We start from the raw sequence: 57671 nt of genomic DNA, 5'->3' as shown, positions 1-57671 counted from the left end.
GCGTGTCTTTTGATGGTGAAAGAAAGGTCATGAGTGTACTGTTTTCAGACATTCGCAGTTTTACGACAATTTCAGAAAGGTTGTCGGCAACTGAGTTGAAACAACTGCTTAATCAGTATTTTTCACCTATCACCAAGAGCATATTAGATCACAAAGGTACGATAGATAAGTATGTAGGCGATATGGTTATGGCATTCTGGGGCGCTCCATTAGACGACCCAGAGCATGCAGACAATGCAATAACTGCAGCTTTTGCTATGTTAAAAATTACTGAAGAATTAAATGTTTCTTTTGCACAACAAGGTTTCCCTGAAATTGCGATTGGCATTGGTATTAACACCGGCGAGATGAATGTAGGTGACATGGGCTCTGAATTTAGACGAGCCTATACTGTGTTAGGTGATGCGGTAAACTTAGGCAGTCGTTTAGAAGGGTTAACTAAGTTTTATGGTGTTAAGCTATTGGTAAGTGAATCAACACAAGAGCTCGCGACCAGCTATGTTTATCGACCAATTGACAGAGTTAAAGTTAAAGGCAAAAATCAAGCGGTGGCAATAGTAGAGCCAATTTGTTTGTTTTCAGAATTAACTGAAGATATCAAAGACGAATTGTCGCTACATTTACAAGCTTACGATTGGTATTTATCACAAGAGTGGCAACAGGCAGAAGAAGTTTTTAGTCAGTTATCAGACCAGTATCCGGCTAGAATGTTATATAAAATCTACCTTGAACGTATTGAAGAATTGCGAGAGCAAGACTTTATTGAAAATTGGGATGGAAGTTTTACCCATACGAGTAAATAATATAAGAGGCGCATGGATGTTTAATGTGAATAAGTAAGTGAGCAGTTAATGAGTGAGAGTATTTCGGAAACTATTTCAGAGATAGTTCAGCAAGACTTGCATGAGCAAGTTGATCACCTAATTAAAGTAGGCGTCGCGCTGTCGTCTGAAAAAGATACCACCAAGTTACTCGAACAAATATTATTTGCCGCACAACAGCTTACCCATGCGGACGGCGGTACTATTTATTCAGTTACCGACGACAACCAACTCAAATTTGAAACTCTGATAAATCACACATTAGACATGTATATGGGTGGTACTAGCGGACAGCCCATACCATTTCCCAACATCCCTTTAGAAATCGAAGGGAAATCTAATTTAAATGCCTTGGTCGCTTTTGCCGCAAATAAAGATTTAGTCGTTAATATTCCTGATGCTTATCAACCTTTTGATGGCTTTGATATGACAGCTGCACGGGAAATGGATAAAAAAATTGGCTATCGAACTCAGTCAGTTTTAACCATACCAATGAAAAACCATGAAGGTGAGCTAAATGGCGTATTACAATTAATCAATGCGCAAAAAATATTGGTTAATGGTGAAACCGAGATCATTCCGTTTTCACCAGAAATCCAACGTTTAGTTGATTCGCTCGCTTCACAAGCCGCAGTGGCGCTGACAAACAGACAGCTTATTGACGACATGCAAACGCTTTTCCAATCATTTACTAAATTGATTGCACAAGCTATAGATGAAAAATCGCCTTACACTGGTGGTCATTGCCGCAGGGTACCTGAAATTACCATGTTGCTCGCGCAAGCCGTTAACCAAGTTGATTATGGTCCTTTGTCAGATTTTTCAATGACAGAAAAAGACATGTACGAGCTGAATATTGCTGCTTGGTTGCACGATTGTGGTAAAGTCGGTACGCCTGAATATGTGATGGATAAAGCAACTAAATTGGAAACTATTGCTGACAGAATTCATTTAGTTGAGAGCCGTTTTGAAATTGTTAAGCGAGATATTCAATTAAGTTATCAGCAAAAAATAATTGATGCATATAAAACAAATCAAGCTGCTGTAGTTGCTAGTTATGAAGATGAACTTAAGCAAAAACTAGCGCAACTAGAAGACGATTTTGAATTTTTACGCAAAGCGAATATTGGCGGTGAGTTTATGGCACCGGACGATCAGCAAAGGGTTGAACAAATCGGCCATCAAGCTGAGCTAAACATAAACGGTAAAACTACACCGTTATTAACTGACGATGAAATTTATAACCTAAAAATTGCTCGTGGTACGTTAAACAATGAAGAGCGCGCAATTATCAATCGCCATATCGAAATTACCATAGATATGCTGGAAGCCTTGCCGTTTCCAAAACATCTACGCCGAGTGCCAGAATACGCAGGTGGACATCACGAAAAAATGGATGGAACTGGTTATCCTCGCCAATTAACTCGTGAGCAGATGTCTGTGCCAGCGCGTATGATGGCCATAGCAGACATATTTGAAGCGTTAACAGCAGCTGACCGACCGTATAAACCTGCAAAGTCGTTAAGCCAATGTTTAAAAATTCTCGGTTTTATGAAAAAAGACAATCATATAGATCCCGATTTATTTGATGTGTTTGTCGACTCAGGTATTTACAAAGTATTTGCTAAAGAATTCCTCAATCCAGAACAAATTGATGAAGTCGATTTAGATAAAATACCTGGTTATGTCCGCCCAGAATTACGATATCAAACCCAAGCGGCCAGTTAATTACTTAAACCGTAAGACACCTTCTTGTACACATGAGGCAACCAGTTGGCCGTCACGGTTAAATAGTTGCCCTCGTACTAAACCACGAGCGCCAGAGGCTGACGGGCTATCTATTTGGTAAAGCAGCCAATCATCAAATTTAAACGGGCGGTGAAACCAGATAGAGTGATCAATAGTGGCCACTTTCATGCTGGGATCCATAAATGAGCGCCCATGTGGTTGAAGTGCTGTGGTGAGAAAGTTAAAGTCAGACGCATATGCCAATAAAAATTTATGTGTAGCGAGATTATCTGGCACCTTGCCATTGGCTTTGAGCCAAATATGGCGGTGCGGCGGCAATACTTCTGGCTTAAGTGGATTAATTAACTCAACAGGCCGAATTTCAATAGGTTTGTCGCAGGTAAATTTTTCGCGAATCGAAGCTGGAATTAAATCTTGATTTGCCCTAGCAAACTCAAGCTCACTGACAAGCTGCTCAGGACCGACAACATCAGGCATTTGTGCTTGATGGTCAACACCTTGTTCTTCGATTTGAAAAGACGCAGTTAAATAAAATATGGTTTTGCCATGTTGAATTGCTTCAACTCTACGGGTACTAAATCCTTTGCCGTCACGAATGACATCCACTTTATAAACAATAGGGTGTTTAACATCGCCTGGACGTAAAAAATAAGAGTGAAATGAATGCACATCGCGTTCGGCTTGTACTGTTTGTTGTGCAGCAGACAAAGCTTGACCAAGTACTTGTCCACCAAATACTGCACCGAAACCTAAATCTTGCGACTGTCCTCTGTATATCCCTTGCTCGATTTGCTCTAACGACATTAAACCTATTAATTCGTCTAACACGGCACTCATTTTTCCTCCGAAACTGGCATATAGTTAACCTGAACTCTAGATAACAAGTTCAGGTTAGTTAAATGGTATGACCAGTTAACTATAGCGGATCTATACTTAAGAGTCTTGGTTAAACGTGTTTTTTCTAAGGGAACTCAGTATACTGCTGGCAAAAAACAGCGTTTCGAACTGATTTAACCAGATGTTATTAAAAGCTCTTATTGTTCCTGTTGCCCTAGTTATCGCAAGTTATCTTGCGCACGTCGAATATTTGTATCAATTTGGTGCTTGGCATAGAGCGTTGGATTGGTTGCCGCAAGCTTGTTTGTTATTGGCTTTAGGCCTTGCTGTACAATACAACCAGTTGCGTGTTGCGCTTGCTTGTTTACTCGCAACTTTGTTATTGCCACAATTTGATGTTTGGATGGAGCCTGCACAGTTGGCACCGTCTTTACAAAATGCCGCTAAGTTATGCACAGTATCTGCTGCTGCATTAATTTGTTTATGCATACCAAATAAGAGTCTACGCCATTGGTTTGGCTGGTTGTTATTGTTAATTGGTTTAAGTCCTTTGCTGTTGAGTTTTATTGGTTGGCAGCTTTTTCCTGCAAAGCTGAGCTCACTATTTGTCTGGTTAAACCAACCAAGCTTACCTGAGCCCTTGTACTCATACACAGTGGTGATTAGCTGTTTATCCGCTGTGTTACTGAGTTTATTAGCTTGTTGGCGCTACAAACAGGCGCAAGAAGGTGTGTTTATTGGTTTAGTGTGTGCTGCATGGTTATCCACCCAGTTGGCAGATAATGTGCAATTGGTTGTTTTGAGTTATTTAGCCGTCGCTGGTACCGCAATTATTTTTGTCGCGCAGCATGCTTATCGCTTGGCATATTACGATGAGTTGACCGGTTTACCTTCACGTCGTGCGTTAAATCAATATGCGTCGTCGTTAGGGCGAAACTATATTGTCGTTATGTCTGATGTTGATCACTTTAAAAAATTTAATGATACCTATGGCCACGATGTGGGTGATCAGGTTCTTAAACTTGTCGCCAGTCGATTAAGTCAAGTTGGTCAAGGAGGGCGTGTTTTTCGCTATGGTGGTGAAGAATTTACGCTTGTGTTTAAAGGCCACAAACAGACAAAAGTAGTCGCTGAGTTAGAAAAATTACGACAAAACATTGCAGACTATGACATGGTTGTGCGTGATAAAACACGTTCGAGCCAAAGTAAAAAAGATCGTCAAGCCAATCTGAAATCGAGCAAACAAGTAGTAAACGTAACGATAAGTTTAGGCTATTGTATCAGCAACAAATCGCATGGTGGTTTTGACGCGAGTTTAAAAGTAGCGGATGAAGCTTTATATAGAGCGAAAAAAGCTGGCCGAAATTGTGTAAGTGATTAATTTTTGGGTAAGGACAAAACATGGCAATTGAATTAACAGATGAAGCTAATCCTTGGTTAGTACATTCTAGCAAAGAAATATACAGCAATGCGTGGATCAGAGTGCGTGAAGATCAAGTAACAACACCTGCGAATACGCAAGGTATTTATAGTGTGGTTGAGTTTCAAAACTTAGCGGTTGGTATAGTACCAATTGATGAACATGGCAATACTTGGTTGGTTGGTCAGTGGCGCTACCCGTTAGAAGCGTACAGTTGGGAAATCATTGAAGGCGGCTGCCCTAAAGGTGAACAGCCAGCCGATTGTGCACTGCGCGAATTGAAAGAAGAAGCTGGGTTAAGCGCAGAAAAGTTATTGCCGTTTATGGAGTTATCACTGTCAAATAGTTCGACTGATGATAAAGCGATAGTTTATCTGGCCACAGGTATTACTGAGGGGCAAGCTGAGCCTGAAGAAACAGAACAATTACAATTGGTAAAAATGCCGTTAGCTGAGGTATATGAGTTGGTAATGGCTGGAAAAATTCACGATGCAATTAGTGTAGCGGCAATACTTAAGTTGAAAGCTTTAGGTTACTTTTAACTTATAGCTAGGCGTTAGTACTGCGAGACTAACGCCGAGTTTGTTTTAGCTGTTTAGTGGCTGCCTCGGGTAATTTTATCTAAATAACCCATAGCAAATGCTGAAACTACAAATGTTAAGTGGATGATGACATACCAAAACATTTTTTCACTTTCAATATTGTCAGCATTCATAAACACTTTAAGTAAATGAATCGACGATATGGCAACAATAGATGCGGCCACTTTATTTTTTAAAGTACCTGAATCAACTTTACCTAACCAACCTAGTTTTTCGCTACCTTCATCAATATCAATTTTGCTGACAAAGTTTTCGTAGCCAGAAAACATTACCATAACCAACAAACCGCCGACGAGCACCATATCAATTAAAGATAAGGTGACTAAAATCAAATCTGTTTCTTTGGTTTCAAGTATATGTGGTAAAAGATGAAACATCTCTTGAAAGAATTTAATAGATAGCGCAACGAGTGCTAAGCTCAAACCAATATAAATAGGGGCTAACAACCAACGCGTGGCGTACAACAATCTTTCTAACTGCTTTTCCAAAGCATGCTCCTTGAAGCTTACAAATAAACTGGCGTTAATATACCCAAGCTACTTGAAGATGCAAGATTAACAAGCTCTCGGCCCTTGAAGTATTTTATGACGGCAATAAAAAAGCCGACAGATGTCGGCTTTTTAACTTACGAATTAGTTGACTGGAAAATTAAGCCGGTACAACGTTCTCTGCTTGAGGGCCTTTTTGACCTTGGGTAACAGTCATAGTTACTTGTTGGCCTTCAGCTAGGGTTCTACGTCCACCAGCTGTTTGGATTGCGCTGTAGTGAACAAATACGTCCTTGCCGCCTTCTTGCTCAATAAATCCAAAACCCTTTTCATCATTGAACCACTTTACTGTACCGATAACTTGATTTGACATTTTCTTCTCTTACAAAATAAAACTAAGTTGCCACAGGATCTGACAACTTTTCAGTTGCGAAAAACCGCAGAATTCATTGTAGCAGCTAAATTGGTTAAATGTCGCTCAATATTTTAAATTTTTATGAAAATTTTTTATCGGCAACAGTTACTAACCTCAGCTAAGCTGTGTGTTGATATAAATGAAAGCTAGATTGGCCGGCAGTTTGGCTTTTTAATAAGCGCCAAGTACTTGGTAAATCTACAAAATTAAGTTCTTTTTCATATTCAAGGTAAATTAACGCATCAGGCGCTAACCAACCCTTATCTACCAGTAAATGACAAGATTGGCTGACTAAATTTTGTCTAAAAGGAGGGTCGATAAAGACTAAATCAAATTGTTTGTTTGCTGAAGTTGCCAAATATTGCAGGCTATCAGTTGTGATAACTTGGGTATTTGTATCTGCTGCTAACTTTAAACTGCTTAAATTTTTTTCCAGTTGTTTTGCCGCTGCCGGTGATTTTTCTATAAGTGTAACGTCAGAAGCGCCGCGCGAGAGCGCTTCAAAAGCGAGTGAACCAGAGCCAGCAAAACAATCAAGCGTGGTACTGCCTGCAACATCAAACATCAACCAGTTAAATACAGTTTCTTTAACTCTGTCAGTGGTCGGGCGCAAACCATCTATATCCATCACGGCAAGCTTTTTTCCTTTAAATAAACCAGAAATAATACGTACACTTCCTGGATTCTTGCTTGCTTTAGCATTTGCTTTATTTTGTCTACGGGCTGGGCGTGATACCATTGGCGTCTAGATTTAATATAAAAATGATATTTTACCTCAAAGCTGGGTGTTAGAGCCAGTTTCCATCATATTTAACGCGATTTTTAAAGAGTAAGTTAGCCAAAATGAGTCAGAAAAAAGGTTTATTTGGATGGTTTGGCCGTAAGTCCGAACAAAAGCAAGATGAAAAAGTAACCGAACAACAAAATGTTGAACCGGAAGTAGTGCAATCATCCGCTGAAGTTTCGTCTGAGCAAGTTACCACAGTACAAGTTGAAACAACTGATGTTGTCGAGACCACACAAGCAGAGGTTATAGAGCAAGTTGATGATGAGCCGTCGCTTGAGGTCGAAGCAAAAGTTGAAGAAGTTGAGCAACCGCTTGCAGTCCAACCAGAGATTCAGCCAGAGCAGCAACCAGAGCCACAACAAAAACCTAAACAAGGTTTATTCGCTCGGCTAAAAGCAAGTTTAACTCGTACCAAAGCGTCAATTGGTAGTGGATTATTTTCACTATTCAAAGGCAAGAAAATCGATGATGAGTTGTATGAAGACCTAGAAACGCAGCTGTTGATGGCGGATGTAGGTATTGATACCACTATGAAAATTATCGACCAGGTAACAGAAGCGGCAGAGAAAAAACAACTTAAAGAAGCGGAAGGTTTGTATTCGGTTGTTAAAGATCAAATGCAGCAAATTTTACAAGAGGTTGAGCAACCGCTAGAGCTTGAAAAGTCCAAAGGTCCGTTTGTTATGCTGATGGTTGGGGTTAACGGTGTTGGTAAAACCACGACTATAGGTAAATTAGCCAAACAATATCAACAGCAAGGCAAGTCAGTAATGTTGGCTGCAGGGGATACATTCAGAGCTGCAGCTGTTGAGCAATTGCAAGTATGGGGACAACGTAATGATATTGCTGTTGTCGCACAACATACTGGCGCAGATAGTGCTTCAGTTATTTACGATGCCTACGAATCAGCTAAATCTAAAAATGTGGATGTATTGATTGCGGATACGGCAGGTCGATTACAAAACAAATCACACTTGATGGAAGAATTGAAAAAAATTGTTCGTGTGATGAAAAAAATTGATGCAGATGCACCACATGAAGTTATGCTGGTGGTTGATGCGACCACAGGGCAAAATGCGATTAGCCAAGCTAAGTTATTTGGTGAAGCGGTTGGTTTAACTGGTATTAGTTTAACTAAACTGGATGGCACAGCCAAAGGTGGGGTTATTTTTGCAATAGCCGACAAATTTAAAGTACCAATTCGCTATATAGGTGTAGGTGAAGGTATAGACGATTTACGCCCGTTTGCTGCCAATGATTTTATTGAAGCACTATTTGCTCAAGAAGAAAGTGAGCAAGCATAAAATAATAACTAAAAAATAATTTACAGGGGATAGTATGATTCGATTTGAGCAAGTATCTAAATCCTACTCAGGTGGTGTGCAAGCGTTACAAAAAATTAGCTTTCACATCCAACCTGGTGAAATGGCCTTTTTAACTGGTCATTCAGGCGCAGGCAAAAGTACGCTGCTCAAATTGATCTCGATAATGGAGCGACCTTCCGCTGGTCATGTCTTTATTAACGGCCACGATCTAAGCAAAATATCGCGTAAACAAATCCCTTATGTTCGTCGCGATATCGGCATGATTTTCCAAAATCACAGGCTGCTGCGTGACAATACCATATTTGACAATATTGCTCTGCCGCTGATTATTGAAGGTTATGGTTTAAAAGAAATTCGCAAACGTGTCGACACAGCTTTAGACAAAGTTGGTTTACTCGACAAAGCTCGCTATTATCCAAATATGCTCTCCGGTGGCGAGCAGCAAAGGGTTGGTATTGCCAGAGCTGTGGTTAACACACCGCCTATTTTATTAGCTGACGAACCAACAGGTAATTTAGACCCAAAACTCTCGTTAGAAATTATGCGCTTGTTTGAAGAATTTAACAGTGTTGGGACAAGTGTGCTGATTGCAACCCATGACCTTGGTTTAATTGCTCGGATGAAATACCGAACTTTAACTTTGACCAAAGGGCGCATGGTACAAGATGGTTTACAAGCGGAAGAGAACCAAGGAGCTGAGTTATGAGTTTGTTGTTTAAACAGCGCAATTCAGCCGGTGCCAATCAAAGAAAATTGGGCATGGTCGCAAAAATCATCGCCTTTTTTGTTGGTAATATTCGTCATTGGTTAGTCGCTTTGGGTGATATTTGGCGCGATCCAATTCCATCCATTTTAACAGTCGCTGTATTGGGCGTGAGTTTAACTTTACCTTCCATTATGTATGTGGTGGCTAAAAATGCCCAAAGTGTTGAGCAGCACTGGCAAAGTGCCGCAGAAATTTCACTATTTTTGCATACAGATTTATCCGACAAACAAATTCAAACTTTCGTAAAACAAGTTCAATTACATGCAAAAGTTGAAAAAGTAACTTTTGTCAGCAATGAACAAGCGCTTGACGAATTTGAGCAGTTATCCGGCTTTGGTGACGCCTTAAGTTTGTTGGAGGCTAATCCGCTACCGAATGTGTTAATTGTCATTCCGCTTGCCGAATATGCGTTGGCTTCTCCTGCGGCAGATTTGTTAACTGAACTAGAGCAAATGCGCGAAGTTGAATTTGGTAAATTAGATATTGAATGGCTTCGTCGGCTCAATGCAGTTTTATCCCTAATTAAAGATACTATGGGCAGCTTAGGTTTGTTGTTGTGTGTATCTGTTGTGTTAATAGTGGGTAATACCATTCGTTTGTCAATTATTAACCGTAAAGAAGAAATTGAAGTACTTAAGCTGGTTGGCGCAACCGATGGTTTTATTCAGCGGCCATTTTTGTTTACTGGCCTATGGTATGGTTTTTTTGGTGGTTTAATCGCATGGCTGAGCATAGAAATTATGCTTTATTATTTATCCGGTTCAATCGTGCGGATTGCTGATTTGTATCAATCAGATTTTAGATTATCTGGTTTGTCTGTTGCTGAGATGGTTAATTTATTGTTGATTAGTATGGGGTTAGGTTTGTCTGGCTCTTATTTGGTGGTACGCAAACAAATATTGTTAATCGAACCTGATTCGAGCATCTAGAGCTAAATTCTCACGTAAAAGAAAAGGCGCTGAAGAGCGCCTTTTGTGTTTTTGTTTGCAGATAAACTTAAAACAAATAAACAAAAGTGATACTGGTAGTAGTATCTGTGTTTTCTTTGTCTGCAGGTACTTCGCTGTTATGAGTTATAGTATAGGCGGCTTTCATACTTAAACTGCCCATCAGATTAGCTGATACGGCTGATTCCGATTTAGTCTTAGTATTTTTACCACTTTCAAGTGCGGCTTCAGTACTTAGCTTCTGAGTAAATTTAGCATGATCACTAAATTTGTATTGGTATTCAGCTGCTAAACGTAGTACTGCGCTCTCGTCTTTTTCACCACCGTCGACTTTATTGAAGGTATAACCAGGACCAACGTTGTACTTGAAGTACGACTGCTCAGTTTTAAATAGCTGGTCCGAATAACCTGCTGCCACTGTGCTTTGATATTCAAAACCACTAAATTTATCGTCTTCGTATGAAGCGAAAACAAATAGGGCAGAATTTTTATCATTCAGTTTATAGTCGCCTTGGCCAGACAAAAAATACTTCTGAGCAGTCGTTTGTGATACTTTTTCATCACCTTCACCAATTTCATCTTTTTTGTACAAAGCATCTAATTGGTATTGATTGCTCCAGCTTTCTAACTCATGTTTATAAGCAATTTTACCTTTTAAAGAAGTAGTTTCTGTATTACCAGAAGTAACAATAATACCTAACTCAAACTCACCTTCTGCTGGCGCTTGTGCGATAGCAGAGCCAGACGCTAATGCAATTGTAAGTGTGGTCAGTTGAAAAATGCGCTTCATAAAATCTCCTAAGCTTAAACGCTTTCTTTGTGTAAATGTACATCCATTTGTGGGAATGGGATTTCGATGCCGTTATCGTCTAGTGCAATTTTTATATTTTTGTTTAAGTCGTAAAAAACAGCCCAATAATCAGTTGTTTTAACCCAAACACGCACGTTAAAGTTAACTGACGAATCTGCCAATGCTGAAACCGCCACCAAGCTAGTAGGTTCTGGCAAAACCAATTCGTGTTTCGCTAACACATCTTTTAGTACTTGTTCTGTTTTCAATAAATCTGCTTTGTACGACACTCCAATAACTAAATCGAGTCTTCTAGTATCATGGCGAGAGAAGTTAGTGATAGCGCCACCTGTTACTTGTGCGTTTGGTAAAACCACGTATTTATTATCAGGGGTTGTTAATATGGTTGAAAATATTTGAATCTCTTTTACCACACCAGAAACACCACCTGCTTCAACAAAGTCACCCGCTTTAAAGGGGCGAAATACGGTAATTAAAATACCAGAAGCGAAGTTTGATAACGACCCTTGTAAAGACAAACCAATTGCCAAACCAGCCGCACCTAAGATGGCGACAAATGTTGCTGTTTCTATACCAACTTGGCTGAGTGCCGCAATTATAACCGCAGCAAAAATAACCGCATTGGCTAAGCTGGCGACAAAGCTTGCTACGGCTTTATCTATGCCTCTCGCTTCAAGCATTTTTTTGCTAAGTGACGCAACATAGCGAGCTATCTTGCCACCAATCCAGAAAATTAATACAGCGGTAACAAAGTTGATTAAATAATCGTTTATTTGTGTTTGGTTGTTATTGTACCAGTCTAAGACTTGTTCCATAACATGCTCCTGTTTAGTTTAGAAATGGACGAATTCGGGCTGTGCTCACACTTTTATGAATGGTATTGGGCTAGATTTAAAGTTAATCCTTTTACATACGATATAGTGTACAACGAGAGCAATTCCATTGTATGACAGATTAATTATGAGTTGTGAGTGATTTTTCTTCATTTAACTGTATGATATAAAAAGTATCGGGAAAATGTCTACAAGTTCACAATTAGAATAAGAGAGCGAAACCATGAGTATGCCATACCATGTAGCCAACGATGAAGAGTTACAAAACTTTATAAGACACTGTAATCGCAAACGTTATCCAGCAAAAAGTACAATGATTTGTGCAGGGGATAAGCCTGAAACATTGTCGTTATTATTGGACGGTTCGGTTGCCGTTAGTATTGAAAGTGATGAAGGTCGAGAGTTAATACTTGCTTACCTAAACCCTGGGGAGTTTTATGGTGAGATGGGACTGTTCGATGGTCAAGAGCGCAGTGCTACGGTTAAAGCTCGTACAGAATGTGAAGTCGCTGAAATTACCTATGATAAATTTAAGGATTTGTGTAAATCGCATCCAGAAATTTTATTCCGGGTTTCTGGTCAACTAGCACTTAGGTTACGTGACACTTCAAGAAAAGTAGTCGATTTAGCATTTTTAGACGTCACAGGCCGTGTTGCGGCTGCTTTATTAGATTTGTGTAAACAGCCTGATGCTATGACTCACCCAGACGGCATGCAAATTAAAATTACCCGTCAAGAGTTAGGCCGCATTGTTGGTTGTTCACGTGAAATGGTCGGACGAGTGCTGAAGAACCTTGAAGAGCAAGGGCTAATTGAAGCACATGGTAAAACCATGGTGGTTTACGGCACAAGATAACATAAATGCGCCGACACTGAAGATTGTGATTTAGTTCATTGTTTTATTGCCTTTTTGATGATCTAAGCTGTATCACAGCTTTAATTGATTTACACTTAGGGTAGGTCAACATTTTTAACAAGGAATTTGGTATGAAATCGGTTTTTGCAGCTTTATTGGTAAGCTTAACCTCGCTAAGTTTTACCGCTCAGGCGGATAACCAAGCGTTTCAGAGTGGGATTATGCAAGCAACAGGCTTTGGCACTGTTGATATGAGTAAAGTTGCCAACAAAGTCCAAGCTAGATTTATGGCAAAACGTGCAGCTCAAGTAGACGCACAACGAAATTTAGCAGAGCAAATTAGGGGCATAAGATTAACTGCGGGTACTACGGTTGAAGATTACGAAGTCACGTCAGATGTAATTGCCACTCGAGTTAAAGGCACATTGGAAGGCGCTTTTATTGTTGACTCTAAGTTATCTCAAGAAGACGGAACTTATGTTGCGGAAGTAACCGTTGGTGTGTGTATTAACGCTCAGTCTACTCAATGTCGTAACAAACAAAACTTAAAACAAGCGCTGGTTGATGCATTACCTGCCAAAACTGATGCTCCGGCAGCCCCAGCTTATGTTCCACCTGCTGCAACTAAACCAAGTCAAGTTCACTCTGCCTTTATACTAGATGCAAGCTCGCAAGCTTATACCGCATCTTTGGTCACTCAAGTTTTCACCAATGACGGAAAACTAGTATTGTCGTCGAAAGACTTTGAGCAACATCCAACTAAATCTGTTGTTTGGAGCCAAGACCCAAGTGAATTTGATAGCTTTTTACCGGTAAAAGTTAAAGTTGAAAGAACGATTAATGGTAGTGATTTGGTTGTGTCAAACGAAGATGCTGCTGCGATTCTTGCAAATGTTGAACGCCATTCAATGGACGGTATCTTGGTGATTTTGTCTAAATAAATCACAGGTATGATTGACGATTGTTCACAGATTGGGAGGTGGATGTGCGACGAGTACACAAATTCATAGGTATAGGTGCAATCTCTATATCTCTAATGTTACCTGTGCATCTAGCTGCCAACGATGGTTTTGCAGATGTTGATGATGATTTTGCTGAAATTGATGCATTGCTTGATAAACAATTTGCCGGCACGGACGTTATTTTAGAGCGACGTTTTAACGCGGTAGAACAAGCTGTTGAAAGAGCGCTCAAAGGCCTGTCGAATAAAATTGAAATTAATTGGGGAGCTGAAGAGTTAAAATTGCCTTCGGCACATGAATGGGTTGATTATGCCCCAGACATGCAAACCCGTCGCATGATGGATTTTGAAGCTGGGCAATTGTCGATTGAAACCATAATTCAACCCGACCAATCGCCACAACAAGTTATTCAACGCCTAAAAAATGCATTAATAGCCGCGCAAACGGATACCCAAGCCGTGTTGGAAGAAAAAGATCAACTTAGCCAAGCAATAAAAAAAGAATTAGGCGAAGATTCAAATTCTCAAGCGACAACTTCAACTAGTCAATCGAACAACCAAGTACCGGCAGTAAAAGATAAACCTGTATTGCAGGATTTGGTTTCTAACGAACAAATTGCCCAAGTATTAAAAGAATTAGAGGTTTTAGAAGCTCAGGCTGAATTCGAACCAAATCAAACACCCGATAGCCAAGCGGTAACTGAAACTCGTCAAGTGACAGTTGCTAATAAACCGGTAAAAGTGCTTAAAATCAAAATTCCATTTTTGTCCGGTTATCAAAATGAGCTTATAGAACGCAACTTCTCTGTGATTAAGCGTTATTCCAAAAAATATCAGGTGCCAGTGTCTTTGGTGTTAGCAATCATTGAAACTGAATCCAGTTTTAATCCTAGAGCGACTTCACCTGTTCCAGCCTTTGGATTGATGCAGCTTGTTCCGCGAACTGCGGGTATAGATGCGTATAGGCATGTATACGGTGAAAAACGTGTTGTTGAACCTGAATATTTGTACGACAGTGAACAGAATATTGAGTTAGGTGTTGCTTATTTCGATTTATTAACAACCCGTTATTTGCGTAAAGTAGACGACCCGCTTGCACGTTTTTATTGTGCCGTAGCTTCGTACAATACTGGCGTAGGTAATGTGGCAAAAACATTTACTGGAAACAGTAAAAATTTCAATAAAGCAGCTAAAATAATAAATAAACAGACTGCAGAACAAGTATATCAATACCTATCTGTAAATTTACCAGCGTTAGAAACTCGGCGTTATTTAGATAAAGTTACAAAAGCTAAAAAACGTTACGCTAAGTGGGACGAGGTATAGAGGTAAAGGTGCGTATGACTCTTATTAAAAAAATTGTTACGGCAGTGCTTTTGAGTGTGAGTATGCTCAGTACTCCAACAGCTTTAGCAGACGAAGTGATTAAACAAACTGCCAACGGCGGTGTTAATTGGACTAAGGGCAGTATATTCGCGCATGGTTACGGCGTAGCGCCACAAAATCAACTTGGCAGTTCAAAAGCACGTTTGTTGGCGCGCCGGGCTGCACAATTAGATGCTTATCGAAATCTAGCTGAAATTGTCAACGGCGTAAGAGTGAACTCGCAAACCTTAGTGCAAGATATGACCTTGGCGAGTGATACAGTACGAACCCAAGTTGAAGCTGTGATCAAAGGCGCCATTATGACGAAAGACCATTATCAAAATGATGTTGCGTCAGTCACAATGGAAATTCCAATGGCGGGTAACTTGATGGAAACTTTTATTCCAAAAAGTAAAACGCAACAGAGTGGCTTAACTTCAACAGCAAATGGTTTAACTGGTTTTGAACTCTATCAAGCGCAATTTAATTCAAGTTGGTTCGCTTTCAAACAAAGCCTAGATCTAAATTTTATTACTAAAGCACATGCAGCCGCACAACCTTTTGTTATCACAACAGCTGAAGAAGCTGAATTTACCAAACGTATGGCTGTATGGTTGCAAGTGCAAGGTGCGGATAAAGCGGCACAACAGCTAGACGCTTTTATCAAAGATTTTGAAAATACCGCTAACTTTACTGGATTGCTGATTGATGCGAGCAGTGTTGTAGATTTTAAGATTGCAGCCGTGCCAACTATTCGTAGTGAAAGTGGTGATATTGTTTATCCAAATGACGACACATCATATGACGACTTAGTTAAAAAACGCCCTGTCTCGTATGATTTTGATGTTGATGATGCGATTCGAAACACTCGTGTAGCAATCAAGCCAATGATAGTTAAAGCTAAAAATACCTACAAATTGCGTAAGTCTGATTTAGTGATTAGCGATATGGATGCAAAGATTTTGCAGAACAATAAAACCATTTACCAAGTGATGCATAACGCTGGCGTAATGGTTGTAGTGGCTGATTAATGGTTAAACAAAGTTTTGTTATCTTGCTCGCGGTTTTAAGCTTACAGTTATTCGCGCAAGATGTTGAATCTTTTGATAAGTATTTAAAATCAGAAACTAGAGTAGTGGTTCAAGCACAAAAATTTATTGAAGCAGGGGAGTTTGACAAAGCCGAACTATTGACCTCTCAAGCATTAAAGCGTTATGCAGACAACGACATGATTTATGCTTTGCAAGGTGAAGCATTATATTTAGCGAAAAAGTTTGGCCCAGCAGAAGCTAGATTTATGCAAGCATTGAATTTAAATCCGCTGAATACAGTTGCGAAAAAATACATAGAGGAAATCCGTACCACCTCAGAATTATCTGAAAGTGTATTGTCGCAGGAATGGAAGTCAGTAGCGCGGGATAAAATCGGTGACTTTATTGTATTGGTAATCGGCATCTGGTTAGGTACAACATTAAATTCAATCGGCGCTAAAGTGGCTAGATGGCGTTTTCGCAGCCATAGTAAAAAATTGTTTTTGGCCAACGACTTTGATGATTTTGCCGACTTGTTAGAGATTCAATTATCTTCAAATGAACTTAAACCTTTGAGAGAGAGTATGGCGTTTATGCTCAGACACAAAACTCTTGAAGAGTCGATTGCAATCCTAGAAGAATATGTAAACCGACCAGACCATTTGGAAACATTTGTTAGGATGCTAAAAAGTGATGCGAAACGTATGGCAGAGGAAAGTTAGCTCGGCAAAAAAATTGTGTTTGCTGTTAGTTTTTACCCTGACTGCTTGTTCTAGCACAACTGAGCAGATTCATCCTGACTTGCAAACAGCCCGCAGTGATTTTAACAGTCTTTCGTTGCAACAATCAGCTGAGTTGCGTATCGAAAAACTTCAAAAAGCACAACAAAGCTTCGCCGTATTTGCTGATGTAGAGTATGTCATTAAGAGCAATTTATTGCTGGCGGATTTACTCTATGCAAATGGCCACATTGAGCAAGCTGAACAACTTGTTGCCCAATGCAAACAGTTGGCCAGTGTAGAATTATATGAACACCATCTCGCTGATTGTTACCTGTTAGAATTTCGCCAGACACAAAATAGCCAGTTACTAGAATTGCTTGATGTGAGCAAATTAAACTCACGCCAGCTTGCTTATTGGTATTTATATAACAACGACTTATCAAACTTAGCGCAGCAGCTTACACAGACGGCAAAACATTATCCAGCGGATGCTGCTTATTTGTATTATCAACTGGGTTACGCTCAGGCAAACATTGTACAGGTTAGCACAGCATTAAAATTCGCCCAACAACATAAAACGCTGCAGCTAGTAACGGATAGCCTGTTTTTATTGAGCAAATTACATTACAAGCAAGGTGATTATAAGCTGAGCGCTTGGTATTTTTCGCTCGCGCAAACCAGTGCTAAAGTTAATGCCCCTCATTTAGTTGAATCCATGCAGTTATGGTTTAGTCAGCATCTTCAGGCACATTTATGATTGGGGCTTTGGGCGCATATATACGCGGACTTTTCTGTTATTTTCTAGATATTGCTGCCTTGTTGGCGCTCACTATCAGAGAATCTCGCCACTTGTTGCATCCGGCTCGGCGCAATATATTTTGGATGATGTTCAAACGTCAGTTGTATAATACAGGCGTACGGGCGATTGGAATCAATACTGCTATCGCGTTAATCATTGGCTCCTTGATGATGGCTAGGTTATATGCAGTTTTGCCGCCAGGCAAAAGCATGGTTGAGTTTTATGCGAACTTTTTTGTGATTGTCGTCATTCGAGAGTTAGGCCCTGTAATCTCCGGTGTGATCTTAATCGCACGTTCAGCAACCGCTATTACAGCTGAATTAGGCCATCTAAAGTTATACAATGAATTTGAAGTATTAAAAGCACAACAAATGAGTCCAGTATTTATTTTTCTGCTGCCTGTATTTTTCGCTTTTCCATTGTCGTTATTGCTGATGTTTATTTTTTTTAATGCCGTCAGTATCTCATCCGCTTATTTGGTGATTTTATTGGATGACCCTACTTTGTCATTTACCGTATTTTTAAGTGCGATTTTAGCCAAAGTTACTGGCTTGGAAGTTGTGATTACCTTAGCTAAGGCTTTGATTGGCGGTAGTCTTATTGGGTTAATTAGTTTACATTTTTGTGGGCGAGTGGCAGGGCGTTTTACCGATATTAGCCGTGCTATATCCAGCTCGACAACAGCCCAACTTATTACCTTCTTTACTTTAAATGTGGCATTGAGTTTAATGGCATACAGATTATGAGCCTTAAAGTTGAAAATTTTCATCTAGGTTTTGGCGAGTTAAGCTTATTTGAAGATGCATCTTTACAATTAGCCGCTGGCGAAATTGTCTGTTTAGCGACAGGTGTTTTGGACGGCGGGACTAGCTTTTTGAAAGCTTGTGCTGGCATTGTCCCTTTTCAACGTGGGACTTTACTAGTAGATGGTGAAGATATTGACCAATTATCAGCCGATCAAATATTTAGAAAAGTATCTTATTGTTACGAAAGTGGAGGTTTGGTTAGTTTATTTACTGTCTATAATAATATTGCCTTACCTTTGAAATATCATAGAAACTTCGACAATGAATTTATTGTTAAGCGAATTCAATTTGTCGCCGAGCAACTCGAAATAACAGATATTCTTGAATACGATGTTCATCAACTCAATGATGTGCAACTACGTTTGGTTAATTTAGCTAGAGCGCTGGTTATTCGGCCTAAACTCTTGTTAGCTGATGAGCTGCAGTCAGGTATGTCGCCAGTTATGCGTGAGAAAATATTAGCTATACTCAAACAATACTGTGATGAAACTGGCGCCAGCTTATTAATGACAACAACCGCAGGCGACAGCCATAGCATAGCTCAGCGGGTTTACCGTATTGAAGATAAAAAAATTGTATTGGAATAGAAATGAGTTTCGCAAAGCCAAAAGCATTTGAAACAAGTCTACAAGACAAAATATTAGGTATTGTTGTTTTAAGCGCACTTGCTTTGGTTATTTATGCAATTTACTTAAACCGAGTCAGTGCACCGCAACACAGTATGAAGTTTGAGCTCAGGGCGCATGTTAAACAAACTTACGGTATTGTCGAAGACTCACCTGTCACTTTGTCTGGTGTGTTAATAGGTAAGGTCGCAAGTGTTGAATTAACGCCAAGTGGTCAAGTTGAAATTCGTATGCAGCTGGATGGCAGTTATCGTAATTTTTATCGTAAAGACAGCCTTATTCAAATTGATTCTAAGCTTGGTTTAAGCACAGTGATCTCAGGCAGTGGTTTAACATTTATACCTAGTCAAAATACAAATAACTTGTTGGGAAATAAAAGTTTAGTTAAAGTTGTTGAGCCGACGTCGTTTGAAGAATTAATCGAACAATGGCAAGTTGAAAAAATTGCTGGTCAATTGACTTCAATTGTCGATAGCTTGGCAGCTATTACTCAAACTATAGAAAAGAATCAGCAGCATATAGCGGCAAGTTTGCAGCAAACCGATCAGCTAACAGCCAGCCTGCAGCAATCAGCACAGGTGTTACCGCAAGCAATCAAACAATTTGATCAGAGTTTACGGCAAATTGAATTGTTAACAGAGCAGTTAGGCCAGACTTCTACAAGGCTTGAAAGTCCGATAATTCAAGCGTTAAATCAGGTTGAAAGTGCGGCACAGCGAGGTGAATCAGCCCTGCAACAGGCAGAGCTGGCGTTAAGCGACTTACCGCGTATTATGGACGAGGTTGAATATACGCTAATTTCGTCACGAAAATTAATGTACACCTTGGATAATCATTGGTTATTAAAGGGTACTAGTGAACAAAAGGTTAACTTTCCTCTACATAATAATTTGATAGATGATAGACTTTATACCAGTGAACCAAGTAATTAAGCGGAGTTAGATATCAGGATGATCAATTCAAAATATCTAGGCAAATTCATTGCATTATGTGCAAGTTTACTATTTGTTGTATCAGCAAATGTTTATGCTGGTAAAGTAGTGGTTGCAAAAGGTGTTGCCGATATTCAACCCGGCCAAGTTGCACAAGCCTACAAAGTTGCATTAGAAAATGCTAAACGAGCGGCAATTGAACAAGCGGTTGGTACAATTATTGAGTCAAGAACCTTGGTTGAAAATTTTCAAATGGTCAGCGATCAAGTCATGACCTCAGCTAGCGGCCGTTTAAAAACTTATCGGGTGTTAGAAGAAGGTAAAACCGATGATGGCCTTTACCAAGTTACTATTCAGGCAGAAGCTGACGTTGACGAATTAATTAACCAAGTTGATCAATTCCAAAAAGCACTAAAATGGCAGAAAAAGCCGCGTGTGACTGTAGTGATTGACGGTTTTAGTGTTGAAAATAGTGCCGTGTCGGCAGAACAAGTTCGTAACTATTTAATTGAGCACCTCTCAGATGACAAGTTTCCAGTTTATGATTTAACCAATGATACTGAGCTACGTGGTGGTTTTGTTATTCACTTAAATGTTGCAAAAGAGCAAAGTGAAAGTGACTACCAAGGTATGAAGCTTACTGCAAACGAGTTAGCCATTAACGCCCGTTTAACCCGTGCAGACGACAGTAAAATTATGGCGACAGCCTCAGGTATCAAAACTTTACCAGGCGCAAGTAGTTCAAAAGCCAGTAAACGAGCTGCAAAAATAATCGTTAAGGAAATTTGGCAGGATTTACGTAAAAAGCTTACTGTATCTTGGGAAAACGAACAATATGCAGCGCGTAATATTCAACTGAATATTGTTGATTTAGACTCATTAGATCAAGCTCAATCAGTTGTTAAATCAATCAAAAGCACATTAGCTGGTGTTAAAGATATTGAGTTGGTTCAATTTGAATCTGCAAAAACAGAGTACCAGTTACAATACCGAGGATGGCCAGAGCAGTTGGCAGATGAATTTAAATCAGCTGTTTTTTCTCAAAGGCATTTTCAAACTAAAGTCGTCAGTTTAGCTGGCAATCAATTAACTATAAAAATTCAGTAAATTCAGGAGCTCAAGATGAAAAAGGCGGCGCTAGTCTTATCTGCACTGATTTTAGCTGGCTGTGGAGCCAGTGGTCAGCAAGAGTACGACATAGGCTTAAAATTAAGCCAAGCTCAAAAATACCAACAAGCTATCCAATATATGCAACAAGCTCTAAAAAAAGAGCCTGACAATGCACAATATCAAAACAAGCTTAAAGACATCACCAGCAAATTAGTCGGCCAATTGGTAAGCGAAGCTGATACTTTGTTAGCCACTCAGCCTCTGACTATCGCTGTGTTGGACGAAGCTGAAGAAAAAATTGCTTTGGTTAAAAAATATGATGCGAGCAAAGCGGGAACTTTGACGAGCAAATTAGCTAGCGTAAAAACTGACTTTTTAGCTTTGGTCTCGGCAAAATATCAGCAAGGTGTTGAACACGCATCTAACAAAGATTGGGTCAAAGCCAACGCTGTGTTGAAAGATGTGCAAACTATTTATCCTAACTATGAGCAAACAATGCAAATGTTGACTACAGCTCGTAGCGAAGGCGCAAACTCTTTACTGCAACAAGGCACAGCTGAATTAAAAGCTGATAATATTGCTAGTGCGGTTGCTTTGTTAAAAGGTGCATTAGATTTAAATCCTTCTTTGAGCCAAGCTACCAATTTGCTTAAGTTAGCCGAGCAAAATAACAACAAAGATTATTATTTAAACAAAGCCAATAAAGCTGAAGTTGATAATGATTGGGTTGCAGCTGAAAATTACTATTTAAAAGCATTGGACTTCGACCAATTTGATTCTGTTTTGGTCCGTAAACTTAAAAGTGTACGTGTAAACAAGGAATTACAGTTAATCAATCAAGCAAATGCTTACATTTCACAAGGTTACTTGTTTAAAGCGGTTGAAAGTTTTAAACAAGCACAAGAATATTCGTTTGCTGACAATAATGTTCAGCAAAAAGCGTTACAAGCGTTTTTGTCTGCGAAAATTAACCAAGAAGTTGAGCGATTTATCGATGACGATAGATATGGCTCTGCTTATTATTGGTATAACAAATTACAAGAAGTAAATCCTCAATTCGAAGATTTGTTCAGTAAAAAGCAAAAAGTTGAAGATGCGATTTATACCCGAGTGCGCAAATCAATAGCTGTGTTTGACTTTAGAAGCCCGTCAAATAATGACGATGCGGGTATCATGATTGCGAATAATTTGATCTCGTACTTGTTTAACAACGCATCGAAAGATATCAATATCCTAGAACGTGAAAACTTAAAGTCTATTTTAGAAGAAATGAAACTAGGCCAAATTGGTGTGGTTTCTGAAAATACGGCTAAAGAAATGGGTCGTATTTATGGCATCGATATTGCGATTATGGGTAGTGTATTGTTGTTTAAGGTAGATGAAACTGCTTCTACTTCAAACAAAACTGCACGTTATCAAATCGGTGAAGTCATCGAAGATAACATTGAGTACTTGAACTGGAAAACTCGTAACCCGAACCCGAGTAAAGAAGAATTACGTACAGCACCAGTGGCGAAAATTAAAGCACCAAAATTTGCGGTGAAAGATTACGAAGTACAAAACAAAAAGAAAGTTGGTTTTATCCAAATATCTTATCGAATTGTTGATGTTGCAACTGGGGTGAATACTAGCGTTGAAACTTTAGAGCGTAAAAAAGTTGAAGAAGATAGTGCGAATGCAGGTATAGATGATGCAGGCATTCAATTTGACCCAATGGAAGTACCAACGGATACAGAAATTCTTCAATCTATGACCAGTGATGTGGTTGACCAATTAGCTCGTGAAGTATTAAAACCTTTAATGAATTTGGAAAAAGAATACTTCCAACAGGGTGAAGAGCTGTTAAACCGCCGTAAAGAATTTATCCCAGCTGTTGAGAAATTTACTGATGCTGTATTTGATGAAAAAGTTAAATCAGTTAACTCACCTATCAGTAATAAATCGTTGCAGTACATTGAGAACGTGTTTAAGAACTATAAGTTCTAAGTAGGAAGTGACTCATGATTAAACAGCTAAAAAGTGTTGTGTTGTTGTTTATCTGTTTAAGCACAACGCCACTTTGGGCGGCATACAATACAGCTTTGCTGAATTTAAAACCGCTCGATATAGATTCCATTGGTTTTGATGGTGATATTCAATTTGCATTGCGCTCTAATTTAGACAAGCGTAGTGAAGTGCAAATGATGTCACGTCGCGATATGGAATCTGAGCTGTTTCGTCAAGGTCTTTCTATGGGCAGCTCCAACCAAGATGCTATTCATATAGGTAAAGCGCTTGGTGTGGAGTTTGTCATTTTTGGTAGTGTGCAAATGTCGGATAATGGCATAGCAACCGAAATAAAAATGCTCGATATTGTGCATGAGCGTTTAGCTAAAGAGTGGAAAATATCTTTTAGTGGCCGCAACGATATCAATGAAAAAGGCCCTGCTTTGGCCAATACGTTAATTAAAGCTATGGCGCAAAGTTTAATTGATGCAAAAGCAGAAGCTAAAATTGCCCAGGCTGCAGAAGCTGCGCAAGCGGCGATAAAAAAACAATATTTATCTGAGTTTGTAAGCCAAGCAGTGCAAGGTGGGGTTGAAATTAGTTGGACTGCACTTGAGCCAGATAGCATTGAAATTTTTAATCTTTATCGTGGTGAAGCAGAACAAGGCCCATATATTCAAATTGCCAGCTTGCAAGCAAATAGCTATCTAGATTCTCAAGTGGAAAGTGGCACCAGCTATTTTTACAAGTTAGCTGTCGTTGAAAAATCCACAGGTGAACAAGCTGAAGACGTTTCAATTCAGCAGGTTACTTATATTGATAAAGCTATCAAACTGCGTCCTTTGTCGCCAACTATCTTATCGGTTGATACTGGGGTTAAGCAGTCAACCATCACTTTTGTGCCTAATTTAGATAACCCAATTAAAGGCCACGTTATTCGTAAATATAAAATTTATCGTAAACGTGCATCCGGTGGAAATTGGTTACATGTGGGTACATTAACCTTAAATTCAGATGAACCTAAATTAAGTTATTCGTTTACCGATAAAAACAATGTTGAAGATGGTGAACAATACAGTTATTCGGTATCAGCGGTAAATGCTAAAGGGTATGAAAGCCCACTTAGCGGTACTGAAGTGGTATTTTCTGCTGGCACACCTAATTTATCAGTCCATCAAGATGGCTTGTTGCGCCAAGTAGAGCTCGATTGGCAAGTTGAAAATAGTAAAGGCGGTTTTTATATCTATCGTCGCGTGTTAGGCACAACAATATGGCAGCGGGTTGGTGATGTTAATCAAGCGGATGTCCGCCGTTTTATCGATCGCCAAGGTTTATTAGATGGGGCTGAATATGAATATTATGTCAGCTTAGTCAATAATGGCCGAGAGTCTGACCCATCAAATATAGTTTCGGCAAAAACTAAAGGTTTGCCAGCTAGACCAGACAATTTACAAGCACAGAGTGGCTTAGTTAAAGCGGTTAAGTTGACTTGGAATGCTATCGAAGACCCAGACATTATTGGCTACAAGTTATATAGAATGGAAGATGACGGTAATGGTTTTCAGCAAGGAGACCAGCTGAGTTTGGTCTACGAAATTCCAGGCTTTCAAACCAAGGAATTTGTTGATGGCGATGGGGCAGATAAACTCAAAGATGGCGTGCAATACCATTATGCCATCGCTGCGGTTAATAAGTTTGGTGCACGTGGTGATTTGAGTTATGTTGCAAGCGCTTCCACTAAAACTTTACCTAAAAGTGTTGGGCAACTCGCTGTGGTAGTTAATCAACAAGATATTCAAATAAGTTGGCCTGTGTCTGAATCGGCCGATTTAGCTAATTACATTTTGTCTCGAAAATGGAATGAACAAAACTGGCAACAAATTGCGGTATTACCAGCAGAGGCAACCGGCTTTTTAGACAAAGATTTGAAACCTTATGCTGACACTCAATATAAATTAGTTACCCAAGATAAAGCAGGTTTACAAAGTGCTGAAGTATTGTCGGATACAGTCACAAACCCTGCCACTTTGTTGTTAAGCGTAAAACAAGACAATATGTTACGCCAAGTTCAACTTGAGTGGAATGTGCAACAAAACATTACCGGTTACCAAATTTATCGGCGAAAAAAAGATACCCAAGACTGGAATAAGTTAGTACAAATTGACAGCCCGTTAACCAATGAATATTTAGACAATAAAAAACTTGATGACCAAACCGAGTATGAATACCAAATTAGCGCGATAGACGGCTTTGTCGAAACACCAGCATCAATGCCTGTTGTAGCTAAAACCAAGGCATTGCCGGCGCCACCATCAGCTTTTGCAGTTCAATCTGGGTTAGTTAAACAAGTTCAACTGACCTGGCAAGCGATCAGCGATAAAGATGTTGCTGGTTATTATATTTATCGTAAAAACGAAGATGGTAAAATGGAGCGGATTAAAACCATTAAAGATATTAAGATAAATACCTATATTGATGATGGCTCTTTATTTAGCAAGTTAGCTGATGGCCAAGAATATCAATACGCCATATCTTCATATAACACCTTTGATGCAGAAGGTGGCCGTACACGCATTATTGCTGCAAACACTAAGCCTGTGCCTGCACAACCTAATGGGTTAATGGCTTCAGAGGCTAGTGGTTTAGTTGAATTATCTTGGACTGCGAATAGTGAATCAGACATCAGCAATTATGTTGTTGAGAAAGCGAAAGATAATTGCTCTGGCTGGCGTCAATTGGCCGTAGTAACCGCAAGCCAACAAAAACATTCGGATACGGATGTGCTAGCTGGCAACAAATATTGTTACCGAGTAAAAGCTGTGGATGCTGATGAGTTAGAAAGTAACTGGCAACAAACAGACATTACCTTGGCGCAAGCTGTCGCTGAAAGTGCAGGGACTGCTGCACAATAACCAAGCGGAAGATAGCTTGTTGTTTGTTTAGAGCAAGTAAAGGTTCAAATACAAAAAACGCCCAAAGTGGGCGTTTCTGGTTAAGTTTTGCTGGAGCAGAACTTAGAAGTGCACTTGTAAACCAGCGTACACACCTTTGAAATCTAAGTCAGTGTAGATGCCTTCAAGGTCGTCTAATTTAAGTGCAAAGCTGCGGTAACCTAATTGTACTTCCATATCTACCGCTAAGTTATCAATAAACTCATAAGCAATACCAACTTGGTAATCACTTAAGCTGTGGTCGCCAATAGCCAATAAACTCATATCGCCATAAACAGATAAACCAGTGAACGGTAAACCAACAGCACCTGCTACATAACCCATAGGTACGTAACCGCTGAAGTCTTCTTCACTGCTATCAGTTTGTTGACCGTTACCTGAAGAGGTTGTGCCTGTGGCTTTAATATAGGCGTCAATGTGTTTAACATTTAAACCAAAATCGAAACTAACTAAGCCATTGTCAAAAATTTCATAATATAAAATAAAGTCAGTGTTGGTTAAATCGGCATTTACATCAACATCTGTATTGGTAGCGTAAGTTTTACCTGCGAAGTCGAATTCGCCATCGATTTGACCATTACCAGTTAAATCTTCCATTTGGTTATGGCGAACTTTAATATTTGGTACCAGTGGTACTGGATGCTCTAATGCTACGTAAAAAGATGCATTACTTGCTGAATCAAAGTTGAAAGTTTCTTGGTCGTCTTTTTCAGTACCAAATTTACCTTCTGGCTCAATATTCCAATATTGTGCACCCGCGTACACACCTAAAATCATATCAGCGTGAGCGCTGGTAGCTGCAGTTAAACACGAAGCCAAAAGTGCTAGTTTGAATTTGTTCTGTGTTTTCATTGTTGATCCCTTTTTCTTTATAAATGGGGTAAAAGTGAAGCGCAGTGCTCAAAATCGCGCTTTGTTTTAATTGTATTGGATTGTAACTAATTTACCAGTAAGACTTTTTGACAATTGTAGGAAATTGGCAAAAAAGCGATTGAGTTAACACTTGTTCAGAGTGGCAAGTATTAACTCTAGCTTGATTTTAGGTGGGGTTATTGCTTTAAGCTAATTTATTCACCACGTTCAAATACAGTGGCTATACCTTGGCCTAACCCTATACACATAGTGGCTACGCCATATCTAGCATCTTTTTGCTGCATTAAGTTCAATAAGGTTGTGCTAATACGTGCACCAGAACAACCAAGTGGATGACCCAGAGCAATTGCACCACCGTGTAAATTAACTTTTTGATCCATCACATCGGTTAAACCCAAATCATCAATAACAGGTAAAGACTGTGCCGCAAAAGCTTCGTTCAGCTCAAATAAATCTATATCTTCAACACTTAAATCAGCGCGTTTTAACGCTTTTAGTGTTGCCGGCACAGGGCCATAACCCATAATCGATGGATCGCAACCAGCGACTGCCATAGATTTAACTTTGGCAATTGGCGTTAACCCTAGTTGTTTGGCTTTATTTGCCGACATGACCAACAAACCAGAAGCACCATCAGATAACGCAGATGCATTGCCAGCAGTTACCGAGCCTGTCACCGGATCAAATACAGGGCGTAAATTGGCTAAACCTTGCATATTGGTTTCGGGGCGAATAACTTCATCTTTGTCGGCTAAAATTAGTTTGCCAGTTGCATCATGGCCATAGGTTGGCACTATTTCATCGGCAAAAGCGCCACTTTCACTGGCTTGGTGTGCTCTGTGGTGGCTACGACAAGCAAATTCATCTTGGCGCTCGCGGCCAATTTTATGCACTCGCGCAAGCATTTCTGCGGTTAAGCCCATAGAGCCTGCACCTTTGGCCGCGTTTTTCGCCAAACCTGGGTGAAAATCCACGCCATGAGTCATAGGGATATGACCCATATGTTCAACACCACCGACAATAAAAATATCACCCATGCCGGTCATAATAGCGCGGGCGGCATCATGCAAAGCTTGCATTGACGAGCCACACAAACGATTAACTGTTACGCCTGCAACTGTTTTGGGTAAACCTGCTAACAAGGCTGCATTACGCGCTACGTTAAAACCTTGCTCTAAGGTTTGCATCACACAACCCCAAATTACATCTTCAATTTCTTTAGGGTTTACTTCAGGATTGCGTGTTAACAAGCTACCCATGACGTGCGCGGATAAATCTTCGGCACGTACGTTGCGGAATATGCCACCTTTTGAGCGACCCATAGGGGTGCGAATAGCATCAATAATGACCACATCTTGAATTTTAGTATTCATAATATTTGCTCCGCTATTTAGTCGCTAAAAATTGTTGGTTGGCTTTGGCTTTATTCAGCAAGCTTGAGCTTAATTGATAAGCAGCGCCTAAATCTTCATAACTTTTTGCTCGGGTGATATAAGTTTTAAGCCCAAGTTGTTGTAAATACCTAAATACACCACCTCTAAATGGTGGGAAACCTAAACCATAAATCAGTGCCATATCTGCTTCTTCGGCGCTGGCGACTATGCCTTCATCTAAACATAAAATGCACTCGTTGATCATTGGCATCATTAAACGGTCGATTATTTGTTGGTCGCTAAATGTTTGTGCTCTAACACCTTCACTAGCTAAGTGTTGTTGAACAAAATCATCCGGCTGTTTTTGTAACTTGCCTTTTTTATCTAACTGATATTGATAAAAACCACTGCCGGATTTTTGCCCTAAACGTTTAGCATCCGCCAAGACTTTTAGTAAGTTGTTGGTTGGCATTGGCATGCGCTCAGGGAAACCTTCAGCCATAACTGATTGCGCATGAAACGCTGTATCTAAGCCTATAACATCCAATAAATAAGCGGGCCCCATAGGCCAGCCGAATTGTTTTTCCATTATTTTATCGACCTGAACTAAATCAGCGCCATCGAACATTAATTGATTAAACGCAGCTAGGTATGGGAATAATACGCGGTTTACAAAAAAGCCCGGACAGTCGTTGACCACTATCGGTGTTTTGCCCATATTTTTGGCAAACTCAACTACAGTTGCAATAGTTGCATCTGAAGTTTTGGCACCGCGGATCACTTCCACTAACGGCATTTTGTGTACAGGATTAAAAAAGTGCATGCCACAGAAATTCTCGGCTCGTTGCAGGTTTTGTGCGAGTAAATCAATTGAGATCGTTGAAGTATTAGTCGCCAAAATTGCGCTGTCAGAGATGGTTTGTTCAGTTTCTGCTAATACGCTGGCTTTGACTTTAGGGTTTTCAACTACGGCTTCAACCACTATATCAACGTGTTTGACTGCGGCTTGCTCTAGAGTTGGTCTTATACGAATAAGGGATTGTGCTGCTTGATCAGCAGATATTTTGCCATAAGAGGCAGCTTTATTCAGTAGCTTAGCCGCTTCTTGCATACCTAAATCAAGCGCTTTGTCATTAATATCTTTTAACACCACATTATGCCCGCGACTAGCCGCTTGATAGGCAATACCACCACCCATAATACCAGCGCCTAACACCGCGGCTGTGTTGACTGGTGTTGCTAGTTTTTTCGCCGACTTAACCAAACCTTTTACATGTTGATCGGCTAAAAATAATCCAACTAATGCTTGTGCTTGTGGTGTTTGGGTTAACTCAACAAAGTTTTCATTTTCAATGCGCATTGCCTCTTTGCGGCCATGCGCAGCACCTTGTTCTATGGTTTCAACTGCTTTAATTGGTGCAGGGTAATGTTTACCTGCTTGTTGCATTACCATAGATTTAGCTAATGCAAAACTCATGGCAGTTTCTGTTTTGTTTAATGTCAGTGGATTGAGTTTTCGTGCACGACGCTGTTGCCAATTAAAAACGTTATTGGCGGCTTGCTCGGCACAATCAATCGCTGCTTCGCGCAATTGTTCGGGTTCAACCACAGCATCAACAAGCCCAAGTTTTAACGCTTGTGCTGCTTTTAATTCTTTGCCTGTGGTAATTAGCTCCATCGCATTGTCAGCACCAAGTAAACGCGACATACGCACAGTACCACCAAAGCCGGGCATAATACCCAGTTTGACCTCGGGTAAACCTATGCGTGCTTGTGTGTCAGCAATGCGAAAGTCAGTTGCAAGTATAGTTTCACAGCCGCCACCTAAAGCGTAACCATTAATGGCACTAACAGTTGGGAAGGGTAAATCTTCAAGTGAATCGAATATATCTGTGGCGTATTTAATCCAGCCGAGAAGTTCTTCTTGTGGCAGGGCGAATTTGGCTAAAAATTCTGTGATATCAGCACCAACAATAAATGCTGCTTTGGTACTAGTTAGTATCAATGCCCTTAAATTACTATCTCTAGCGATTTCAATGGCACAGCGGAACGCTTCTAGGGTCTGTTTGTCAAACTTGTTAACCGAGCCTTGGGCATTAAGCTTTAGCTCAGCAATTTGGTTATCTAACTCGACAAGCTGAATATTGTCACTTTGATATAACATGCAGTTACTCCCATAGATAGTTTATTTTGGGATAGATAAAGTCCGGAATGTTCTAAATTATTTCGCAACTTTACTTACACTTGTTCGTTCACTTGTTTAAGATAATCTTGTTCATTCACTTTTTAAGATAATGTTAAAACTTGTTATCTGATTAGAGTGTAACCAGTATTTTGTAAAATTCAAACGGTTGTTTGAATTTTTCTATTAACCCGTGAATTTTATTTTTAAGTGCCAATTTATGTATTTTTCTTCGCCCCTAATTCACAAAACTTTGACTGCAAGCATGCTGATGTTGGCAAGCCTATCCAGTTCAGCTAGCAGCCAAGTAGAATCGCCCAATGAGCAATTAACCCAACAAAGAGTGTGGTTTGTTGAACATGAACAAAAAGCCAAAAAAGCGTCGATGCGACAAATTAATCAATGGCGGAAAACGCACGGCGACTATCCCTTGTTTCCTTATGTTGAGCTAGCGTATTTACGTAACCACCCTTATTTGAGCAATAAACAAGCTATTCGCGAATTTTTGCATTTGTACGAAGGTACGGCGTTAGAATGGTCGTTACGTCATCCATGGTTAGATTATTTAGCTAAGAAAAATCAAGCCATCTTATTTTTAAATGATTTTAAACCTACCTCAGATGCAGAGCTCAATTGCCACAAGCTTAGGTTTCAACTACAAATTGGCGGTCAGCTGAAAGATTTAGCGGATGACATAGCGCCGTTATGGGTTGTTGGCAATTCACAGCCCAAAGCCTGTGATCCCTTGTTTGATAAATGGGCGGATGCTGGATTACGTACAGATGATATGGTTAAACGCCGTATTGTATTAGCCGCAGACGGTGGCGCACACACCTTAATTCCTTATTTAACTAAGCTGTTACCAGAGAGTGAGCAAGCCTGGGCTAAGTTGTGGCATAGAGTTCGGCGCGATCCTGCACGTATCACTCGTTTGTCGAGTTTTAAAAGCACGCCTGATTACGCCGCCATTCAGGTTTATGGCATCCAAAGGTTAATTTGGCGAGAGCCGGATGATGCAATTGAACATTACCAACAAATGCTTAACCGTTTTACTATTTCAGCACAAGCATTAGATGAAATTCACTACACTTTTGCATTAGCGCTTGCCAGCAAAGGGCATGAGCAAGCAGAGGTGTGGCTAAAGCGCATACCACGTCATTTAAAAGACAGCAAAATAGTTCATTGGCATCTAGCCACTTATTTACGCAACAACCAATGGCAAAAAGTGGTTGAGTTATATCAATCTTTGCCTGAGGAGCTGCAATCTTTGTCGGCAAATAAATATTGGTATGCCAGAGCGCAAGCTCAACTGGGGGAAACTCAATCAGACACTGTATTACAAGAGTTAGCGCAAACTCGCCATTATTATGGTTTTTTAGCTGCTGCGCGCACCAGCAATAGATATCAGTTAAATCATCAAGGTGTTGAAATTGATTTAGATATCATGAGCCGTTTAAAAAATGCTCCTAGTGCCAAACGAGCATACGAATTTTTTATGTTGGAGCGTTTTACGCAAGCGCGCCGAGAGTGGTATCAATTTAAAAAGGGCTTAGACAAAGTTGAACAAGCGAATGCGGCTTACCTTGCATACCAATGGCATTGGTATGACCAAGCTTTGCGAGGTATATCACAAGCTGGATATCACGATGAAGTTAGTTTGCGCTTTCCAAAAGCTTACGAAGATTTGTATCAAAAATACAGTCAACAAGCAGGTATTGATTTAACCTTGGCTATGGCTGTCAGTCGTCGCGAGAGTTCATTTATGGTTGATGCTAACTCATCGGCTGGCGCACGGGGTTTAATGCAAATTATGCCTGCAACGGCCAAAACTTTAGCTGGGCGAAAATTTAATCCATATCGTTTATTTACCGCAGAAACCAATGTTGAATTGGGCACTGAATATTTAGCTCAGTTAACCGAGCGCATGAATGGACAAATTCCATTGGCGATTGCTTCGTATAATGCCGGTTACCATAGAGTGCTTAAGTGGTTACCAGAAGAAGAAGCTGTGCCATTAGATATCTGGATTGAAACTATTCCATACAAAGAAACCCGTGAATATGTCAAAGCGGTTTTGGCTTATCAGCAGGTCTATGAGTTATTTAATGCACAACCTAAAGATATTTTTGCTCAGATTGTAAATAAAAAAGTAGTTAAACAAAATTGATCTAGCTTGATATACGAATATGAGGTTATTTTTTCTAGCTTTACTTGCCGATTGACTGGCTCATTGGTAAAGTTAGGCCAATTTTGCCGTTCAGTATTGCTAAGGGATCCCACCCAATGTTTTTAAAAAAACTACGTGGAGTTTTTTCCAACGATCTGTCTATAGATTTAGGGACAGCTAACACACTTATTTATGTAAAAGACCAAGGTATTGTTTTAAATGAGCCTTCGGTTGTTGCCATTCGCCAAGAAAGAGCGGGTGGTCAACGCAGTGTTGCAGCAGTAGGTGCTGCAGCTAAACAAATGTTAGGTCGTACACCGGGTAACATTAAAGCGATTCGTCCAATGAAAGACGGCGTAATTGCAGATTTCTACGTAACCGAAAAAATGTTGCAGTATTTTATTAAACAAGTACATAACAACAATTTATTACGTCCAAGTCCACGTGTGTTAATTTGTGTACCTTGTGGTGCAACCCAAGTTGAACAAAGAGCAATTAAAGAATCAGCTTTAGGGGCGGGTGCACGCGAAGTGTATTTAATTGAAGAACCAATGGCTGCAGCAATTGGTGCTGATTTACCAGTTTCTGAACCAACCGGCTCTATGGTGGTTGATATAGGTGGTGGTACAACCGAAGTTGCGATTATCTCTTTGAACGGTATTGTTTATTCATCATCAGTGCGTATTGGTGGTGATAAGTTTGACGAAGCTATCATTTCTTACGTGCGTCGTAACTTTGGTAGTTTAATTGGTGAGGCAACTGCCGAGCGGATTAAACACGAAATTGGTTCAGCTTATCCGGGTGACGAAGTTCGTGAAATCGAAGTTCGTGGCCGCAACGTTGCTGAAGGTGTACCAAGAAGCTTTACCTTAAACAGTAATGAAATCTTAGAAGCACTACAAGAGCCACTGCAAGGCATAGTTAGTGCTGTTATGGTTGCGCTTGAACAATCACCACCAGAGCTTGCATCAGATATCAGTGAGCGCGGTATGGTATTAACAGGTGGTGGTGCCTTATTAAAAGATTTAGATAGATTATTAATGGAAGAAACCGGCATTCCAGTTGTGATTGCTGATGACCCACTCACTTGCGTAGCTCGTGGTGGTGGTAAAGCCATTGATATGATTGATATGCATGGTGGCGATTTATTTGCCTACGATTAAGTAGACGCATATGACGCCGCTGTTCGCCAATGGACCCGCACTACAAATACGCATCTTGATTGCTGTGGTGCTGTCTCTTGTGCTGATGTTTGTTGATCATCGCCTCAAAGGTTTTGACTCTATTCGAGTTTACTTAAATTCGCTGGTTAGTCCTATTTTGTATGCGGCTAACCTGCCACAGAGCATGTTAGATTGGTCTGCTGAATCATTATCTTCTCGTAGTTCCTTGTTAGACGAAAACGCTAAACTACGTGAAACCAACTTAATGTTGCAAGAAAGTGTATTACGTATGCAATTTTTGCAGCGAGAAAACGACCGTCTACGCGCTTTGTTAGAGTCACCGGTTCGCCAAGAAATTCAAAAGATGGTTGCCGAAGTTATGTCTGTAACCAGCAACCCAAATAGCCATCAAGTTTTGCTGAACCGTGGTTCACTTAATGGTGTGTACGAAGGGCAAGCCGTGTTAGACGAAAACGGTATTGTTGGCCAAGTGGTTGATGTGGCACCAACAACCAGCCGCGTATTGTTAATTACTGATATTACTCACGCAATTCCTGTGCGTGTTGCGCGTAATTCAGTGCGCAGTATTGCTGCGGGCACAGGCTCTATGAGTCGTCTGGATTTAAATTATGTGCCACATTCAGCAGATATTCGTGCAGGTGACTTATTAATTAGTTCTGGTTTAGGGCAGAAATACCCTGAGGGTTATCCAGTTGCCGAGGTTTCTCGGGTGATCAGTAATGAAAGCCTACCATTTGCGCAAATTGAAACTAAACCTATTGCCCAGCTTGATAGGATCCGTTATTTATTGCTACTGTGGCCACCCAACGCACCTTCGCAGCCGGCTAAATCTAGCCTAAAAGAAATAAAACGTGAAACCAAGGAGCTTATTCAGTGATAGGTTCACGCACGCTAATCGCTTTTAGTTTATTTTTAACCCTTATTTTGGCGATGGCACCTTTACCTAATTATGTTGAAGCATTTCGTCCTGACTGGGTGTTAATTGTATTGTTTTATTGGGCAATTGCTTTGCCACATAGAGTGAATGTTGGCAGTGCCTTTATTGTCGGTGTGCTTTACGACATATTGCTAGGTAATGTACTTGGTCTCAACGCTTTGTTGTTGTCTTTAGTTGTGTATATAGCTGCGGTTAATCATTTAACCATACGCAATTTATCCATTTGGCAGCAGGCTTTAATTGTGGCTATGGTCACAGCCTTTTATCACTTGGTCGATTATTGGATCCAACATTTTTTAACCACAGTATATTTTTTACCTGAATTATTATGGCCAACAGTAACCAATGCGTTAATTTGGCCGTGGGCATTTCTGCTGTTACGCAAATATCGCCGCAAACTTAGAATAAGATAGATAAAATCATGGCTCAAATTTATTTGGCTTCACGCTCTCCTCGTCGTCGTGAGTTGCTCGCACAACTAAATATTCAATATCAACTCGTTGATGGTGAAATTGATGAAAGTCAGTTGCTGGATGAAAGCGCAATCGATTATGTGATTCGACTTGCTTGCGAAAAAGCACAACAAGGTTGGCAAAACTGCGATAAAACTATGCCAGTGTTAGGCTCAGATACTATAGTGGTCTATCAAAACCAGCTGTTGGGCAAACCGGCAAATGAGCAAGATGGATTAAACACTTTAAGCTTATTGTCGGGCAATCAACACCAAGTCATTACAGCTGTTGCGATAAAATGGCAAGATAACATTGAAACTGTTGTGGTTTCGAGTGATGTTGAATTTGCACAACTGGATGAGCAAGAGATCTTAGCCTATTGGCAAACCGGTGAGCCACAAGACAAAGCCGGTAGTTATGCTATACAAGGTATTGGCGGCCAGTTTGTTAAATCAATACAGGGTAGTTATTCAGCCATAGTTGGCCTACCTTTATATGAGACAAAACAGTTAATTCAAAAGGTTTTAAAGCAGCTATGAGTGCGGAATTATTAATTAACGTTACCCCTACTGAAACTCGGGTTGCTGTTGTTGAGAATGGTAGCCTGCAAGAAGTACATATTGAAAGACAAGGTAAAAAAGGCCTTGTCGGCAACATATATTGTGGCAAAGTCAGTCGGGTATTACCCGGCATGCAAGCTGCTTTTATTGACATAGGTTTAGACAAAGCTGCTTTTTTGCACGCTTCTGACATCACAGTGCATGACGAAGTGCGCGACGAAGATGCAATAACCGAACCTTTGCCTGTACGTGACATTAAAGATTTGGTTAAAGAAGGGCAAAACATAGTTGTGCAAGTGGTGAAAGATCCACTTGGTACTAAAGGGGCGCGTTTAACCACAGACATTACCATTCCATCACGTTATTTAGTTTTTATGCCAGGCGCTGAGCATGTTGGTGTATCACAACGAATTGAAAGTGAAGTTGAACGCGAGCGCTTAAAAGAAATTGTTGGTCAATATACTGACGAGAAAGGCAGTTTTATTGTACGCACAGCAGCCGAAGGTGTAGACACTGAAGAGCTCGAACAAGACGCACTATTTTTGCGCCGGGTTTGGAACAAAATTCTTAAACGACAAAAACAAAGTGGCAAAATTCGTTGTTTGTATGAAGATCTAACCCTAGCATTTCGTATATTACGTGATTTAGTTGGCACGGAGCCTGAGCGTATCCGAGTGGATTCAAAACTTGCATACGAACAGCTACTAGATTTTGTCACTGAGTTTATTCCAAACCTTAAACGTGCAATGGAATATTACCCAGGTGAAAGACCTATATTTGACTTGTTTGATGTTGAAAACGAAATTCAACGTGGTTTAGAGCGCAAAGTTCAGCTTAAATCCGGCGGTTATTTAATAATCGACCAAACGGAAGCCATGACAACCATTGATATTAACACTGGCGCTTTTGTTGGGCATAGAAACCTAGAAGACACCATATTTAATACCAATGTAGAAGCAACTCAAGCCATAGCGCGTCAGCTGAGGTTACGTAACTTAGGTGGCATCATTATCATAGATTTTATTGATATGAATAATGATGATCACAAACGTCGGGTGTTACACAGTTTGGAACTTGCGTTAGCCAGTGATAGAACCAAATGTAACGTACATGGTTTTTCCGCTTTAGGTTTAGTGGAAATGACCCGTAAACGTACTCGCGAAAGTTTAGAACATATATTGTCAGATGCCTGTCCTTGTTGCCAAGGTCGTGGCAGCTTAAAGACAGCAGAAACTGTTTGTTACGAGATTCTTCGTGAAGTTGTTCGTGTCAACCGTGCTTACGACGCAGACAAATTTGTTATTTACGCTTCTCCAGCCGTATGTGAATATATGTTAAGTGAAGAATCCCATGCTCTGGCTGAACTTGAACTCTTTATTGGTAAACAAATCAAAGTACAAGGTGAGGCGCTCTACGGGCAAGAGCATTACGATGTGGTAATGATTTAGTGAAATTAACTGGATTGATATCCGCTTTTATCCGCAAACTCTGGTTTAGTTTTGCGGTTATTTTGGTCGCGTCTGCGCTGGTTATTAGTTCAGTGCGGGTTGGCCTGCCATACGCTAGCCATTTTAAACCACAAATTACTCAATGGTTTACACAACAATTTAATCAAGCAATTGCCATTCGTGATTTATCTGCTGATTGGCAAGGCGCTGGCCCTGTTGTGCAGCTTCAAGGGTTTGAATTTTTAATTGAACCTGACGCCAATGCGCCCGTTGTGGTAAATATTGACCAAGTAAACCTTGAACTCGACTTCTGGCAAAGTTTGTTGCAGCAATCACCTGTGGTTCGAAACTTTGTATTAGATGGCGTTCGAGTAGAAATCGATCTCGCGCAAATGCGTGCAGCTGAACGGGCTGGCTCTGAAATTGCTGTGGTTGAGTTATTTGAATCCATCTTTTTAAAACAATTCCAGCGCTTTGATGTGCAAAATAGCTTAGTGACTATTATTACCCCACAGGGGGATAGTCATGACATCACAGTCCATCAACTCAAATGGTTTAACCAAGCATCTGATCACCAAGGGGTTGGTAAATTTTCACTCGAAGGGATAGAAGCAGAAAAACTCGCATTTATTTTAGACTTAAAAGATGTTGGGGATGATAAGTACGACGGACAATTTTATGTCAGTGCTGATGGTATCGATTTTGCGTCTTGGTTACGTCCGTACGTAGCCAAAAGTGCGCGTAATTTACAAAGTAAATTACGCTTTGAGGCCTGGGTGGATATACAACAAAGCCACTTTGACTCTATTTTATTTAATATCGACCCAAGTGAACTCACTTGGTATCTAGGTAAAAAGAAACACAAACTTGAATTGGTCAGTGGCCAACTGCAAGCTCGACTTGATCAAAATGTGCCACAACTTTATTTATATGACTTTAGTTTTGCTCAAGGCGATAAGCTGTGGGGCGGCTTAAATGTACAAGGCGAACAACGCCAAGGCAGTTGGCGAATCTATGCACGTGAAATTAACTTAGCACCGTTAAAACCTTTGCTGGCGCTGACGTCTTTTTCTGAGCAAATTGATAAATTTGCTAATGCGTTAATAACTGAGCCGCATATAGATAACCTGCATTTGAAGTTAAATGCCGATGACTCTTGGTTATTTTCAGCACAAGTTGAAGAGTTAAGTTGGCAGGGCATTAGTGATTTACCCGATTTCAATAATTTATCAGCCAAAGTTAAAGGACAAAATGGACTGATAACAATGGATTGGCATCTGCCGAAACAAGATATTTTATGGCCGTCTTTGTACCCAAATACGCTGTCGCAGATGTCAGTCAACATGCATAGTTATATTCGTTACCCTGTGGCGAACAAGAATAAAATTAAACTCGCTAATCAGCCGACTAGTTGGCAATTTTATGCACCGAATGTGGCGGTTAACACAGAAAACGAGCAAATCAGCGGACAATTTTCGCTGAATATGCACTCGGGTTTATCACCAGAGTTAGCTGTGTTTTTGAATATTCCGAAGTTGACTATCAGCCAAGTTAAACCTTGGTTACCTGCTAGTTTATTGGGTGAAGAAACCCACGCCTATTTAGATAGAGCACTGGTGAGTGGTGACGTTTTAGGTGGGCAATTGATATTCCAAGGGCATTTAAATGACTTTCCGTATAAACAAGCTCAAGGCATATTTCATACCCGTGTTCATACCAATAAAGTTAATTTCGCGTTTCAGCCGGATTGGCCAAGTTTAACCGAAACTCAATTACAGCTAGATTTCAAAAACAGTGCGCTATTTATGCAAAGTGAGCAAGCTCGTTTGTTAGATGTAAGTGTTTCTAAGCTTCAAGCCTATATTGACGATTTAGGCTCAAAACAGGCGTTGTTATCTATTAATGCGGATGCCACAGCAACGGGCAAGGCTGCAACAGAAGTTATGCTGAAAGGCAGTTTAGCCGATTCAGTTGGCAAAACATTACAAGAAGTGTCAGTGCAAGGTTTAGTCTCGACCAATCTTGAATTAAAAATCCCTTTGCTTAAACCCGAATCGTTAAATGCCCGAGGTTCAGTGTTATTTGATGGTAACCAAGTGGTGATTAATCCAACTGGTTTTCAATTCGAACACGTCAATGGCTTGTTAGAATTTGATATGGATAAACTGTCGTCGAAAAAAATGACTTTTGATTGGGGGCCTGTACCATATCAAATTGACTTAGCCAGTGCGCAGCAAGATGACGCTTATCAAGTAAATATTGATTTACGTGGTAAATGGCCGCTGGAAGCTATTTTGGCGCACCGAAGTTTATTGAGTTTAGCCGACAGGGTTAAAGGCAATGCGGATATTGATGGCCATTTAGCCATGTCGTTTGCTAAAGATAAATTTGATTATAGGTTAGACGTAGCAACTGATTTACACGGTGTGCGTTTACAGCTACCTAAACCTTTTGATAAAAAAGCACAGCATTTACAGCTCACAAACTTAACCATATCTGGTGATCAAGATAGCTCTTTATTTGAGTTTGCTTCAGGCGAGAATATTCACTTTAACGCAGTACTACCGCATCAAGATAAAAAGTTTAGCCGTGCATATTTAGTGTTAGGGCAAAACGTTTTGTCTGCACCAGCAACTGGATTTAACATCGCGGTACACCTTCCTCAAGCTAACTTGCAGGAATATATTGAGCTGATTACTTTAGTGCAGAGCGATTTTAGTAAGTTACCGTCGAGCGATGACAGTATCATAGGCTTGCCACAGCGCATTCGCGGAGGCATTCAAGAGTTAGCCGTTGGACCCCTTAACTGGCGTCATCTTTCATTTGATTTAAATAAAACTGCCAGCTTATGGTCAACTCAAATTCAATCGCAACAATTTAACGGTTTGATTAATATCCATGACGATATATCAGAAAAAGGCATAGATATTTTTGCCGATACCTTTGTTATCGAAACCACCAAAGGTTTGCAGGCTGACAACCCATTAACCAAAGCGGAAATTAAACAAATTTTTGATGCCATCCCACCGATTAAACTCAGCTGCAAAGTGTGTCGGTTAGACCAAAAACAGCTTGGTGAAATTAATGCTGAAATCGCCCGTACCTCACCAAAAGATATCGCGTTAAAGTCTTTTACTATGCGCTATCGAGGCAACAAAGTTGATGCAACTGGCCTTTGGCGTATTGACGATAAATTAAATAGCCTAACTAAGTTGCAAGGGGCTGTAACAAGTAATGATTTTGGCTGGTGGTTACGTGATTACCAACTAACGTCGGCAATTAGAGATTCATCGATTGATGCTAAATTTCAATTAAACTGGAATAAGTCGCCAGTAGATTTGGGTTATGCTGACTTAAACGGCAGTATGAATTGGAAATTGGGTGAAGGTTATTTAACTGAAGTATCCGATAAAGGTGCGCGTATACTCAGTGTTTTGAGTTTAGATTCATTGGTGCGCAAGCTCAAATTGGACTTTAGGGATGTATTTAGCAAAGGCTTGTTCTACAATTCAATGAAGGGTGATATTAAATTCACCAAGGGTGTAGCATTCACGGATAACACATATATGGATGGGGTTGCTGGTAATATGGAAGTAACAGGCTCAACCAATTTGGTGACACAAGAGCTTGATTATCAAGTACGATTTAGCCCTAAAGTGACCAGCAGTTTACCGATTTTGATCGCATGGATGGTTAATCCTGTTACTGGCATAGCGGCGTTAGCAATTGATCAAGTTATAGAATCGGCAGATGTAATATCACAAATTGAATTTGATATAAGTGGCACGATAGAAAAGCCGGTTATTGTCGAAACTGCCCGTAAAAGCAAAGCTGTTAAGTTAAATGCAGCTAAAGGAAAAGCAAATAAAACCGGTGCTAGCCCAGCTAAGTCGAGCCAGCCATAAAGAGGTATTGTTATGAATGTTTCTGTTGTTACAATTCAAATGCACTCTTCGCCAAAAGTCGAAGATAACTTGACTTGGTTAGCGCAGCAACTGAGTAAAGTTGAACGAGCTGAATATACCTTAGTGGTTTTACCTGAGTGTTTTGCCTGTTTTGGTGGTGGAGAATCGGCACAACAAATGGTTGCTGAAGACTATGGAAATGGACCGATTCAAGATTTTATTGCTCATCAAGCGAAAAAATATAATTTGTGGATAGTCGCTGGCAGTATGCCAATTAAGTGTCCAAACACAGCTTTGATTAGTGCTGCCAGTTTATTATTTTCACCGGATGGACAATGCCAAGCGCGTTACAACAAAATTCATTTGTTTGACGTAGAAGTCGCCGATAAAACCGCAGTTTATCGAGAAAGTGCCACAACAATTGCTGGTACTGAACCTGTTGTTGTACATACACCTTTTGCCAATATCGGCATGTCGGTTTGTTACGATGTTAGGTTCCCTGAATTGTATCGTTTGATGCAGACTAAAGGCGCAGAAATTATGGTCATTCCAAGTGCTTTTACCCATGTCACAGGCAAAGCTCATTGGGATGTATTAATGCGCGCTCGTGCAATAGAAAATCAATGTTTTATTGTTGCGGCTAATCAAACCGGAATTCACCAAAATGGCCGTGAAACCTACGGGCATTCAATTGTAGTTGACCCTTGGGGCGAAGTAGTTCACCAACATGGCGAACAAAGTGGCTTACGTCAAAGTGTTATCGATTTAGACAGAGTTAATCAAGTTAGGCGCAAAATGCCTAATTTGCAACATAGAAAAATTTTGTAAGTAGATTAAATGAGCATTCAATCAGACAGTATTTTAGTTCAATCTTCATTAGATATTAGTGATTTAGAAAAAACCTTATCTTTTATGCATCAGCGTAAGTTGGATTACGCTGATCTATTTTTTCAAACTAGCCAACATGAATCTTGGGTACTAGAAGATGGCATAGTACGTGATGGTAGTTTTAACATTGAACGTGGTGTTGGTGTGCGTGCTGTTGAAGGTGAAAAAACAGGTTTTGCCTATTCCGACGAAATTAACTTAGCCGCCTTAACTCAAGCTGCGACTGCGGCTCGAGGCATTACACGTGCATCGGATAGTTTTAAATTGCCTGTATTGAAACGCAGTAAGGCGATTCAAGCTTACGGTGGTGCAAATCCTTTTTCGAGTTTAACACCAGAGCAAAAAGTAGCTTTATTAAAAGATGTTGAAAAGGTTGCGCGTGCGCAAGACCCTAGAGTCAAACAAGTTATTGCTAGTTTATCTGCTGTTTATGAAGAAGTGTTAATTGCGGCGAGTGATGGTACTTTGGCAACAGACATTCGCCCACTAGTGCGTTTAAATTGTACTGTATTAGTTGAAGCAAATGGGCGTAGAGAGAGTGGCTCGGGCGGTGGTGGTGGCCGTTCCGATTATGCTTACTTTTTTGAGTTGGTGGATGGCGATATTCGTTTTCATCAATATGCAAAAAAAGCCGTCAATCAAGCACTGATAAATTTAGAAGCGATTGAAGCGCCAGCAGGAACTATGCCAGTAGTCTTAGGCGCAGGTTGGCCAGGTGTTTTATTGCATGAAGCTGTAGGCCATGGTTTAGAAGGTGATTTTAACCGTAAAGGCTCGTCAACTTATGCTGGTAAAATTGGTCAAAAAGTTGCTTCTGAACATTGCACGATAGTTGATGATGGCACCATGTTAAATCGCCGTGGTTCTCTAAATGTGGATGATGAAGGTATTGAAGGGCGCTACAACGTTTTAATCGAGAAAGGTGTCTTAAAAGGTTATATGCAAGACAAGATGAATGCGCGTTTAATGGGGGTAGCACCAACCGGTAATGGCCGCCGTGAAAGTTATGCGCATTTACCTATGCCACGAATGACTAATACCTATATGTTGGCAGGTGAACATGATCCTGAAGAAATTATTGCATCGGTGAAAAAAGGTATCTACGCACCTAACTTTGGTGGTGGCCAAGTAGATATTACCTCAGGCAAATTTGTTTTTTCTAGTTCAGAGGCTTATCTAATTGAAAATGGTAAAATTACCGCACCGATAAAAGGTGCCACGTTAATTGGCAATGGTCCTGAAGCCATGCAAAAAGTATCTATGGTCGGTAATGACCTTGCGCTTGATTTAGGTGTCGGGGTTTGTGGCAAAGATGGCCAAAGCGTGCCTGTTGGGGTTGGTCAACCTACGTTAAAATTGGATGAATTGGTTGTTGGTGGCACAGGTCAAGGCTAACAGGCCCTAGGCTTTTGTTGCTTCAATTAGCGGGCTGATTTCTTTAATTAATAAGTTTTCAGCCTCATCACACAGCAAATGTTCTTTTGCATATACAAGTCCCTCTCTTGCTTGAATAAATTGCCCTTCAACTAACTTAATGACCCTGCTGATATCTATCGCTTGTGCAACACAGGCACTAATACTAAATGGGCTAATCAAGGTTTTTTGTTGGTTAGGGAATTCACGAACCACCTCTTCAGGTAACTGCCAAAATTCAGCACAGGCTAACGTTAGTTCATATGACTTTTTATGCATCAAATCTTTTAATGCTCGTGAATTTGGGGGAGTATTGGGATCGACTACTTTAAACGCATCTATCATTAACCTAAATATAATCATTTTTCCCACTTGATTTAATAGCGTGACAAAATAGGCGACTTCACTATCTTGTTCGTCTAACAAGTCTTTTGCCAACACTCTGGCGTACTCGGCCGATTGTTGCGCATGTAACCAAATACGTTCACCAAATAATTTAAAATACACATTCGAAGGTGGTGATAACTGCTTAATAAAAGCCATTAATACTCCTTCTTTTACACCAGTTGAACCTAGGTTTACAAAAGCCGTTTTGATATCACTGACGGGTTTTAGGCCTCTTTTATATTTTGCTGAATTCGCTTGTTTAATTAACATTGCGGCAATCATAGGTTCCTTTTCGATTTGCGTTAACAATGTGTCCAATGCAAAGTTCGGGTCGTTTAATGCTTGAACTAATTGATTAACGGAAGCTGGCATCGCTGGCATTTCAACTAAAATTTGTTGTGGTGTGTGTATCAGTTCAACGATTTTCTCAACAACAAACTCAGTGAGTTTGTCGTCAGATATGTCAGTCGGGCATTTACCCAACAAGTAATCGTAAAATTCAGTATTAATGTTGCGGTTATCTTCAATTTCAGTTTGACTATTAATAGCTGCATAGCTAAAGCTTTTGGAGGTTGCTGACGAGTGAGTGTCTTGGTTCGTTGAACGTGTTTTTGCAAAGGCTTCGTAATCCGGTTGAGCTTGGGTAGGGGATATCCTTGACAACACTGTGTTGAGCAACTGGATAAACATTATTCTCTCCCTGTTAAAGTACAAAACTTTGTGCTTAAGCATGGCTGCAAATGGGGGATTTTACAAAGATCCTTTTGCAATATTTTTATGTCATCTAACTTTGGTATAAAGGTATAATATGACTAATTTTTAGAAATATTTATTATATAGCGCGAATAATATGAACAATACTTACGACAATTACCAAGCCATTATTTTTGATATGGACGGCACTCTAGTAGACAGTGGTCAGTTACACCAAAACGCTTGGATTGAGACATTAAACAAATATGGCATTCCAATTGATCCTGCATTAATGCGCTCGTTAGCGGGTGTACCAACCAAAGAAACAGTCGAAATTTTAGTTAAACATTTTAATGTGGAAGTTTCGGCCACTAGTGCAGAAATGAATGATTTTAAAGAGGATATAGTACGCAAAACTATGTTGGATTATGTAAAACCAACTAAGTTGGCTGAATTAGCCATTGCCAATAAAGGTAAACGACCTATGGCTGTCGGCACTGGTGCTTATACCGAAGAAGCGGAAATGATTTTAAAAGCCTGTGGTTTATACGATTTATTAGATTTTGTTGTCGGCGCCGACCAAGTCGCCAACCCAAAACCCGCACCGGATACCTTCTTACGGTGTGCTGAATTAATGGGTATTCCAGCGCAAGATTGTATTGTGTTTGAAGATGCACAAACCGGTATGCAAGCTGCACGTGATGCAGGCATGGATGTTGTTGATGTGCTGGAAGTTTTAGATATTACCAATGATTATTTTCTCGACTAACTGACAGTCATATATGACAAATTAGTTAAATGTGCTGCAATCAAGTGCATACTTGCACTTGCAGCATACGAGCACTTCCTTCGCAGCACAGCCTCGACACAGCTTAAAGTCATTTAATTCAAATCAGATTAACAATTTTTATCTTAAATTAACCAAATAACATGGTTTAAGGGGATATTAATATCTGGCCTATTTTTTGCTGAATCTGAGTGGATTTGATTAGAAATTTAATCGGTGGCTGTATGCAAAACAATTTAGATCTCATTTGGATCATTATCTGCGCCGCGCTTGTCATGTTTATGCAAGCCGGTTTTACCGCTTTAGAAACCGGATTAACTAGAGCTAAAAACAGTATTAATGTAGCGATAAAAAATATAACGGACTTTGTTTTAGCTATTTTAATCTTCTTCTTGGTTGGTTTTGGCCTTACCTTCGGTGATTCTGCTGGTGGATGGTTGGGTACCTCAAACTTTGCGTTAACGGGCGAACAAACACCGCTCGATTATGCCGGTTTTATATTTCAAGCAACTTTTGCGGGTACAGCAGCAACTATAGTGTCCGGAGCTGTAGCAGAGCGTATGCGTTTTGGTGCGTACGCGCTCGTCAGTGCAATTTTGATAGCCTGTATTTATCCTATTTCTGCTCATTGGATTTGGAATGAAAATGGCTGGTTAGCACAGCAAAATATGGTTGATTTTGCGGGCTCTACAGTTGTTCACTCACTGGGGGCATGGGTCGGTTTGGCTGGTGCTATTGTGTTAGGCCCACGTATTGGCCGCTTTAATCCAGATGGAACAGATACACCTATTCAAGGCCACAATCTTATCTTAGCCGTTATTGGGGTATTAGTACTCTGGTTTGGTTGGATTGGTTTTAATGGTGGTTCTACGTTAGCTGCTGAGCAGTCAGTGGCACTGATTGTTGTCAATACTATGTTGGCGGCAGCTGCGGGTGGCTTTGGTTGTTTTTTGATATCTATATTGCAGCACCAAGGAGAGGTACGTATTGAGAAAATGCTTAATGGTGTCATTGGCGGTTTAGTTGGTATTACCGCAGGCTGCCACCTTGTCACACCATTGGGGGCTGTCATCATAGGTGTTGTTGCAGGCGCGATTGTTTATTTAGCGGAAATAGCATTAGCTAAATGGTTTAGAATTGATGACCCGGTTGGTGTGGTTGCAGCTCACGGATTTGCTGGTACTTGGGGCACACTCTCTCTTGCATTTGTTGCACCGGTCGCTAATTTACCTTTGGGCAGTGCAATGGCTCAGTTTACTGCTCAATTAACTGGTGTTGCCGCTGTTTTTGTCTGGGGTTTTGGTTGTGGTTTACTCGTGTTTTCTGTTTTAAAAGCACTAAATTTATTGCGGGTTTCAGCAGACGGTGAGATGCAAGGACTTAACTATCATGAACATAAAGCGAATTCTGGCTTTGTTGATACGCTGCAAGCAATGCATCAACTTATTCAAGCGCAAAAAGACGGTTTTGCTAATCAAGGTGACTTAACTAGGCGAATTAATGTCGAAAAAGGCAGTGAAGCAGGGGATATCGCCTATATGTTTAATCAGTTACTTGACCAATATCACGATACCATTTTTAAAGTGAAGCAGTCGGTTTCCGAAGTAACTCAAGCAAGCGATAATATGTCAGATACAAGTCTTTCTATTGACAATAGTGCTAGCGAGCAAATGGGCGCTGTGGTTCAAGGCGCACAAGCCCTAGAAAATCTGCAAGTTACCATGAATGAAATGCTCAATCGTGTTGGGGTGAGTCGAGAGTTTGCTCAGCATGCGTCGCAAGAAATTCGGGATGGCAAGGTGTGTATTGAAGCTTTAAATAAGGTGATCGACGCTCTATCCAACAATATCGGCAAAGCTCAGCTATCTATGCAAGTTGTTGAAACGCAGACAGCGAGTATAGTAGAAATACTTGATGGAATTAGAAAAATTAGTGATCAAACAAACCTGTTAGCACTAAATGCTGCAATTGAAGCAGCCAGAGCTGGTCATGCTGGCAGAGGTTTCGCTGTGGTCGCAGATGAAGTACGTGCATTATCCAATCGGGTTGGAGAAGCCACTTTAGAAATAAATCAAACCATTCAGCATTTAGTCGCAGGCGCCAATGAAACTGTCGGTTTAATGCAGGATAGCCGAGAGTATGTTGATCAAGGTGTGCAACAAACCCAAGTTTCAAGGCACTTATTGGCTCAGTTTGAAGAAATTGCCCAAGATATCGAAGCGAATATGCAGCATATAGGCAATGCAACTGTCTCACATGGTGAGTCGGTCGAGCAGGTGAGAAACACCATAGATCATATTATGAATTCAAGCTTAGACTCGGTCGAAAATGCCAGTAGTTTAGCGGCAACAAGCTTACAAATTGGCAATGTTTCGCGTTTATTGGCTGATGAGGTGAGAAACTTACGGGTTAAGGATGCACAGCTGCATTAAGAAATGTTGAGCAAGCTTGATATATAATCAAGCTTGCCTCATAAAATTAAATTAACCTTGAGCGATCAATTCTCTTAAGTCGATAACTGCTGCATTTGCGCGCGAAACATAGTTAGCCATAACTAAACTATGGTTAGCTAAAAAACCAAAGCCATCACCATTTAAAATCATCGGGCTCCAAACCGTTTGTTGGGTTGCTTCAAGCTCTCGGATAATTTGGCGTAAACTGACTGTAGCGTTTTTCTTTTCGAGCACATCAGCAAAATCAATTTCGACTGCTTTTAAAAAGTGTAGTAATGCCCAGCAAGTTCCGCGTGCTTCAAAAAATACATCGTCTATTTTCCACCAGTTTGTTTTTACGTTTTCTTGCATTGGTGCGTAAGTTGATTGGCTAGCAGATGCATCTCCAGCTAAGTTGGTGTTGTAGCGTTTTTGCCCAACACTAGCACTGAGTTTTTGTGAAGTTGAACCAAGGCGCTTTTCAACTTCTTTTAGCCAGTCGCGTAAATTGTCGGCGCGAGAATAAAACTGTGCATCGGCTTGATTGTCGTCGATTAAACGAGCGCGGTAACGTTCAACTGCAGCAATAGCACTTTCGTATTCGCCTTCCGCACTTGGCCACGCCCATTTTTTATGGTCGATATTAAATTGTGGTTGAGCCACTTTTAAGTCGATATCTTCTTGTGATTGCGATTGAGAGCGGCTGAAATCTTTGCGCATTGCCAAAGCTAAATCACGTACTTGCTCTAATACGCCAAATTCCCACGCGGGCATGTTGTCGAAAAATAGTGACGGCGGCAGCATGTCATTGGCAGTAAAGCCACCTGGTTTATTCAATAAGGTATTGGCTACTTCAATTAGTGCTGTGGATGTTGGGTAGCCAATCACTTTAGTGTGGGGTTGTGATAGCTGTTGAATACTCATCACATCTGGTTCTTGGCTCCACCAAACACTGATTACCCAAAATAATAATCCAATAGCTGCAAATGCGCCTAACAACCAATTAATCAAATTACGTTGCATATTAACTCCTTAGTGGTGGTGCTTATGCTGGTTGTGATCATGGCCTGCGCCATCCATTTTACTCAATTGCGCGGCCACTTTGTGTTTGTTGTTGTTGCTGTCAACAAACTCTAACCAAACTTGTTTTTGCTTAAACCAATTATCGGCTAAGTTAATGAACATTAAATGATATCCACCTGGTTGTAATTCAAGTTTTCCGTTCGCGGGAATGGTTAATTCTGTGACTTGCATCATATGCAGCATATCACCGTGCATCATAGTTGTGTGAAACTCAACTGTGTCACTAATATTACTGTTGGCAAGTTTAACAGTGGCGGCAACATCAGCACTGTTGTGGATGGTTATATAACCCGCGGTTTGTTTTAGCCCTGGAGGCAATAAACGCACAGTCGCATCAGTAAAGGTTAATTGTGCAAATGCGTTGGAAACACAGCCTAATAACAATAGAGCAGAGAGAAGTTTGACCATTTAAAATATGCCGATAAAAGATAAGCTTAGTTAAGCTTATTGTAACTAAGCTTACTTACAAGGCAAATTTTATCTGATCCCCATTGGTGTGTGGGTTTTCGGATTAAGTGATTTTTTTATGTCGTTTGGTAAAACATCTAACCAGCTACCATAAACTGGGTTTGGTACTATAAACCAGCGGCTGCCCCACATTTCATCATACTGGGACGTTAACTTTTGTCGAGCTGTCATAGGCAAAGTAGCTACTTGTGGGATCATTTGATTAATATCATCACCAACTATCATCAAGATACGATAGCGCTTAGCAATAAACTCGCGGCGACTTGTTTGGTCTTTATTCCAATCTGAATATTCACCACGGAAAAACATTTGGTCTTTCGGAAAGGCAATGGAGATGCGTTTGAGCATACGTAAAGTCTGCGTTTTAACAGGGCAAGGGTCGCGTGGTGTCGGTTTACAGACACGGTCCGAAATTAATAATACAGTGACACCTAAACTGGCCGCTTTTTCAATCAGGGTCATGACATGCGGTATGATTGGGGCACGTTCAATATTCATCCAATTTTGAAAGCGCTTATCGTCGTGTTGATTGTTATTTAATACCAGGGACGCGTGATATGACAGGGTGTTCACTAAGGTTTCGTCTAAGTCTAAGATAATTGCATTTGGCAGTTGGTTTAAGCCTTTTTGACCAAATTGTTCAATCGCTGCTGTCCAGCTTTCGTCAAACACAGCCTCTTGTAGTTGCTTCGCTGCGGTTTTAAAGGTTTGCGACAAAATAGCTTGATACTCAGCTGATGTTTGCATCCAAGCAATAGCGCGCGAAGCTTCAGCTGCTTCGTCGGCTGCCACTTTTGCGTTGAATACAATAGATAAACTGCAGATTAAAATTAGAATTTTAGTTATCTTGAACATGAGCCAGTATTAAAAGTTGTTGTTTGATAAGTTAAGTATCGGCCATGAATGTAATTTTTTGAATAAAAAACGAGTATGAATTTGTGATGAAGTCGTGCATTATTCGTCGCAAACACAAGGAAAAGGATTATTAAATGCTTACACGTAAGTTTGTACTATTTGTTATGTTTATAAGTTTGATCTCTGCTTGTACAAGTACAACTCAGCATAAACAGCAAAAATCAGATATCCGATTGTTAGCGATAGCGCCGCAGCCATTAACTGAAATTTCGGCCGAAAGTACGATTTCAGCTCAGCTTGAATATTGGTTGGTAGGTGATGATATTAATCTTGATGACTATTTTGTTTCCATTCAGTTTGATTCAACTAGGCCCAATGCAACTTTTGCATTTAGCCCAACTAACCTAGATGAAGTAAAGTTAACAGAGCCACAAGGTATGGTGACTTTACAATTCCCAATTTCTGAAGTTTGGAATCGTTGTTTGTTACAAAAGCCTGTCACTGCATATTACTATTTGCACAAAAAATCGGGGGAAAACCGTAGCCGAGTTATCGCAAAAACAGCGGGAATTCAATATACCCATGCTGAGCATATGCAAGGCTCGGAACAAAGTTGTCAGTGATATTTATCTAGGGCCTGTCGGTAAAGCGAAATCTGTAGTTTTAACGGATGAAGGGGTTCAAGAATCAGAAGCTTTATTTAAGCAGTTGTTTGCTAAGTAATTGTATTTATTAGTTTCAGTCAAAAAGTTTAGGCAGGGTATGTGCACCCCGCCTAACTGGATTATTTAGCTTGAGCTCGCTCGAAAGAAGAAACGATTTCAGCTTTAGCTGATGCTGCATCTTCCCAGCCGTCAACTTTAACCCACTTGCCTTTTTCAAGCTCTTTGTAACGCTCGAAGAAGTGAGTGATTTGAGCTTTTAATAACTCGTCTAAATCATTTACGTCTTGTACGTGGTCGTAAATTTTAGTTAATTTGCTTACAGGTACAGCAACAACTTTAGCGTCTTCACCAGACTCATCAGTCATTTTTAATACGCCAACTGGACGACATTTAATTACTGCACCTGGTACTAATGGATATGGAGTTGGTACTAATACGTCAACAGGGTCGCCATCTAAAGACAAAGTGTTGTTTACGAAACCATAGTTACAAGGGTAGAACATAGGAGTAGCCATAAAACGGTCAACCCATACTGTGCCTGTATCTTTGTCTACTTCGTATTTGATTGGATCAGCATTTGCTGGAATTTCAATCACAACGTTAATTTCATCTGGTAAATTTTTACCTGCTGGTACGTCAGATAAGCTCATATCTATTCCTTAAATTGGTTTGATTTGTTAAATTTGCCGCTATTATAACTGCAAGTGTCCAAATGGCGAATAAACTTGCCAAATAATCACAGTCTTATTTTGGAAATAGCATGACAATGAAAAGTTACCGTTTAGTGATAGATTGCCCTGATAAAGTCGGCATAGTGGCCGCCGTTTCACGTTTTTTAGCCGAGCATAAAGCGTCGATTGTTGAAGCGAATCATCATTGCGACAAACAAGCTAAATGGTTTTTTATGCGCAACGAAATTGAAGCGCAGTCGATTGAACTTGGTTTAGATGAATTTAAACAAGAATTTGCCCAATTAGCTGAGCAATTTTCAATGAACTGGAAAATTGTTGATTCGAGTGTTAAACAAAACGTCGTGTTAATGGCCAGTCGTGAGTCGCACTGTTTGGCTGATTTATTACATAGATGGCACAGTGGTGAGTTAGACTGCAACATAGTCGCTGTGATTGCGAACCACGAACATTTACGCCAAATGGCGCAGTGGCATGGTATTCCGTATCACTATGTGCCTTTTAACAAAGGTGAAAAACAAGCCGCGTTTGATCAAGTACGCGATTTAATTTTTCAGTACAAAGCTGACACTGTGGTACTTGCACGTTTTATGCAAATTTTCCCTGATGAATTGTGTAAAGAGTTAGCAGGCCAAGTGATTAATATTCATCACAGCTTTTTACCATCATTTGCCGGTGCGAAACCTTATCATCAAGCGCACGAGCGTGGCGTTAAGTTAATTGGTGCAACTTGTCACTATGTAACTGGTGATTTAGACGCTGGGCCAATTATTGACCAAGAAATTGTCCGCATTAGTCACAGAGATTCAGTGGAAGATATGGTGCGTAAAGGTAAGGAATGTGAGAAGTCTGCTCTTGCTCGCGGACTACGCAGTCACATTGAAGATCGCGTTATTATTAATGGCAATAAAACTGTGGTGTTTGATTAGTTTTTGGTCTGCACTTTAAACCTTAGTTTACGGCGTCCACGGCGCTTCAAGTCGTGGTGCAAGTGAGTTCATTCGAAGCATAATTTTATAAAAGCGTTTAGCCGGGAGTTGGATATTCATCCCTGAAGGTGAGGCCCTGTCGTCATCCATGACTCCACCTCTCTCGGCTGCGAAGCTTCGCTTCGGTCCTCATTCGCCCATGCCTTTTGAAGTTTTATAAAATTAGCATTCAAACAAACTCATATCGCACTTCCGTGACCGCTGTTTTAGATCAGATTGGGTCAGTATTTCTCACAGCACCACTATTCAAAAAGTATTAGAGCGATAACTTAGAGCAAAATTTCTTTTTCAGGGATGAAAAAGCGAAGCGTACAAGGATGTATTTACAGCGGTTTTGCGAAAGTTATGCTTTAATGCTTTTGCATATAGCACACACTTCCAGCGTTGACTTATCGTGCTTTAAGTTAGTGTATAAATGAGTTCATTCGAAGCATAATTTTATAAAAACGCTTTTCGCCAATCCATGGCCGCTCGCAAAAGGCATCCATTCCTTTTGAAGTTTTATAAAACTAGCATTCGAACCTGAGCTATCCCCAGAAATTATTTATATAAAACAAAGGAATGAGAGTTATTTGGGGAACTTTCATAGTGCTTGGTGATCTGATCAATTGCGAAAAATCACAAATCATTGAGCACCATGAAAGCAAAATCTATTTTGAATAAAACATTGACTCTTGTCACGCCAAATATGCACGGACATAGAAGAAATGCCTTAGTTGTAGCGGTGCAAAGTTTAATTTCAGGCTCTGCGGCAACGGTAACTTCACTTGGTCGAGGTTTAGCATCTAACTCTAAAGAAAAACACAAGATAAAGCGTGCAGACCGATTACTATCAAACAAAACCTTACACACTGAGACGTTTTCTGTGTATCAAGCTTTAGCCAATTTTACCGTCGGTAATTGCAAGAGACCAATTATCTTAGTTGATTGGTCTGATTTAGACGAATATCGCCGACATTTTTTAATACGTGCCACACTTGCTTCGCATGGCAGAGGGTTATGTGTTTATGAAGAAGTTCATGACGCGAAAACTAAAGAAAAGCGTAACACCCACACCAAGTTTTTATTTAAATTGGCTGAACTACTGCCCCTAGATTGCAAACCAATAATCGTTACTGATGCTGGGTTTAAAGCGCCATGGTTTCGTAGTGTGCTCACAATGGGATGGGATTTCGTTGGGCGAGCTCGTATTCCTAATTTGTATGCAACAGGTGTTGATAACTGGCAATGTGTCAGCACATTGCATGCAAAAGCAACATCTTGTCCTAAATCATTTTCAGTGCAAATGCCTAGGTATGACCCACTACACTGCCAGCTTGTCGTTTATAAACAAGATAATAAAGGCCGACACTCGTACAATCGTCGAGGTCAACTGCTAAGAACCACAACCGCAATGAATAATCGCCGCTCAGCGAGAGAGCCTTGGGTACTAGCAACTTCGTTACCTCAAGGTAATCAATTAGCCAAGCGGGTGGTAAAAATATACAGAATGCGGATGCAAATTGAAGAGGGATTTAGGGATATGAAAAGTCGACGTTTTGGATTGGGTTTTGAATACAATAAAACGACTCACCTAAAAAGGTTATCCATTCTAATCTTTCTAACCACGCTGGCGCACTGGGTATTGATGATTTTTGGAATGATGGCAAAACTCGAAAATAAGCACCGGCAATACCAAGCTAATTCTATAAAAAGTGACACTGTCTTATCTCTGGCTTTTATTGGCCGAAGAGTAGCAGCCGATCAGCGATTTGTTTTTAAAATTAGAAGTTGCCTGCTTGCTATCCGGCAACTTCAAATTTGTAGTGACGGTGTTGGTTATGAGCTGCTTTAAATTTCTGGGGATCGCTCAGCATTCGAACAAACTCATATCGAGCTGCCGTGTCGCTGCTTGCGCTTTAACTGAGATAAATAGCTATTGGTGAAGTGAACTTGTCGGAATTTTTATGCGCTTAATGTCCTTACTTTAAGCACAATTTCACTATGTTCTTGAGTACATTCAAAATCGAGTGTTAATATCTCGATAAATTTTTAACAAAGCCTTAAAAAGGACTTGCCTACAGTAGACATAATATGTCATTCTTCAGTTAGGCAATTTGTAAAAGGAACTTGGCATGATCGAATTTCTCCTTAGCGACGCAAACGTAGTCTACACCAGCGCGCTAGCTATCTTATTTGCCCTAGCATTATTTGAAGGTGTCGCTCAGCTAATAGGTGTCGGCTTATTATCATTAATAGACGATGCGCTACCTGATATCGACTTAGATGCAGATATTGACGCTGGCTCACTTGGTACTTTAGCGGGTTTAATGAGCTGGCTAAACTTGGGGCGTTTACCTTTTCTAATTTGGTTAACTTTATTATTGAGTGTTTTTGCATTAGCTGGCTTAACCCTAAATGCATTTTTACCATTACCAAGTATTATTGTGTTGCTGGCATCTAGTGTCGCCACTTTATTTGGCTTGAGATTTTTTGGCAGAAAGTTGGTGCAACTCCTACCAAAAAACGAAACCAGTGCGGTGAGCACAGTGACTTTTATCGGCATGCCAGCAACTGTTATTCGCGGCACCGCCAAACCAAATTTTCCGGCCGAAGCCGAAGTTATCGACTCGTTCCAGCAGAAACATTTTTTAATGGTGGCACCTGAGCAAGGTGAAATCACTACTGGTAGTCAGGTGGTTATTGTTGAACGAGCACTGGCTGGACATTATTTAGTTAAACAATTCGATGTCGCGGCAGAAATCAATCTGCAAGAGTGAGTTGGCGCGATAATTTAGAGCAAAATTTCTTTTTCAGGGATGAAAAAGCAAAGCTTACACGGATGTACTTGCAGCGTTTTTGTGAAAATTATGCGCTAAATCACGGTGAGGTAAACTCACAGGTTAAATTAGATAAAGTAGTAACAACCAAAACAAGGAAGCAATTATGCAAAATCAGTTAGACAATTTGTACTTTATTGGATTAGTGGCAATTGTAGCAATTGTCAGTTTAGTCCTAATCGGGGTGATTTTTTCTAAACTATACCAGCGTGCATCAAAAGAAATATCTTTTGTCCGCACAGGTTTAGGGGGCGAAAAAGTCATAAAAGATGGTGGTGCAATTGTACTACCTGTATTGCAGGACATTATTCCTGTAAACATGAATACATTAAAACTTGAAGTGCAACGCTCAGCTGAACAAGCGCTCATCACCAGAGATAGAATGCGTGTTGACGTTACAGTAGAGTTTTATTTACGCGTAGCACCAAACCATGAAGCAATTGCCACAGCAGCACAAACTTTAGGTAAACGAACTTTACAAGTTGACGCTCTAAAAGCCTTGATTGAAGGGAAATTTGTCGACGTATTACGCGCCAGCGCTGCAGAAATGAGTATGCAAGAGTTACACGAAATGCGCTCTGATTTTGTCCAACGGGTACAAAACAACGTGCGTATCGACCTTGAGAAAAATGGTTTAGAACTAGAATCCGTTTCTTTAACAGCAATGGATCAAACCGATCCAAAACACTTTAGAGTAGATAACGCGTTTGATGCTGAAGGTTTAACACAACTGACTAAAATCACCGAAGAGCGCAAAAAAGTTCGCAACGATATTGAGCGTGAAAACGAAACCTTAATCAAACAGCGTAACTTAGAAGCTGAACAGCAACAGTTGGAAATTGGTTTAAAATCGGAACATGCACGTATAGAACAACAACGTGCTATTGAAATGAACCGTGCTAAACAAAACGCTGAAATTGAAAAAGATAAAGCTTTGCAAGAGCAAGCAGCGCAACTTGCGCGCATTTCGGCTGAACGTTCAGTTGAAGAAGCGCGTATCTCTAAAGAGCAAGAAATTGAAGCGTTAGAAATTGAAAAGAAAAAGCGTTTACGTGAAGCTGATATTCGTTCACAAAGCTTGTTAGAAATTGCAGAGCAGGACAAAGCGATTGCACTTGCGGCGAAATCAGAACAAGAATCAGCGGCGAAAGCTGAAGCGAAAAAAGCTGAATCTGCCGCTGTTGCTGCAGAAGAGCAAGTAATTAGTGTACGTGAAATGGCTATTGCTGAACGTCAGAAAAACATTGAATTATTGCGCGCTAAAGAAGCTGCAGAAAAAGCAGCTGTATCAATTCAAGTTGCCGCAGAGGCTGAAAAAGCCGCTGCGCTTGATAGAGCTGATGCGTTAAAAACTGAAGCGCAAGCTCAAGCGGATAAAATTCGCATTGCGGCTGAAGCTCAAGCGAAAGCTGAAACTATTGCGGCAGAAGCCAAAGCAGAAACTTATCGTGTGGAGGCTGAAGGTAAAAAAGCCTTGCATGAAGCGGATAACTTGTTGTCACAAGCGCAAATTGAATATCAGCTTAAACTTGCTCTGTACAAATATTTACCAGAGATTGTTCGTGAATCTGTTAAACCAATGGAAAATATTGACGGAATTAAAATTGTGCAGATGAACGGTGGCTTAATGGGCTCGAACGGTGGTGGTGATATGGTGCCGAGCAGCAATGTTGCAGATAGTGTTGCTGATGCAGCTTTACGTTATCGCAGCCAGGCACCATTAGTTGATGCATTATTGCGTGAAGTAGGGATTGAAGGCTTAGGTAGCAATGCGTTGACTGGGATCACTAATTCAATCACAGCAAAGCCAACTGAAAAAGAAAGTGCTGAGCAAAAGCAAGCTCACAATGAAGTTGTAACACCTGCGAATGAATCAGCTAAAAACAAAAAAGCTGCTGCAACAGATCCGGTATAAACCGAATCCACAGCTTATTTTATTACGTGGTTTGCCCGGTTCGGGCAAATCCACACTCGCGCGGAAAATTGTTCAATCCAAGCCTAAATTCTGCCACTTTGAAGCTGATCAGTATTTTTATTCAGCAGACAAACACTACCAGTTTAATCCACAACATTTACCACAAGCCCATCAGCACTGTTTTGATCAAACTAAAGCGGCATTGTTAAGCGGAAAAAGTGTGGTGGTTGCTAATACTTTTGTACGCAAATGGGAGTTACAGGGTTACTTGCAATTAGCACAACGCCTGAAGTTTAACTGCACTGTTTTCACCTGCGAAGGTAAATGGCAAAGCGTACACAATGTGCCTGGCGAAGTGCTGAAACGCATGCAGCAACAGTGGCAAATTTTTTAATATTTAGGGCTAAAATGCTCGGCAATTTTCTGTTTAAAGAAGTCGATAGCAACTCTGGTTCGTAGCGGCATAAAACTTCTATTTTGGTAGATTATCCAAGCAGCTGTATCAAAGCTGGTGGCGCACACTTGATGATGTGGAAACAAATTAACTAATTGTTTTTGCTT

52 protein-coding genes (2 of these 52 only partly in view) are annotated in these 57671 nt (G+C 40.4%); 37 read left to right on the top strand and 15 right to left on the bottom strand.

What is annotated here, in order from left to right; genetic code table 11:
- Together ACMZOO_RS05825 and ACMZOO_RS05820 are read left to right on the top strand one after the other, a co-directional pair.
- Nucleotides 1-803, top strand: the 3' portion of a protein-coding gene (locus ACMZOO_RS05825; protein ID WP_440905783.1) for a CHASE2 domain-containing protein. It extends 1432 nt beyond the left edge of the window; 803 of the gene's 2235 nt are visible here — the last part of the coding sequence; its start codon lies off the left edge, out of view; its stop codon occupies nucleotides 801-803.
- A 48-nt stretch (nucleotides 804-851) separates the two neighbouring features.
- Nucleotides 852-2549, top strand: a complete 1698-nt coding sequence (locus ACMZOO_RS05820; RefSeq protein WP_440905782.1) for a GAF and HD-GYP domain-containing protein — start codon at nucleotides 852-854, stop codon at nucleotides 2547-2549.
- Here the strand turns inward: ACMZOO_RS05820 and tesB are convergent, their stop codons facing one another.
- Entirely contained in the window at nucleotides 2550-3407 is an 858-nt protein-coding gene (tesB, locus tag ACMZOO_RS05815; protein WP_440905781.1) for an acyl-CoA thioesterase II, read from the bottom strand.
- A 181-nt stretch (nucleotides 3408-3588) separates the two neighbouring features.
- On the opposite strand from tesB, the gene ACMZOO_RS05810 reads away from it, so the two are divergent.
- Together ACMZOO_RS05810 and ACMZOO_RS05805 are read left to right on the top strand one after the other, a co-directional pair.
- A complete protein-coding gene (locus ACMZOO_RS05810) occupies nucleotides 3589-4788 on the top strand; it encodes a GGDEF domain-containing protein (protein ID WP_440905780.1) in 1200 nt (399 codons plus the stop codon).
- Nucleotides 4789-4808: 20 nt separating this feature from the next.
- A complete protein-coding gene (locus ACMZOO_RS05805) occupies nucleotides 4809-5369 on the top strand; it encodes an NUDIX domain-containing protein (protein ID WP_440905779.1) in 561 nt (186 codons plus the stop codon).
- 53 nt (nucleotides 5370-5422) lie between these two features.
- Here the strand turns inward: ACMZOO_RS05805 and ACMZOO_RS05800 are convergent, their stop codons facing one another.
- From ACMZOO_RS05800 to rsmD, 3 genes are all read right to left on the bottom strand, one after another.
- Nucleotides 5423-5917, bottom strand: coding sequence for a TIGR00645 family protein (locus ACMZOO_RS05800; RefSeq protein ID WP_440905778.1), 495 nt, complete (start codon nucleotides 5915-5917; stop codon nucleotides 5423-5425).
- A gap of 160 nt (nucleotides 5918-6077) precedes the next feature.
- The gene (locus ACMZOO_RS05795) at nucleotides 6078-6290 is read right to left on the bottom strand and encodes a cold-shock protein (RefSeq protein ID WP_016955154.1); all 213 of its coding nucleotides are present in this window, start codon (nucleotides 6288-6290) and stop codon (nucleotides 6078-6080) included.
- A 160-nt stretch (nucleotides 6291-6450) separates the two neighbouring features.
- Nucleotides 6451-7071 (bottom strand): 16S rRNA (guanine(966)-N(2))-methyltransferase RsmD, encoded by a 621-nt coding sequence (rsmD, locus tag ACMZOO_RS05790; RefSeq protein ID WP_440905777.1) that lies wholly within the window; start codon nucleotides 7069-7071, stop codon nucleotides 6451-6453.
- A 104-nt stretch (nucleotides 7072-7175) separates the two neighbouring features.
- On the opposite strand from rsmD, the gene ftsY reads away from it, so the two are divergent.
- From ftsY to ftsX, 3 genes are read left to right on the top strand one after another with little or no spacing between them, the layout of a single operon-like run.
- Entirely contained in the window at nucleotides 7176-8423 is a 1248-nt protein-coding gene (gene ftsY, locus ACMZOO_RS05785) for a signal recognition particle-docking protein FtsY (RefSeq protein ID WP_440905776.1), read from the top strand.
- Nucleotides 8424-8457: 34 nt separating this feature from the next.
- A complete protein-coding gene (ftsE, locus tag ACMZOO_RS05780) occupies nucleotides 8458-9150 on the top strand; it encodes a cell division ATP-binding protein FtsE (protein ID WP_016955151.1) in 693 nt (230 codons plus the stop codon).
- Nucleotides 9147-10139, top strand: a complete 993-nt coding sequence (gene ftsX, locus ACMZOO_RS05775) for a permease-like cell division protein FtsX (RefSeq protein WP_440905775.1) — start codon at nucleotides 9147-9149, stop codon at nucleotides 10137-10139. Before ftsE ends, ftsX begins: the two co-directional genes overlap by 4 nt.
- A gap of 67 nt (nucleotides 10140-10206) precedes the next feature.
- On the opposite strand, the gene ACMZOO_RS05770 is transcribed toward ftsX, so the two are convergent.
- Both ACMZOO_RS05770 and ACMZOO_RS05765 read right to left on the bottom strand, forming a co-directional pair.
- Nucleotides 10207-10947 carry a DUF481 domain-containing protein gene (locus tag ACMZOO_RS05770; RefSeq protein ID WP_440905774.1) on the bottom strand — a complete coding sequence of 247 codons (741 nt, stop codon included), beginning with the start codon at nucleotides 10945-10947 and terminating at the stop codon, nucleotides 10207-10209.
- Between the two features lie 14 nt (nucleotides 10948-10961).
- A complete protein-coding gene (locus ACMZOO_RS05765; protein WP_440905773.1) occupies nucleotides 10962-11783 on the bottom strand; it encodes a mechanosensitive ion channel family protein in 822 nt (273 codons plus the stop codon).
- Between the two features lie 241 nt (nucleotides 11784-12024).
- Between ACMZOO_RS05765 and crp the strand changes: the two genes are divergently transcribed.
- The 12 genes from crp to ACMZOO_RS05705 all read left to right on the top strand — a co-directional run bounded on the left by crp (nucleotide 12025) and on the right by ACMZOO_RS05705 (nucleotide 25907).
- A complete protein-coding gene (gene crp, locus ACMZOO_RS05760) occupies nucleotides 12025-12657 on the top strand; it encodes a cAMP-activated global transcriptional regulator CRP (protein ID WP_440905772.1) in 633 nt (210 codons plus the stop codon).
- Nucleotides 12658-12788: 131 nt separating this feature from the next.
- A complete protein-coding gene (locus tag ACMZOO_RS05755) occupies nucleotides 12789-13598 on the top strand; it encodes an LPP20 family lipoprotein (RefSeq protein ID WP_440905771.1) in 810 nt (269 codons plus the stop codon).
- A 44-nt stretch (nucleotides 13599-13642) separates the two neighbouring features.
- Nucleotides 13643-14944 (top strand): murein transglycosylase domain-containing protein, encoded by a 1302-nt coding sequence (locus ACMZOO_RS05750; RefSeq protein ID WP_440905770.1) that lies wholly within the window; start codon nucleotides 13643-13645, stop codon nucleotides 14942-14944.
- Between the two features lie 14 nt (nucleotides 14945-14958).
- Nucleotides 14959-16014: an LPP20 family lipoprotein gene (locus tag ACMZOO_RS05745; protein WP_440905769.1), complete on the top strand. Its 1056-nt coding sequence runs from the start codon at nucleotides 14959-14961 to the stop codon at nucleotides 16012-16014.
- Entirely contained in the window at nucleotides 16014-16736 is a 723-nt protein-coding gene (locus tag ACMZOO_RS05740; RefSeq protein ID WP_440905768.1) for a hypothetical protein, read from the top strand. Before ACMZOO_RS05745 ends, ACMZOO_RS05740 begins: the two co-directional genes overlap by 1 nt.
- Nucleotides 16705-17493, top strand: coding sequence for a hypothetical protein (locus ACMZOO_RS05735; protein ID WP_440905767.1), 789 nt, complete (start codon nucleotides 16705-16707; stop codon nucleotides 17491-17493). The genes ACMZOO_RS05740 and ACMZOO_RS05735 overlap by 32 nt, the downstream gene beginning before the upstream one ends.
- A complete protein-coding gene (locus ACMZOO_RS05730; RefSeq protein WP_440905766.1) occupies nucleotides 17490-18281 on the top strand; it encodes an MlaE family ABC transporter permease in 792 nt (263 codons plus the stop codon). The genes ACMZOO_RS05735 and ACMZOO_RS05730 overlap by 4 nt, the downstream gene beginning before the upstream one ends.
- Entirely contained in the window at nucleotides 18278-18928 is a 651-nt protein-coding gene (locus tag ACMZOO_RS05725) for an ATP-binding cassette domain-containing protein (RefSeq protein ID WP_440905765.1), read from the top strand. The genes ACMZOO_RS05730 and ACMZOO_RS05725 overlap by 4 nt, the downstream gene beginning before the upstream one ends.
- Before the next feature lie 2 nt (nucleotides 18929-18930).
- Nucleotides 18931-19899, top strand: a complete 969-nt coding sequence (locus tag ACMZOO_RS05720) for an MlaD family protein (protein WP_440905764.1) — start codon at nucleotides 18931-18933, stop codon at nucleotides 19897-19899.
- 18 nt (nucleotides 19900-19917) lie between these two features.
- Nucleotides 19918-21006: a hypothetical protein gene (locus tag ACMZOO_RS05715; RefSeq protein WP_440905763.1), complete on the top strand. Its 1089-nt coding sequence runs from the start codon at nucleotides 19918-19920 to the stop codon at nucleotides 21004-21006.
- Between the two features lie 15 nt (nucleotides 21007-21021).
- A complete protein-coding gene (locus tag ACMZOO_RS05710) occupies nucleotides 21022-22995 on the top strand; it encodes a CsgG/HfaB family protein (protein WP_440905762.1) in 1974 nt (657 codons plus the stop codon).
- A 14-nt stretch (nucleotides 22996-23009) separates the two neighbouring features.
- Nucleotides 23010-25907, top strand: a complete 2898-nt coding sequence (locus ACMZOO_RS05705; RefSeq protein ID WP_440905761.1) for a hypothetical protein — start codon at nucleotides 23010-23012, stop codon at nucleotides 25905-25907.
- A 102-nt stretch (nucleotides 25908-26009) separates the two neighbouring features.
- Here ACMZOO_RS05705 and ACMZOO_RS05700 read toward each other — a convergent pair whose 3' ends face one another.
- The 3 genes from ACMZOO_RS05700 to fadB all read right to left on the bottom strand — a co-directional run bounded on the left by ACMZOO_RS05700 (nucleotide 26010) and on the right by fadB (nucleotide 30356).
- The gene (locus tag ACMZOO_RS05700; RefSeq protein ID WP_440905760.1) at nucleotides 26010-26798 is read right to left on the bottom strand and encodes a TIGR04219 family outer membrane beta-barrel protein; all 789 of its coding nucleotides are present in this window, start codon (nucleotides 26796-26798) and stop codon (nucleotides 26010-26012) included.
- Between the two features lie 215 nt (nucleotides 26799-27013).
- Entirely contained in the window at nucleotides 27014-28180 is a 1167-nt protein-coding gene (fadA, locus tag ACMZOO_RS05695; protein ID WP_440906286.1) for an acetyl-CoA C-acyltransferase FadA, read from the bottom strand.
- A 25-nt stretch (nucleotides 28181-28205) separates the two neighbouring features.
- Nucleotides 28206-30356 (bottom strand): fatty acid oxidation complex subunit alpha FadB, encoded by a 2151-nt coding sequence (gene fadB, locus ACMZOO_RS05690; RefSeq protein ID WP_440905759.1) that lies wholly within the window; start codon nucleotides 30354-30356, stop codon nucleotides 28206-28208.
- Between the two features lie 238 nt (nucleotides 30357-30594).
- Here fadB and ACMZOO_RS05685 point away from each other — a divergent pair, with 238 nt between their 5' ends.
- The 9 genes from ACMZOO_RS05685 (at nucleotide 30595) to tldD (ending at nucleotide 43310) form a co-directional block, all read left to right on the top strand.
- Nucleotides 30595-32541, top strand: a complete 1947-nt coding sequence (locus ACMZOO_RS05685) for a transglycosylase SLT domain-containing protein (protein ID WP_440905758.1) — start codon at nucleotides 30595-30597, stop codon at nucleotides 32539-32541.
- A gap of 116 nt (nucleotides 32542-32657) precedes the next feature.
- A complete protein-coding gene (locus ACMZOO_RS05680) occupies nucleotides 32658-33704 on the top strand; it encodes a rod shape-determining protein (protein WP_035013306.1) in 1047 nt (348 codons plus the stop codon).
- 10 nt (nucleotides 33705-33714) lie between these two features.
- Nucleotides 33715-34602 (top strand): rod shape-determining protein MreC, encoded by an 888-nt coding sequence (mreC, locus tag ACMZOO_RS05675; protein ID WP_440905757.1) that lies wholly within the window; start codon nucleotides 33715-33717, stop codon nucleotides 34600-34602.
- Complete coding sequence (gene mreD / locus ACMZOO_RS05670; protein WP_440905756.1) at nucleotides 34599-35075, top strand: rod shape-determining protein MreD; 477 nt, start codon at nucleotides 34599-34601, stop codon at nucleotides 35073-35075. The genes mreC and mreD overlap by 4 nt, the downstream gene beginning before the upstream one ends.
- Nucleotides 35076-35083: 8 nt before the next feature.
- Nucleotides 35084-35653: a Maf family protein gene (locus ACMZOO_RS05665; protein ID WP_440905755.1), complete on the top strand. Its 570-nt coding sequence runs from the start codon at nucleotides 35084-35086 to the stop codon at nucleotides 35651-35653.
- The gene (gene rng / locus ACMZOO_RS05660; protein ID WP_440905754.1) at nucleotides 35650-37122 is read left to right on the top strand and encodes a ribonuclease G; all 1473 of its coding nucleotides are present in this window, start codon (nucleotides 35650-35652) and stop codon (nucleotides 37120-37122) included. The genes ACMZOO_RS05665 and rng overlap by 4 nt, the downstream gene beginning before the upstream one ends.
- Nucleotides 37122-41027 (top strand): YhdP family protein, encoded by a 3906-nt coding sequence (locus ACMZOO_RS05655; protein WP_440905753.1) that lies wholly within the window; start codon nucleotides 37122-37124, stop codon nucleotides 41025-41027. The genes rng and ACMZOO_RS05655 overlap by 1 nt, the downstream gene beginning before the upstream one ends.
- A 12-nt stretch (nucleotides 41028-41039) precedes the next feature.
- Entirely contained in the window at nucleotides 41040-41855 is an 816-nt protein-coding gene (locus tag ACMZOO_RS05650; protein ID WP_440905752.1) for a carbon-nitrogen hydrolase family protein, read from the top strand.
- 9 nt (nucleotides 41856-41864) lie between these two features.
- Complete coding sequence (gene tldD, locus ACMZOO_RS05645) at nucleotides 41865-43310, top strand: metalloprotease TldD (protein WP_440905751.1); 1446 nt, start codon at nucleotides 41865-41867, stop codon at nucleotides 43308-43310.
- 6 nt (nucleotides 43311-43316) lie between these two features.
- Here tldD and ACMZOO_RS05640 read toward each other — a convergent pair whose 3' ends face one another.
- A complete protein-coding gene (locus ACMZOO_RS05640) occupies nucleotides 43317-44405 on the bottom strand; it encodes an HDOD domain-containing protein (RefSeq protein WP_440905750.1) in 1089 nt (362 codons plus the stop codon).
- A 160-nt stretch (nucleotides 44406-44565) separates the two neighbouring features.
- Here ACMZOO_RS05640 and ACMZOO_RS05635 point away from each other — a divergent pair, with 160 nt between their 5' ends.
- Together ACMZOO_RS05635 and amt are read left to right on the top strand one after the other, a co-directional pair.
- Entirely contained in the window at nucleotides 44566-45177 is a 612-nt protein-coding gene (locus ACMZOO_RS05635) for a beta-phosphoglucomutase family hydrolase (protein WP_440905749.1), read from the top strand.
- Between the two features lie 242 nt (nucleotides 45178-45419).
- Nucleotides 45420-47627 (top strand): ammonium transporter, encoded by a 2208-nt coding sequence (amt, locus tag ACMZOO_RS05630; RefSeq protein ID WP_440905747.1) that lies wholly within the window; start codon nucleotides 45420-45422, stop codon nucleotides 47625-47627.
- 51 nt (nucleotides 47628-47678) lie between these two features.
- On the opposite strand, the gene ACMZOO_RS05625 is transcribed toward amt, so the two are convergent.
- The 3 genes from ACMZOO_RS05625 to ACMZOO_RS05615 all read right to left on the bottom strand — a co-directional run bounded on the left by ACMZOO_RS05625 (nucleotide 47679) and on the right by ACMZOO_RS05615 (nucleotide 50033).
- A complete protein-coding gene (locus tag ACMZOO_RS05625) occupies nucleotides 47679-48650 on the bottom strand; it encodes a DUF2333 family protein (protein WP_440905745.1) in 972 nt (323 codons plus the stop codon).
- A gap of 9 nt (nucleotides 48651-48659) precedes the next feature.
- Entirely contained in the window at nucleotides 48660-49118 is a 459-nt protein-coding gene (locus ACMZOO_RS05620; protein ID WP_440905744.1) for a copper chaperone PCu(A)C, read from the bottom strand.
- Between the two features lie 69 nt (nucleotides 49119-49187).
- Complete coding sequence (locus tag ACMZOO_RS05615) at nucleotides 49188-50033, bottom strand: HAD family acid phosphatase (RefSeq protein WP_440905743.1); 846 nt, start codon at nucleotides 50031-50033, stop codon at nucleotides 49188-49190.
- A 134-nt stretch (nucleotides 50034-50167) separates the two neighbouring features.
- On the opposite strand from ACMZOO_RS05615, the gene ACMZOO_RS05610 reads away from it, so the two are divergent.
- A complete protein-coding gene (locus ACMZOO_RS05610; protein ID WP_440905742.1) occupies nucleotides 50168-50656 on the top strand; it encodes a hypothetical protein in 489 nt (162 codons plus the stop codon).
- On the top strand, nucleotides 50616-50756 hold the full coding sequence (locus ACMZOO_RS05605; RefSeq protein WP_440905741.1) for a DUF6429 family protein: 141 nt from the start codon (nucleotides 50616-50618) through the stop codon (nucleotides 50754-50756). Before ACMZOO_RS05610 ends, ACMZOO_RS05605 begins: the two co-directional genes overlap by 41 nt.
- A 61-nt stretch (nucleotides 50757-50817) precedes the next feature.
- Here ACMZOO_RS05605 and ppa read toward each other — a convergent pair whose 3' ends face one another.
- Nucleotides 50818-51348: an inorganic diphosphatase gene (ppa, locus tag ACMZOO_RS05600; protein ID WP_016955116.1), complete on the bottom strand. Its 531-nt coding sequence runs from the start codon at nucleotides 51346-51348 to the stop codon at nucleotides 50818-50820.
- Nucleotides 51349-51458: 110 nt separating this feature from the next.
- On the opposite strand from ppa, the gene purU reads away from it, so the two are divergent.
- From purU to ACMZOO_RS05575, 5 genes are all read left to right on the top strand, one after another.
- Entirely contained in the window at nucleotides 51459-52316 is an 858-nt protein-coding gene (purU, locus tag ACMZOO_RS05595) for a formyltetrahydrofolate deformylase (protein ID WP_440905740.1), read from the top strand.
- A 697-nt stretch (nucleotides 52317-53013) separates the two neighbouring features.
- A complete protein-coding gene (locus tag ACMZOO_RS05590) occupies nucleotides 53014-54210 on the top strand; it encodes an IS4 family transposase (protein ID WP_440903923.1) in 1197 nt (398 codons plus the stop codon).
- Between the two features lie 280 nt (nucleotides 54211-54490).
- Nucleotides 54491-55135, top strand: coding sequence for an OB-fold-containig protein (locus ACMZOO_RS05585; protein WP_440905739.1), 645 nt, complete (start codon nucleotides 54491-54493; stop codon nucleotides 55133-55135).
- A 166-nt stretch (nucleotides 55136-55301) separates the two neighbouring features.
- Entirely contained in the window at nucleotides 55302-57110 is a 1809-nt protein-coding gene (locus tag ACMZOO_RS05580; RefSeq protein ID WP_440905738.1) for a flotillin family protein, read from the top strand.
- Nucleotides 57064-57504 (top strand): ATP-binding protein, encoded by a 441-nt coding sequence (locus ACMZOO_RS05575; RefSeq protein ID WP_440905737.1) that lies wholly within the window; start codon nucleotides 57064-57066, stop codon nucleotides 57502-57504. The genes ACMZOO_RS05580 and ACMZOO_RS05575 overlap by 47 nt, the downstream gene beginning before the upstream one ends.
- On the opposite strand, the gene ACMZOO_RS05570 is transcribed toward ACMZOO_RS05575, so the two are convergent.
- Nucleotides 57501-57671 carry the 3' portion of a LysR family transcriptional regulator gene (locus ACMZOO_RS05570; protein ID WP_440905736.1) on the bottom strand. Its footprint extends 741 nt past the window's final position, so the window shows 171 of its 912 coding nt (coding positions 742-912); its start codon lies beyond the right edge, outside the window — the gene reads right to left on this strand; it ends in the stop codon at nucleotides 57501-57503. The two genes, ACMZOO_RS05575 and ACMZOO_RS05570, sit on opposite strands and share 4 nt — an antisense overlap.

The sequence above is a fragment of the Catenovulum sp. SX2 genome (assembly GCF_052056295.1).
Taxonomy (GTDB): Bacteria; Pseudomonadota; Gammaproteobacteria; order Enterobacterales; family Alteromonadaceae; genus Catenovulum.
This window is presented reverse-complemented; position numbering and strand designations above follow the sequence as displayed.

Excerpts from the sequence above, each read along its gene's own strand:
- ACMZOO_RS05820 (WP_440905782.1), top strand. The coding sequence starts at position 852 with ATGAGTGAGAGTATTTCGGAAACTATTTCAGAGATAGTTCAGCAAGAC.
- tesB (WP_440905781.1), bottom strand. The coding sequence starts at position 3,407 with ATGAGTGCCGTGTTAGACGAATTAATAGGTTTAATGTCGTTAGAGCAA.
- ACMZOO_RS05810 (WP_440905780.1), top strand. The coding sequence starts at position 3,589 with ATGTTATTAAAAGCTCTTATTGTTCCTGTTGCCCTAGTTATCGCAAGT.
- ACMZOO_RS05805 (WP_440905779.1), top strand. The coding sequence starts at position 4,809 with ATGGCAATTGAATTAACAGATGAAGCTAATCCTTGGTTAGTACATTCT.
- ACMZOO_RS05795 (WP_016955154.1), bottom strand. The coding sequence starts at position 6,290 with ATGTCAAATCAAGTTATCGGTACAGTAAAGTGGTTCAATGATGAAAAG.
- rsmD (WP_440905777.1), bottom strand. The coding sequence starts at position 7,071 with ATGGTATCACGCCCAGCCCGTAGACAAAATAAAGCAAATGCTAAAGCA.
- ftsY (WP_440905776.1), top strand. The coding sequence starts at position 7,176 with ATGAGTCAGAAAAAAGGTTTATTTGGATGGTTTGGCCGTAAGTCCGAA.
- ftsE (WP_016955151.1), top strand. The coding sequence starts at position 8,458 with ATGATTCGATTTGAGCAAGTATCTAAATCCTACTCAGGTGGTGTGCAA.
- ftsX (WP_440905775.1), top strand. The coding sequence starts at position 9,147 with ATGAGTTTGTTGTTTAAACAGCGCAATTCAGCCGGTGCCAATCAAAGA.
- ACMZOO_RS05770 (WP_440905774.1), bottom strand. The coding sequence starts at position 10,947 with ATGAAGCGCATTTTTCAACTGACCACACTTACAATTGCATTAGCGTCT.
- ACMZOO_RS05765 (WP_440905773.1), bottom strand. The coding sequence starts at position 11,783 with ATGGAACAAGTCTTAGACTGGTACAATAACAACCAAACACAAATAAAC.
- crp (WP_440905772.1), top strand. The coding sequence starts at position 12,025 with ATGAGTATGCCATACCATGTAGCCAACGATGAAGAGTTACAAAACTTT.
- ACMZOO_RS05755 (WP_440905771.1), top strand. The coding sequence starts at position 12,789 with ATGAAATCGGTTTTTGCAGCTTTATTGGTAAGCTTAACCTCGCTAAGT.
- ACMZOO_RS05745 (WP_440905769.1), top strand. The coding sequence starts at position 14,959 with ATGACTCTTATTAAAAAAATTGTTACGGCAGTGCTTTTGAGTGTGAGT.
- ACMZOO_RS05740 (WP_440905768.1), top strand. The coding sequence starts at position 16,014 with ATGGTTAAACAAAGTTTTGTTATCTTGCTCGCGGTTTTAAGCTTACAG.
- ACMZOO_RS05730 (WP_440905766.1), top strand. The coding sequence starts at position 17,490 with ATGATTGGGGCTTTGGGCGCATATATACGCGGACTTTTCTGTTATTTT.
- ACMZOO_RS05725 (WP_440905765.1), top strand. The coding sequence starts at position 18,278 with ATGAGCCTTAAAGTTGAAAATTTTCATCTAGGTTTTGGCGAGTTAAGC.
- ACMZOO_RS05720 (WP_440905764.1), top strand. The coding sequence starts at position 18,931 with ATGAGTTTCGCAAAGCCAAAAGCATTTGAAACAAGTCTACAAGACAAA.
- ACMZOO_RS05715 (WP_440905763.1), top strand. The coding sequence starts at position 19,918 with ATGATCAATTCAAAATATCTAGGCAAATTCATTGCATTATGTGCAAGT.
- ACMZOO_RS05710 (WP_440905762.1), top strand. The coding sequence starts at position 21,022 with ATGAAAAAGGCGGCGCTAGTCTTATCTGCACTGATTTTAGCTGGCTGT.
- ACMZOO_RS05705 (WP_440905761.1), top strand. The coding sequence starts at position 23,010 with ATGATTAAACAGCTAAAAAGTGTTGTGTTGTTGTTTATCTGTTTAAGC.
- ACMZOO_RS05700 (WP_440905760.1), bottom strand. The coding sequence starts at position 26,798 with ATGAAAACACAGAACAAATTCAAACTAGCACTTTTGGCTTCGTGTTTA.
- fadB (WP_440905759.1), bottom strand. The coding sequence starts at position 30,356 with ATGTTATATCAAAGTGACAATATTCAGCTTGTCGAGTTAGATAACCAA.
- ACMZOO_RS05685 (WP_440905758.1), top strand. The coding sequence starts at position 30,595 with ATGTATTTTTCTTCGCCCCTAATTCACAAAACTTTGACTGCAAGCATG.
- ACMZOO_RS05680 (WP_035013306.1), top strand. The coding sequence starts at position 32,658 with ATGTTTTTAAAAAAACTACGTGGAGTTTTTTCCAACGATCTGTCTATA.
- mreC (WP_440905757.1), top strand. The coding sequence starts at position 33,715 with ATGACGCCGCTGTTCGCCAATGGACCCGCACTACAAATACGCATCTTG.
- ACMZOO_RS05665 (WP_440905755.1), top strand. The coding sequence starts at position 35,084 with ATGGCTCAAATTTATTTGGCTTCACGCTCTCCTCGTCGTCGTGAGTTG.
- rng (WP_440905754.1), top strand. The coding sequence starts at position 35,650 with ATGAGTGCGGAATTATTAATTAACGTTACCCCTACTGAAACTCGGGTT.
- ACMZOO_RS05650 (WP_440905752.1), top strand. The coding sequence starts at position 41,040 with ATGAATGTTTCTGTTGTTACAATTCAAATGCACTCTTCGCCAAAAGTC.
- tldD (WP_440905751.1), top strand. The coding sequence starts at position 41,865 with ATGAGCATTCAATCAGACAGTATTTTAGTTCAATCTTCATTAGATATT.
- ACMZOO_RS05640 (WP_440905750.1), bottom strand. The coding sequence starts at position 44,405 with ATGTTTATCCAGTTGCTCAACACAGTGTTGTCAAGGATATCCCCTACC.
- ACMZOO_RS05635 (WP_440905749.1), top strand. The coding sequence starts at position 44,566 with ATGAACAATACTTACGACAATTACCAAGCCATTATTTTTGATATGGAC.
- amt (WP_440905747.1), top strand. The coding sequence starts at position 45,420 with ATGCAAAACAATTTAGATCTCATTTGGATCATTATCTGCGCCGCGCTT.
- ACMZOO_RS05625 (WP_440905745.1), bottom strand. The coding sequence starts at position 48,650 with ATGCAACGTAATTTGATTAATTGGTTGTTAGGCGCATTTGCAGCTATT.
- ACMZOO_RS05620 (WP_440905744.1), bottom strand. The coding sequence starts at position 49,118 with ATGGTCAAACTTCTCTCTGCTCTATTGTTATTAGGCTGTGTTTCCAAC.
- ACMZOO_RS05615 (WP_440905743.1), bottom strand. The coding sequence starts at position 50,033 with ATGTTCAAGATAACTAAAATTCTAATTTTAATCTGCAGTTTATCTATT.
- ACMZOO_RS05610 (WP_440905742.1), top strand. The coding sequence starts at position 50,168 with ATGCTTACACGTAAGTTTGTACTATTTGTTATGTTTATAAGTTTGATC.
- ACMZOO_RS05605 (WP_440905741.1), top strand. The coding sequence starts at position 50,616 with ATGCTGAGCATATGCAAGGCTCGGAACAAAGTTGTCAGTGATATTTAT.
- ppa (WP_016955116.1), bottom strand. The coding sequence starts at position 51,348 with ATGAGCTTATCTGACGTACCAGCAGGTAAAAATTTACCAGATGAAATT.
- purU (WP_440905740.1), top strand. The coding sequence starts at position 51,459 with ATGACAATGAAAAGTTACCGTTTAGTGATAGATTGCCCTGATAAAGTC.
- ACMZOO_RS05590 (WP_440903923.1), top strand. The coding sequence starts at position 53,014 with ATGAAAGCAAAATCTATTTTGAATAAAACATTGACTCTTGTCACGCCA.
- ACMZOO_RS05585 (WP_440905739.1), top strand. The coding sequence starts at position 54,491 with ATGATCGAATTTCTCCTTAGCGACGCAAACGTAGTCTACACCAGCGCG.
- ACMZOO_RS05580 (WP_440905738.1), top strand. The coding sequence starts at position 55,302 with ATGCAAAATCAGTTAGACAATTTGTACTTTATTGGATTAGTGGCAATT.
- ACMZOO_RS05575 (WP_440905737.1), top strand. The coding sequence starts at position 57,064 with ATGAATCAGCTAAAAACAAAAAAGCTGCTGCAACAGATCCGGTATAAA.